Source organism: Pseudomonas sp. GL-R-19 (genome assembly GCF_019956375.1).
GTDB lineage: Bacteria > Pseudomonadota > Gammaproteobacteria > Pseudomonadales > Pseudomonadaceae > Aquipseudomonas.
This window is the reverse complement of record NZ_JAHBDJ010000001.1, coordinates 1-57671: the sequence shown is the minus strand read 5'-3', so window position 1 is coordinate 57671 and position 57671 is coordinate 1. Positions and strand designations below refer to the sequence as shown.

General features: G+C 55.2%; 44 protein-coding genes (1 of these 44 running past the window's edge). 24 read left to right on the top strand and 20 right to left on the bottom strand.

Going from position 1 to position 57671, the window contains the following annotated elements; genetic code table 11:
* Positions 1-391 carry the 3' end of a LysR family transcriptional regulator gene (locus KGA83_RS00220; protein ID WP_223527495.1) on the top strand. Its footprint begins 506 nt before the window's first position, so the window shows 391 of its 897 coding nt (coding positions 507-897); the start codon falls outside the window, past its left edge; its stop codon occupies positions 389-391.
* A gap of 37 nt (positions 392-428) precedes the next feature.
* On the opposite strand, the gene KGA83_RS00215 is transcribed toward KGA83_RS00220, so the two are convergent.
* Entirely contained in the window at positions 429-1622 is a 1194-nt protein-coding gene (locus KGA83_RS00215; RefSeq protein WP_223527494.1) for an MFS transporter, read from the bottom strand.
* A 254-nt stretch (positions 1623-1876) separates the two neighbouring features.
* Entirely contained in the window at positions 1877-2770 is an 894-nt protein-coding gene (locus tag KGA83_RS00210) for a LysR family transcriptional regulator (protein WP_223527492.1), read from the bottom strand.
* A 189-nt stretch (positions 2771-2959) separates the two neighbouring features.
* Between KGA83_RS00210 and KGA83_RS00205 the strand changes: the two genes are divergently transcribed.
* The 7 genes from KGA83_RS00205 to KGA83_RS00175 all read left to right on the top strand — a co-directional run bounded on the left by KGA83_RS00205 (position 2960) and on the right by KGA83_RS00175 (position 12468).
* Positions 2960-3634 carry an NADPH-dependent F420 reductase gene (locus KGA83_RS00205; protein WP_411741889.1) on the top strand — a complete coding sequence of 225 codons (675 nt, stop codon included), beginning with the start codon at positions 2960-2962 and terminating at the stop codon, positions 3632-3634.
* A 16-nt stretch (positions 3635-3650) separates the two neighbouring features.
* A complete protein-coding gene (locus KGA83_RS00200) occupies positions 3651-5291 on the top strand; it encodes a GMC family oxidoreductase (RefSeq protein WP_223527490.1) in 1641 nt (546 codons plus the stop codon).
* A gap of 72 nt (positions 5292-5363) precedes the next feature.
* Positions 5364-6815, top strand: coding sequence for an aldehyde dehydrogenase family protein (locus KGA83_RS00195; protein ID WP_223527488.1), 1452 nt, complete (start codon positions 5364-5366; stop codon positions 6813-6815).
* 274 nt (positions 6816-7089) lie between these two features.
* The gene (locus KGA83_RS00190) at positions 7090-7536 is read left to right on the top strand and encodes a (2Fe-2S)-binding protein (RefSeq protein ID WP_223527486.1); all 447 of its coding nucleotides are present in this window, start codon (positions 7090-7092) and stop codon (positions 7534-7536) included.
* Between the two features lie 129 nt (positions 7537-7665).
* Entirely contained in the window at positions 7666-9924 is a 2259-nt protein-coding gene (locus KGA83_RS00185; protein WP_223527654.1) for a xanthine dehydrogenase family protein molybdopterin-binding subunit, read from the top strand.
* A 13-nt stretch (positions 9925-9937) separates the two neighbouring features.
* Positions 9938-11278, top strand: a complete 1341-nt coding sequence (locus tag KGA83_RS00180) for a c-type cytochrome (protein WP_223527484.1) — start codon at positions 9938-9940, stop codon at positions 11276-11278.
* A 155-nt stretch (positions 11279-11433) separates the two neighbouring features.
* Positions 11434-12468, top strand: a complete 1035-nt coding sequence (locus KGA83_RS00175; protein ID WP_223527482.1) for a metallophosphoesterase — start codon at positions 11434-11436, stop codon at positions 12466-12468.
* Between the two features lie 97 nt (positions 12469-12565).
* Here KGA83_RS00175 and KGA83_RS00170 read toward each other — a convergent pair whose 3' ends face one another.
* From KGA83_RS00170 to KGA83_RS00115, 12 genes are all read right to left on the bottom strand, one after another.
* Positions 12566-13516 (bottom strand): aldo/keto reductase family oxidoreductase, encoded by a 951-nt coding sequence (locus tag KGA83_RS00170; protein WP_223527480.1) that lies wholly within the window; start codon positions 13514-13516, stop codon positions 12566-12568.
* Positions 13517-13594: 78 nt separating this feature from the next.
* Positions 13595-14338 carry an SDR family oxidoreductase gene (locus KGA83_RS00165; RefSeq protein WP_223527478.1) on the bottom strand — a complete coding sequence of 248 codons (744 nt, stop codon included), beginning with the start codon at positions 14336-14338 and terminating at the stop codon, positions 13595-13597.
* A gap of 84 nt (positions 14339-14422) precedes the next feature.
* Positions 14423-15007, bottom strand: coding sequence for a cyclophilin-like fold protein (locus tag KGA83_RS00160; RefSeq protein WP_223527476.1), 585 nt, complete (start codon positions 15005-15007; stop codon positions 14423-14425).
* A 256-nt stretch (positions 15008-15263) separates the two neighbouring features.
* The gene (locus KGA83_RS00155; protein WP_223527474.1) at positions 15264-16238 is read right to left on the bottom strand and encodes an alpha/beta hydrolase; all 975 of its coding nucleotides are present in this window, start codon (positions 16236-16238) and stop codon (positions 15264-15266) included.
* An 854-nt stretch (positions 16239-17092) separates the two neighbouring features.
* Positions 17093-18286 (bottom strand): arabinose transporter, encoded by a 1194-nt coding sequence (locus KGA83_RS00150; RefSeq protein ID WP_223527472.1) that lies wholly within the window; start codon positions 18284-18286, stop codon positions 17093-17095.
* Positions 18287-18552: 266 nt separating this feature from the next.
* The gene (locus tag KGA83_RS00145) at positions 18553-19278 is read right to left on the bottom strand and encodes an NADPH-dependent F420 reductase (RefSeq protein WP_223527470.1); all 726 of its coding nucleotides are present in this window, start codon (positions 19276-19278) and stop codon (positions 18553-18555) included.
* Positions 19279-19306: 28 nt separating this feature from the next.
* Entirely contained in the window at positions 19307-20650 is a 1344-nt protein-coding gene (locus KGA83_RS00140; RefSeq protein ID WP_223527468.1) for an NTP/NDP exchange transporter, read from the bottom strand.
* Complete coding sequence (locus KGA83_RS00135; protein ID WP_223527466.1) at positions 20647-21228, bottom strand: aldo/keto reductase; 582 nt, start codon at positions 21226-21228, stop codon at positions 20647-20649. The genes KGA83_RS00140 and KGA83_RS00135 overlap by 4 nt, the downstream gene beginning before the upstream one ends.
* 4 nt (positions 21229-21232) lie before the next feature.
* Positions 21233-22363: an MBL fold metallo-hydrolase gene (locus KGA83_RS00130; RefSeq protein WP_223527464.1), complete on the bottom strand. Its 1131-nt coding sequence runs from the start codon at positions 22361-22363 to the stop codon at positions 21233-21235.
* Between the two features lie 50 nt (positions 22364-22413).
* Positions 22414-23172, bottom strand: a complete 759-nt coding sequence (locus KGA83_RS00125) for an SDR family NAD(P)-dependent oxidoreductase (protein WP_223527463.1) — start codon at positions 23170-23172, stop codon at positions 22414-22416.
* A gap of 316 nt (positions 23173-23488) precedes the next feature.
* On the bottom strand, positions 23489-24628 hold the full coding sequence (locus KGA83_RS00120) for an MFS transporter (protein ID WP_411741891.1): 1140 nt from the start codon (positions 24626-24628) through the stop codon (positions 23489-23491).
* A 299-nt stretch (positions 24629-24927) separates the two neighbouring features.
* Entirely contained in the window at positions 24928-25251 is a 324-nt protein-coding gene (locus KGA83_RS00115) for a cyclophilin-like fold protein (RefSeq protein WP_223527457.1), read from the bottom strand.
* A gap of 684 nt (positions 25252-25935) precedes the next feature.
* On the opposite strand from KGA83_RS00115, the gene KGA83_RS30005 reads away from it, so the two are divergent.
* From KGA83_RS30005 to KGA83_RS00100, 3 genes are all read left to right on the top strand, one after another.
* Positions 25936-26037, top strand: a complete 102-nt coding sequence (locus KGA83_RS30005; RefSeq protein WP_411741890.1) for a Tn3 family transposase — start codon at positions 25936-25938, stop codon at positions 26035-26037.
* 403 nt (positions 26038-26440) lie between these two features.
* Positions 26441-27922: an aldehyde dehydrogenase gene (locus KGA83_RS00105; protein ID WP_223527455.1), complete on the top strand. Its 1482-nt coding sequence runs from the start codon at positions 26441-26443 to the stop codon at positions 27920-27922.
* 417 nt (positions 27923-28339) lie between these two features.
* Positions 28340-29677 (top strand): MFS transporter, encoded by a 1338-nt coding sequence (locus KGA83_RS00100; protein WP_223527453.1) that lies wholly within the window; start codon positions 28340-28342, stop codon positions 29675-29677.
* Positions 29678-30347: 670 nt separating this feature from the next.
* Here the strand turns inward: KGA83_RS00100 and KGA83_RS00095 are convergent.
* Complete coding sequence (locus tag KGA83_RS00095; protein ID WP_223527451.1) at positions 30348-31265, bottom strand: LysR family transcriptional regulator; 918 nt, start codon at positions 31263-31265, stop codon at positions 30348-30350.
* A 167-nt stretch (positions 31266-31432) separates the two neighbouring features.
* On the opposite strand from KGA83_RS00095, the gene KGA83_RS00090 reads away from it, so the two are divergent.
* The 4 genes from KGA83_RS00090 to KGA83_RS00075 all read left to right on the top strand — a co-directional run bounded on the left by KGA83_RS00090 (position 31433) and on the right by KGA83_RS00075 (position 35924).
* Positions 31433-32317 (top strand): SDR family NAD(P)-dependent oxidoreductase, encoded by an 885-nt coding sequence (locus tag KGA83_RS00090; protein WP_223527449.1) that lies wholly within the window; start codon positions 31433-31435, stop codon positions 32315-32317.
* 210 nt (positions 32318-32527) lie between these two features.
* A complete protein-coding gene (locus tag KGA83_RS00085) occupies positions 32528-32827 on the top strand; it encodes a YciI family protein (RefSeq protein WP_223527447.1) in 300 nt (99 codons plus the stop codon).
* A 264-nt stretch (positions 32828-33091) separates the two neighbouring features.
* Entirely contained in the window at positions 33092-34573 is a 1482-nt protein-coding gene (locus KGA83_RS00080) for an aldehyde dehydrogenase (RefSeq protein ID WP_223527445.1), read from the top strand.
* Between the two features lie 325 nt (positions 34574-34898).
* The gene (locus tag KGA83_RS00075; RefSeq protein WP_223527444.1) at positions 34899-35924 is read left to right on the top strand and encodes an SMP-30/gluconolactonase/LRE family protein; all 1026 of its coding nucleotides are present in this window, start codon (positions 34899-34901) and stop codon (positions 35922-35924) included.
* Between the two features lie 1148 nt (positions 35925-37072).
* On the opposite strand, the gene KGA83_RS00070 is transcribed toward KGA83_RS00075, so the two are convergent.
* The 3 genes from KGA83_RS00070 to KGA83_RS00060 form a co-directional block, all read right to left on the bottom strand.
* Positions 37073-38335 (bottom strand): OprD family porin, encoded by a 1263-nt coding sequence (locus KGA83_RS00070; RefSeq protein WP_223527442.1) that lies wholly within the window; start codon positions 38333-38335, stop codon positions 37073-37075.
* Between the two features lie 311 nt (positions 38336-38646).
* Positions 38647-39708 (bottom strand): tartrate dehydrogenase, encoded by a 1062-nt coding sequence (locus KGA83_RS00065; RefSeq protein ID WP_223527440.1) that lies wholly within the window; start codon positions 39706-39708, stop codon positions 38647-38649.
* A gap of 408 nt (positions 39709-40116) precedes the next feature.
* Complete coding sequence (locus tag KGA83_RS00060; RefSeq protein ID WP_223527439.1) at positions 40117-40764, bottom strand: alcohol dehydrogenase catalytic domain-containing protein; 648 nt, start codon at positions 40762-40764, stop codon at positions 40117-40119.
* 490 nt (positions 40765-41254) lie between these two features.
* Here KGA83_RS00060 and KGA83_RS00055 point away from each other — a divergent pair, with 490 nt between their 5' ends.
* From KGA83_RS00055 to KGA83_RS00040, 4 genes are all read left to right on the top strand, one after another.
* Entirely contained in the window at positions 41255-42094 is an 840-nt protein-coding gene (locus KGA83_RS00055; protein ID WP_223527437.1) for an IclR family transcriptional regulator, read from the top strand.
* A 560-nt stretch (positions 42095-42654) separates the two neighbouring features.
* Positions 42655-43443 (top strand): HpcH/HpaI aldolase family protein, encoded by a 789-nt coding sequence (locus tag KGA83_RS00050; RefSeq protein ID WP_223527436.1) that lies wholly within the window; start codon positions 42655-42657, stop codon positions 43441-43443.
* 115 nt (positions 43444-43558) lie between these two features.
* Entirely contained in the window at positions 43559-44536 is a 978-nt protein-coding gene (locus KGA83_RS00045) for a ketopantoate reductase family protein (RefSeq protein ID WP_223527435.1), read from the top strand.
* A 393-nt stretch (positions 44537-44929) separates the two neighbouring features.
* Entirely contained in the window at positions 44930-46333 is a 1404-nt protein-coding gene (locus KGA83_RS00040; protein WP_223527433.1) for an MFS transporter, read from the top strand.
* A gap of 457 nt (positions 46334-46790) precedes the next feature.
* On the opposite strand, the gene KGA83_RS00035 is transcribed toward KGA83_RS00040, so the two are convergent.
* Both KGA83_RS00035 and KGA83_RS00030 read right to left on the bottom strand, forming a co-directional pair.
* The gene (locus tag KGA83_RS00035) at positions 46791-48242 is read right to left on the bottom strand and encodes an NAD-dependent succinate-semialdehyde dehydrogenase (protein WP_317850578.1); all 1452 of its coding nucleotides are present in this window, start codon (positions 48240-48242) and stop codon (positions 46791-46793) included.
* 120 nt (positions 48243-48362) lie between these two features.
* Complete coding sequence (locus KGA83_RS00030) at positions 48363-49124, bottom strand: hypothetical protein (protein ID WP_223527432.1); 762 nt, start codon at positions 49122-49124, stop codon at positions 48363-48365.
* 485 nt (positions 49125-49609) lie between these two features.
* On the opposite strand from KGA83_RS00030, the gene KGA83_RS00025 reads away from it, so the two are divergent.
* From KGA83_RS00025 to KGA83_RS00005, 5 genes are all read left to right on the top strand, one after another.
* Positions 49610-50434 (top strand): SDR family NAD(P)-dependent oxidoreductase, encoded by an 825-nt coding sequence (locus tag KGA83_RS00025; protein WP_223527430.1) that lies wholly within the window; start codon positions 49610-49612, stop codon positions 50432-50434.
* A 36-nt stretch (positions 50435-50470) separates the two neighbouring features.
* Positions 50471-51916 carry an aldehyde dehydrogenase family protein gene (locus KGA83_RS00020; RefSeq protein WP_223527428.1) on the top strand — a complete coding sequence of 482 codons (1446 nt, stop codon included), beginning with the start codon at positions 50471-50473 and terminating at the stop codon, positions 51914-51916.
* A 445-nt stretch (positions 51917-52361) separates the two neighbouring features.
* Entirely contained in the window at positions 52362-52628 is a 267-nt protein-coding gene (locus KGA83_RS00015; RefSeq protein ID WP_223527426.1) for a DUF2790 domain-containing protein, read from the top strand.
* A gap of 387 nt (positions 52629-53015) precedes the next feature.
* A complete protein-coding gene (locus tag KGA83_RS00010; protein WP_223527425.1) occupies positions 53016-53933 on the top strand; it encodes a LysR family transcriptional regulator in 918 nt (305 codons plus the stop codon).
* A 347-nt stretch (positions 53934-54280) separates the two neighbouring features.
* Positions 54281-57244 (top strand): FAD-binding and (Fe-S)-binding domain-containing protein, encoded by a 2964-nt coding sequence (locus KGA83_RS00005; RefSeq protein ID WP_223527423.1) that lies wholly within the window; start codon positions 54281-54283, stop codon positions 57242-57244.
* The last annotated feature ends 427 nt before the right edge of the window (positions 57245-57671 follow it).

The following is a 57671-nucleotide window of genomic DNA, read 5'->3' as shown; positions in this document are numbered from 1 at the left end:
CAGCCGTCACCATCCGCTGTTCAGCTTAGGTTATGAGTTGCGCGACTTGTGCCAGTACCGGTGGGTGCTGCCGGCCACCGCCGTGCCGGCCCGGCGCTGGATAGACAATGCGTTTCAGTCCAGAGACCTGCCTTTGCCTCAAGTACAGATCGAAACGACTTCGATCTCCTTACTGCCACGCCTGATTGGTGAAACCAACCTGCTCAGCTTTCTGGCCCGGGAGACCCTCGAAGACGTAAAGGGCGTGACGCACCTTCGGGAGATCAAGCTCAAGGAAACGACAATGAAACGCACGATAGTCGTCTTCGTGCGCACCGGCGCCTATTTGTCGCCGGCAGCGCAAGTACTGCTGAATGTGCTTAAAGACGATGCACCGCTGTTATTGGGGTAGCGGATGCATAAGCATCCGCTAGGCTCGCAAAGGTCTATCAGACGGGTGTGGGCTGGGTAAGCCGCCCACCATTGCCAACGACCAGCGCTGCCAGGATGAGCAATGCGCTGCCGCCAATCAGCGGGGCTGTCACCGATACATGGTCCAGCAAGCTGCCACCGAAAGCGCCTCCGACCATGATCGCCATCTGGATAGCTGCAACCATTAGCCCACCGCCGGTTTCGGGCTCATCGCTAACCTCTTTGGCCAGCCAGGTCGACCAGCATACTGGGATGGCCGAGTACAACATCCCCCAGCCAAACATCATGATGGCTGCGGCTGCGAAAACGTGGCCCAGTTCGGCCAGAGCCACTGTCATGGCAGCCAACGCCACCGGAAGCCAGCGCAACAATTGGAAGAGGAATTGTTTTTCCAGCAGTCGGCTGACGATGTACGTACCACCGAAACCGGCTATGCCCAGGCTCAACAACAAAACCGACAATTGAGTGGAGTCGACGCCAGTAACCTGTTCGAGAAATGGCCGCAAATAAGTGAAAGCGGTGAACGTACCTCCAAATGTCAGCATGGCGGCCAGCAGACCGAACATGACGTTCCGACGTTTCAGCACCCCGAACAGCCTGGAAAGGGGAATGGTTTTTTCTGGCTGCATTGCGGGCAAGCTTTTGTATTGCCAGATCACGTTAATGATGACAATCGGTACAAGCGCCGCGAACACAAAGCGCCACCCCAGATGGCCTCCCACATAAGCCCCAATCGGCGCGGCAAACGCAGCGGCCACTGAGTGGCCCATATAGATCATGCCCAAGGCTTTGGGCACAGCCTCCTCCGGGACTATCCGAAGAACTGTGGCGGTGGACAATGCCCAGAAACCACCGATTGCGACGCCTAAAAAAGCTCGGGCAATCATTAACCAGGTAAATCCCGGAGCCAAAGCGATGACCACCAGCGAAATGAGCATCAGCAGGGTCATCGAGACCAGGACATGACGTCGATCGAAGCGTCCGGCGATAGAGGCAATGCAAAGGCTTGCCATCACCGCAAAGAAGCCGGAAATGGAAATGGCCTGGCCTGCCATGCCTTGTGAGGTGTGAAGGTCATTGGCGATGGGCGTCAGAAGGCTCACCGGCATGAATTCTGCGGCGATCAGCAGAGCGACGCAGAGTGTCAAAGACCCCACGGCGCTCCAGATCCGGCTGTCAATCCGGACTGAAGTGAGAGTTGAGGTAGTCATCGTTATTCCTATGAAATAGCCAACACACGACGCCCTCGACAACTAGGACATCGTGCGAATGGACGAATAATGAAAGGAAAAAAGAACCTGGGATCGACCCCAGGGGGCGATGGGACACTGCCTCATCGCGACTTGCTTGAGACGAAATGATAGGGGGCTAAGGATGATCTGTAATGATCTGAAATCCGAAAGCGCCTATGAATGATGGCGAATAATTCAGATGCGAAAAAAGAAGAGGCTCAGAGCGTCGGTGACTATCCGGGGTACCGTAATTCATCGATTAGAACCTGCATCGCCCGAGACTTCTCGCGCTCGCTGGAGTAGTAAAGGTGCAGCCCCGGAAATGTTCTCCACCAGGCTTCCATGACAGGAACCAGAGTGCCGTCAACCAGATGGGGGTGGGCGATGTCCTCGGGAACATAGGCCAGTCCGAAACCCGATACAGCGGCATCCAAAATCTGATTGATGCCGTTGAATACGAGTCTGCCTTTGACTCTCGTATTGATTTCCTGGCCGTCCTTTTCCAGCTCCCACGCGTACAGGCCGCCACGTGTTGGCAGGCGCATGTTTATACATTCATGTTCCATGAGGTCCTGAGGTCTGGTCGGCATGGCACGAGACTCCATGTAGGACGGAGCGCCCACCATTACAAAGCGCATGTCGGGAGCGATACGAACGGCTTCGGTCCCGTTTGCCAACCCGTCCCCGAGCCGGATGCCAAAGTCGAAATGGTCGGCCACAATGTCCGTCAAGCCATAGTCGATAACCACTTCTACACTGATTTGTGGGTATTTCGGCAGGGCTTGCGCCAATTTCGGCCAAAGCACCGTTTCGATGACATGGTCGGTTGCCGTGATACGAATGTTACCGGCGGGGGTGTCGCCAAGTTCAGCCACGGCGATCAGTTCGGTCTCGATTTCCCTCAACCGAGGTTCAACGGTATTGAGCAGACGTTCACCGGCCTCGGTGACGGATACGCTGCGGGTCGTTCGCGTGAGAAGACGTACGCCGACCCGAGCTTCCAATCTCTGGATGCTATGACTGAGCATCGATTGAGAGATTCCCAACTGGGAGGCCGCTCGCGTGAAACTTTGCTCTCGTGCAACTGCAATGAGCGCGAGCAGGTCGCTGTAGTGTTCCTTTGCCATTCATCATTCTCTGCGTGGGGGCGAATACTGTATCAGCTCAAGCGCCCGCTCCAAGGATCTATGTTCATGAGCCGGCCATGACAATCGTGGAGGGGATTAATCAATTTTGATCATACCTCTATTCGCCGTCGAGCCTTTCACCCGAACGCCATCCGTGTTTTTAATCGAAAAAATAACAAGAGGCCTTTCATGAAAATCGGAATTCTTGGCTCCGGCCGAATGGGCAGTCATCTGGGCACCATGTTCGCCCGGGTTGGCCATGAGGTCTCCTTCAGTTACTCGCGTAATCAGCAGAAACTTGCCGATCTGGCTGCGTCGGCAGGCAAGAATGCACAGGCCAGCACGCCTGCAGAGGCGGTATTCAACGCTGACTTGGTCCTCTTGGCCGTGCATTGGTTTCAAGTGCCTGACGTCCTCAGCCAGGTGGATGACTTGAGCGGCAAAATCGTCATGACCTGCTGCAATCCTTTAAACGCAGAGGACACCGAGCTTGTCATCGGCCACACGATTTCCGGAGCGGAAACGCTCGCACAAATGCTTCCTGGGGCGCATGTCGTTGCGGCCTTCCAGTCGACGCCCAGCGAGGTTCTGTTCGATGTATTCGCGGCCAGAGGCGAGGCGCTACGTCCCAGTTTGATCTTCTGTGGCGAGGACGGAGCCAGCAAAGCCACAGTTTCGGATCTTATCAGGCAGGTGGGGTTTGATCCGGTGGACGCTGGTGCTCTGAAGGTTGCCCGTTATATAGAGCCTTTCGCGATGCTCTCCGCAGTGTTGGCTTACGAAACGGACCAGGGGCCCGAATGGGCTTATCGCTTCGAGCGTTTTGACAGGTTGTTCAAAGGCACTTCCCGCGTCGGGAAATAGCGGGAGGAGCGGGTGCATGCAGATTTATGATTACATCGTTGTCGGTGCCGGTTCTTCGGGCTGTCCGGTTGCGCGCGGTTTGTCTGACGATCCCCGGAACAACGTCCTGCTCATCGAGGCGGGTCCGGCTTCAGATCGTTTCTGGGTCAACACGCCTGCGGGAATGGGTAAGCTCTATTTCAACAAATCACTGAACTGGAATTTCCGCACCTCGCCAATGGACAAGCTTCAAGGGCGTCAGATGTACTGGCCTAGGGGCAAATTGCTCGGTGGATCCAGCTCCATCAACGGCATGGTATTCATCCGCGGTCACCAAAAGGATTTTGACGGCTGGCGTGCCTTGGGCAACCCAGGCTGGGGGTATGAAGATGTCTTGCCGTATTTCAAAAAGATGGAGCACTTTGAGCGGGGCGGCGATGAATACCGCGGAGCGAATGGTCCGCTGTGGATCAGTGATCCGGTCGTCAAAGAAAAGAGTAGCTACGATTTTATAGAGGCCGCTAACCGTATCGGTATCCCCGTGACCGAGGACATGAACGGCGCCTTGCACGATGGCGTAGGTTTCATGCAGCACAACATCCAGGACGGGCAACGGATGTCGACTTACCGGGCATTTATTGAGCCGGTCATTGAACGGCCGAACCTGACGGTTCGAACCGGGTGCGAGCTGCAGCGCGTTTTATTCGAGGGGCGCACCGCTGTCGGTATAGAGGTTTTGAAGAGTGGCCGTTTGGAGCGTATCTATGCGGCGCGCGAAGTGATTCTGTCAGCAGGCTCGCTGAAGACCCCGCAGATGCTGATGCTGTCGGGCATCGGCCCAAGGGCTGAACTGGAAAAGCACGCAATTCCCGAAGTTCTGAATTCCCCGGGAGTAGGGCAAAACTTGCAGGATCATTTTTATATTCACACAGCGTTCCGTTGCACCCCAGACAGCTCGTACAACGCCAACCTCGTAGGCCTGCGCAAGTATTGGGAAGGCTTTCGTTACCTGATGACCCGCAAAGGTTATCTTGCCCTTGGCTCTTCCCAGGTCGCGGCGTTCGTTAAAAGTAGCCCGGACGAGGACTATGCTGATCTCCAAATCAGCTTTCGACCCATGACCTTTCAATATTTTCCCGACGGCACGGTTGACGTTGAAAAGCATCCTGGGCTCGGGGTGTCGGTCTATCAGTTGCGTCCCAGCACCACGGGAACAGTGACGCTGCGCTCGACCAACCCGTCGGACCCGGCCGATTACACACCAAATTTCCTGAGCAGCGATTACGACATCAATGCCGTGATCAGTGGTGTGCGCTGGATACGCAAAATCATGAACAGCGAGCCCATCAAGTCCCGCGTGGTTTCGGAACAATTGCCGGGTCCGCACATTCGTACCGATGAAGATATCTACAACTATCTGGTCGAAACCGGTAATTCGGCCCACCACCAGGGCGGCACCTGCAAGATGGGGGACGACGCCATGGCGGTGGTGGACGAACGACTGCGTGTCCGCGGTATCGAGCGACTGCGGGTGGTGGATGCTTCGATCATGCCATTCATCACGTCGGGCAACACCAATGCGCCGTCCATCATGATCGGTGTGAAAGCCGCCGACCTGATTCGTGAAGATGCAATGGCTCGCCGGGCAAGCAGTTCGCCGGTCGAAACTGTTGGTTGAATCGGCGGGTACCGTGTTGCCACCTGTCACGAAAATCCTCACCGAATAACAACAACTGGAGGCACCAGCAAGATGCACGATTACGCGAAGTTTTATATCGACGGTGAATGGGTAGAGTCCGCGACATCCCAGCGCCAGGAACTGATTAACCCAACTACTGAAGAAGCGTTTGCCACAGTCGCCATGGCGACCGTTGAAGAAGTGGACACTGCGGTGGCCGCAGCTCGGCGTGCATTCAAAAGCTATTCGCAGACTTCCCTCGATGAACGTTACGACCTGATCAACCGTATCATCGAAGCCTACGAACTGCGCGTCGATGATTTTGTACAGGCCATTGCGCAAGAGGTGGGTATTCCCTGCAGCGCCCGTGCTCAGGTCATGGGGCCAATCGAACATATGAAGGTCGCTCGCGACCTATTGAAGACGTACGAGTTCGAGGCTCGAATTGGCAATACGATCGTTCGCCGCGAACCCCTGGGTGTCTGCGCACTGATCTCGCCTTGGAACTGGCCGATCCAGACAACCGTCATCAAGCTGATCTATGCGCTGGCCGCCGGTTGTACAATCGTGTCCAAGTCCAGCATCAACTCGCCGGTCAGCGCTATTTTGCTGACAGAGGTGCTGGATGCCGCGGGCGTACCCAAAGGCGTTTTCAACATGCTCAACGGCTCGGGGCGAGTGATTGGCGAGGCGATGTCGAGGCATCCCGATGTCGACATGATTTCCTTCACGGGCTCGACCGGTGCCGGTGCGCAGGTAGGCGAGGCAGCGGCACGCACCATCAAGCGCGTGTGCCTGGAGTTGGGCGGGAAGTCGGCGAATATCGTGCTGCGAGACGCCGATCTGGAAAAGGCCGCGCGCTGGAATATTCAGCGCGGCTTCTTCAATACCGGACAATCCTGCCACGCGCCGAGTCGCATGCTGGTGCATGAAAGCCAAGTGGAGCAGATCATTCCGTTTCTGGTCGACGAAGCAAACCGATTCCGTCTTGGGGACCCGCGAGATCCTGCCACGACCATGGGCCCGATTGTCAGCCAAGCACAATTCAACAGCATCCAGCGTCACATACAGTCGGGCATCGATGAGGGTGCACGGCTGATTGTTGGCGGACTGGGGCGCCCCGAAGGCTTCGAGCGTGGCTTTTTCACCCGTCCGACCGTGTTCGTCGATGTGACGCCGGAGATGACCATTTTCCGCGAAGAGATTTTCGGGCCGGTCTTGGTGGTGGTGCCTTATTCCACCGAGGCGCAGGCATTGGAAATCGCCAACGACTCGCCTTATGGGTTGGGTGGCTATGTATTCGGTGGGGACCGGCGCAAAGCGTATGAGTTCGCCAGCGGCCTGCGTGCCGGGCGTGTTTGTTTTAACGGCGCGCCGACTAACTCCTTGACGCCTATGGGTGGCTACAAGGAATCCGGCATTGGCCGCTCGATGGGTGTTTTCGGATTGCAAGAGTATCTGGAAATCAAATCGGTCTATGGCTTTGACGAGGAAGCCGCAGCACTGCCGTCGTTGAAGGTCTGATACGACTCCATCCAAGACCAAACGCTGCCGCGCCGATGATTGGCGCGGCACGCCTGCTGTTTGAAGAGAATATTTATTCATCTGATTAATAGCACCTTGCGAGCTGACTCACGTGGTTCGCTTGCTGTACCACGGACGAGCCCAGTAGGGTAAGGCTCGTCTAAAAAGACGAAGTTGCAGTTGTTGTTAGTGCGAATGGTCAGTTGCCAGAGATTATCCGCAGGTCGTGCTCGGCCAGGTTTTTCACACTGTTTTCAATCGAGGCATTCTTACAATGGAACTCAACGTAAATGGCACTGTGTATGAGGTTGAGGTGGATGCGGATACACCGTTGTTATGGGTGATTCGCGACGATATCGGCCTGACCGGAACCAAGTACGGGTGCGGTTTGGCGCAATGCGGCGCCTGTTCGGTCATGGTGGACGGCGTGCTGGTTCGCTCATGCGTTACACCGGTTGAAGGTGTAAAGGGCAAACAGATCCGCACAATCGAAGCCATTGAAGGCGACGAGTTGGGCAAGCGCGTAGTGACGGCCTGGGTCAAGCATCAAGTCGCCCAGTGCGGCTATTGCCAGTCTGGCCAGGTCATGGCCGCCACTGCGCTGTTGCAGCGCATTCCTAAACCTTCCCAAGCCGATATTGCTGCCGCTATGACGAATCTCTGCCGTTGCGGCACTTATAACGCGATCAAGACTGCTGTCGATGAGCTTGCTGGTGCTTGAGCACGCGCAATCCGACTGAGCTGCGACGTGCCTGGTGACAATGCCGACGGCTAATCCTGACGACCTTTAATGGAGCAGGGATTGGTCTGCTGTCAGGCCGAGCATTGAATGCAAACAGAGGGGAACACTATGTCAAAACTGGATGATTCAATCGCCGAGCGCGGCGTACTCTCCGACGCGCAACCTGTGAACGTCTCTCGCCGCCGTTTTTTGCAGGCATCGGCTGGTGTCACGGCGGGGGCGCTTGTTATCAGTTTCGGAATTCCCCTTGGCCCGTTGCGTGCCGCCGAGCGTGCCCAAGCATTGCCGCCGGGCGCTCGTGTACCGGCTTTCCTGGAAATTCGCCCGGATAACACCGTTCGCCTGCAGAGCCCCTTTATTGAGGGCGGGCAGGGCATTTTTACGGGCATGGCACAGGTCGTGGGTGAGGAACTCGATGTAGATCCAGCCAGTTTTCTGGTGGAGAACGCACCGCCCGGGAATGACTTCAAAGTCATGGAAGGTGGCATGCGCTTCACGGGCGGTAGCCGGTCGATGCGCGCGAGCTACATGACCATGCGCCGACTGGGCGCATCGGCGCGCCTGATGCTATTGCAGGCCGCGTCATCCCACTGGAAGGTGCCTCTGGCGCAGTTGACTACTGAACCAGGGCGGGTCATTCATGCCGCTTCCAATCGATCAATCAGTTACGGTGAGCTCGCGCCGCTAACGCTCGATTTGCCCATTCCCGATCCGCAAACCGTTACTCTGCGCGACCCTGCCAAATTCCGCTGGATCGGTAAGCCGGTCCAGCGAATAGACGTCTACGACAAATCCACTGGCAAGGCGCAATACACCATCGATACTCGTGTCGAAGGCATGCTCCATGCTGCGGTACAGCATGCGCCACGCCTGGGTCTGCAAGTGGGCCTGGTGCGCAACGAGGATCAGATCAGAAACCTCAAGGGGGTGCATTCCGTGCACCGTCTTGAAGGGGCAGTGGCGGTGGTTGCGCAACGCTGGTGGGTGGCCAAGCGTGCCGTCGAGGCTCTGCAAGTGGAGTGGACGGAGCCGGGTGGTGATTCAACCGTGCGCTACATGCCGGCTAATTTCGACACCCAGGCCTATGTGGAGCAATTGAGTAAAACCACCGACGCTGGGGATGAGGCCGAACGTGAGGGCGACCTGCAGCAAGGGCTGGCCGGCGCCAAGAAAATCGTCAGTGCGACTTACCATACCCAATATCTCAACCACGCCCAGTTGGAGCCGCCCTCGGCCCTGGCGCGCTTCGACACTGAAGGCAATCTCGATCTGTGGCTGCCGAACCAGGCCCCAGATTTGTTTTTGGGCGACGTCGCCAAACGCACCGGCCTGGACCCTTCCAAAATCACTCTCCACTCACCGTTGCTGGGCGGTTTTTTCGGCCGGCATTTTTTATACCCGAATGCATCACCTTACCCTCAGGCCATCCAGCTGGCTCAATCCACAGGGCGACCGATCAAGGTGATCTGGAGTCGCGAGGAAGAGTTTTTGCGTGATGTGCTTCGTCCCTCAGCCGTGGTGCGCTTTCGCGCCGGCCTGGATGAACAGGGCATGCCGGTGGCCTTTGAAGCAATCAGTGCCACGGAAGGGCCAACCGAGGGTATCGCTAACAAACAAGGGGAAAAAATCGACCCAACCGCCGTCGAGGGCCTGGCCGGTAAAAAATATGCCATTGCCCATCGTCGGATCGCTCAATTGTACTCGAAGACCCCGGTGATGCTGGGCTACTGGCGTTCAGTCGGGAACTCCATCAACGACTTCATGTATGAAGCTTTCCTGGATGAAGTGGCAGATGCCGGGGGGCTGGACCCCTATGAGCTGCGGGCCAAGCTACTGCAGGGCAACGAGCGGCTAAGCAACTTGCTCAAAGCAGTGGCCGACCTGTCCGGGGGATGGAAACGAGGGCCGTTCACGGCGCAAGACGGCACCAAGCGAGCAAGAGGCGTTGCGATGGCATCGCCATTTGGTACCGAAACGGCTGTGATCGCAGAGGTTTCCATCAGCAACGGAGGCGTGAAAGTTCACGACATCTGGCAGGCCATTGATCCGGGTAGCATCGTCAATCCCGCCATCATCGAGGCTCAGGTCAACTCTGCCGTGGCCCTTGGCTTGTCTCAGACCCTGATCGAACAAGCCATCTACAAAGGTGGCTCGCCGGTGGCGCGCAATTACGACCTCTACCGCATCCTCACACCGGAAATGATGGCCAGGGTCCATGTCCGCGTGGTGGAAAGTGGTGCGCCAATGGGCGGAATCGGTGAACCACCTTTGCCTGCGGTGGCACCGGCGGTTGCCAACGCCGTCTCGCGACTGACCGGTCAACGAATTCGCAGCATGCCTCTATCGCAGTACCGCTTCGACACCTGATGAGGAATGGCTCGTGAATAAAACTATAAAGTATCTGCTGCCTGCAGGCATTGTCGTGGCGGCTGGCTTGGGCTGGTTCGTCAATCGCACGCCATCTTCGCCTTTTTCTGATGAGACAGCTGCACCATCGACAGATGCACAGCTTGTCCAGCGCGGTGAATATGTTGCCAGGCTGAGCGATTGCGTGGCCTGCCACAGCACGCCCAAAAGTGCGCCGTTTGCCGGCGGGTTGGAGATGGCGACCCCGATGGGGTCGATCTATGCCACCAACATTACCTCGGACAAACAAACCGGCATCGGCAACTACAGCCTGGCCGATTTTGATCGCGCAGTGCGCAGCGGAGTCGCGGCCGATGGTCACCGGCTATACCCCGCTATGCCATACCCATCATATGCCAAGCTCAGCGACGACGATGTGCGGGCTCTTTATGCGTTCTTCATGGCCGGCGTCAAGCCGGCGCAGCAGCAGAACAAGCAAAGCGACATCCCCTGGCCGCTCAACATGCGTTGGCCGTTGGCTTTATGGAATGCGACGTTTGCCGATGGTGGTGCCTATCAGGCCAAGTCGTCAGAGGATGCGCTGTGGAACCGCGGCGCGTACATCGTCCAAGGCGCGGGGCATTGTGGTAGTTGCCACACCCCACGCAGTTTGACGATGAACGAAAAATCGCTGGATGAAAGCAGTCCCACTTTCCTCAGCGGTTCGCTGCTGGACGGGTGGTACGCGCCGAGCCTGCGCCAGGATCCGAACACTGGGTTGGGTCGCTGGAGTGAGCAGGAGATCGTCGACTACCTGAAAACCGGACGTAACGCTCACAGCGTGGTCGTGGGCACCATGGCGGAAGTCTTCAACAACTCGACGCAATACATGTCCGACCCGGACCTGAAAGCCATCGCGCATTACCTGGTGTCGTTGCCGGGCGATCCAAAGCGTGACGGGCCGCCATGGAAGCCAGCGGCCAAACTGACGGCTGAACAACCTCCATTGTCGACACCTGGTGCAGCCAACTATATGGCCAAGTGCAGCAGTTGCCACGGCAGTGACGGCAGCGGGCAGGCGCCATGGATACCTCCTTTGGCAGGCGCATCTTCATCGATGGTGAAGGAAAGTGCTACTAGCATCAATGCCACCTTGAACGGTTCGGAACGTGTCGTTGCCAACGGCATTCCGGATTCGTATCGCATGCCTCCGTACCGCAACCAACTCTCTGATCAGGAAGTCGCCGACGTACTGACATTCGTCCGCACGTCTTGGGGTAATCAGGGAGGGGCAGTGAAGGCTGAAGAGGTGAAGGAACTGCGTGAGCGAACCAATCCGGCCAGCAGCAACCCGATCATTTTGCAGATGCGCTGAGAGAGTCGGGCGAGGGTCCCGCCAAGACCGTGGCTATAGAAACGGAGTGAGTCGTCTATGAGTTACGAGTTTGTGTTTGTTCGTTCGATTGTGTTGACGATCATCATAGGCTTGTTTCTCCTAGTCACTGGTCGCGCGCGCAGCGGGGTTGCATCTTGGCGTTCTGGGTGTTCGCTGCCGTGGTACACCTTATTTGGTGGTGTCTACCCGAACTCAAAGGCGGATGGAGCGAAGCCGGTCGCTGGCTGGTCAGTGCGTGGGTCGGTGCAGTGTTGACGGCATTGTTCCTGATTCTGCCCGTCGGGCTGTTTCTTGTTGCGCGTCGCCTGCTTGGACGACGCTCGACCACCGGCATACACGTGTCTCTGATTTTCGTCGCAACCTCAATGATCGTTGGGGTTGTTGTGAGCTTCGGCACTGTTGGGGGGCCAGTGGTTCGTGAAGAAGTGGTCCATGTGGATGGTCTGCCCGAAGGCTTGGACGGACTGCGAATTGCTAACATAGGTGATGTCCACATCGGACATTTCGTTGTGCCCGAGGACTTTGCCCAGGCGATCGACATCGTCAATATGCGTAAGGTCGACTTGCTAGCAATTACTGGCGATCTTATCGACGATCTCAGTCAGCTAGAGCCAACGCTGGACGCTCTGGAGAGAAGTAACGCACTGCCAGTGCTCTCCATCCTCGGCAATCATGACAAGTACCCCAACGAAGCCGCCGTAGTCGCCGGCTTGCGTGCGCGCAATCCTCGTATCCAGGTGCTTATCAACAACAGCGTTGTCGTGCACCCGCGCGGCGTACCGTTGCGCATCGTCGGCGTAGATTACCCGCTCGCCTCGGATGGACGCCACATGCTTCCACGGGGCGAGCAGGATGCTGCCATGCGCAGGTTCGCATACCTGACGTTCGCCGAGGCGTCGCCTGGCGATACGCTTATTGCACTGTCACACCATCCCGAGTTCTTCCCCATCGCTGCCTCGCGTGGTGCTGTATTGACCCTGTCCAGCCATACGCACGGTGGACAGGTACGATTCTTCGGGCGGCCAGTGATCGTCGCTTACGACTATATGCATGGAATCTATCGCGACGGGGTGGCGTCCCTCGACGTCACTTCCGGACTGGGCCACTGGCTACCCTTGCGTATCGGTGTGCCACGGGAAATTTCGATCATTACGCTTCGGCGTGCATGATCCAAGCAGAACTCGAGTGTTAGCGCAGCTGTGTGGCGAGCAAGGGAGTTTGCCAGCCTTCAGGGAGGTGGGCGCCACTTTCGACGCCCGGGCACGTTCAGGGAACGTTGTGACCAGCCGCTCGGATAAGCCCGTACCATTCGGGGCGGGAGAGCGGGATATTTGAGCCTGCGGCTGCCTCGACGAGGCGCTCGGGTCTCGTGGTACCCAGCACTACTTGGATGCCGGCGGGATGACGGGTGATCCAGGCTGTAGCGATCGTGGTCGGAGTGACGTCGTACTTCGCAGCGAGTCGTTTGAGTTCGGCATTAAGCTGCGGGTAGTCGGGAGAGTTGAAGAACACTCCATCCTGAAAGGCTTTCTGGAACGGAGACCACGCCTGCAGCGTGACCTTGTTAATCCGCGCGTAGTCGACGATGCCGCCACCGTCACGAGTGATTGAGTCGTCGAATCCGGTCATGTTCGACGACAGGCCCTGGGCGACGATCGTCGAATGCGTCACCGAAAGCTGGACCTGGTTGGCCAGGATCGGCTGGGTCACGGCGGTCTTGAGCAAATCGATCTGACGGGGAGTATGGTTGGAAACCCCGAACGCGCGAACCTTTCCGGTGGACTCCAGATGGTCGAAGGCGCGGGCGACTTCTTCCGGTTCCACGAGTGCGTCTGGCCGGTGCAGCAGTAGCACATCCAGATAGTCGGTACCCAGAGCTTTCAGCGACCTCTCGGCCGATTCCACGATGTGCTCGTAGGACTGATCGTAGTGCCACGGGTCGGACACAATACTGGTCTTGGACTGGAGGAAGATCTGATCGCGCTCGGCGCTGCTGAGTCGCAGCGCCTCGGCGAACCGGAGTTCACACAGATGCGGGCCACCGCCGGGATGGTTGAAACCGTAGAGGTCGGCGTGATCGAAAAAATTGATGCCCGATTCGCGCGCCGCGGTGTAGAGCGCGCGGACCTGGTCATCGGTGCTGCCGGCGATGCGCATCATGCCCGCGACGACGTTGGGAACCCGAGTGTCGGTTGATCCTAGTGGCACGGTCTTCATGAGAGCTCCTTATCAGGGCAGTGGTGGGCTGAATAGGCTCGGATTGGGTGTCGGATGCCTTATGTGACTGCAATGAACTCACCAAGGCTGGTTCGCTGGGCCAACGGTGAACTCGTTGATAGTCGTGTCATCGGGCTGGTCGATCGCGAAGGTGACGACGTTGGCAATCCGGTCTGGAGAAATGCCGTACTTGGCGTAGATGCCCTGCATCTGGTCAAGCGACTCCTTATCGCTGATCGTCGCCAGTAGTTCGGTGTTAACCGCGGCCGGGTAGATCGTCGCGGTGCGGATGTTGGTGCCCTCCATGGCGGACTCCATGCGCAGGACTTCCATGAAGTCGCGCACGAACCACTTCGTCCCGCCGTAGACAGCACCGCCCGGATAGGCCTTGAGCCCCGCCACCGACGAGGTGGTGATGACGTGCCCGGACTTCTGTGCCAGGAACTCGGGCAGCACGGCCGCTACGCCATTCAAAACGCCCTTCACGTTGACATCGATCATCTGGTGCCAGTCTTCGGTCTTCAGGGCGGACAGCGGCGAGTTCGGCATCAGCCCTGCATTCAGGAAAATGACGTCCACGCGACCGAATTTCTCTTTTGCCAGTTGGACGATGCAGTCGTTTTCCTCCTGCTTTGTCACGTCCAGCACCTGATAGACCACTTGGCCTCCGCTCAGGAGAATCTCCTCCGCGATTTGCTTGAGCTTGTCTTCGCGACGCGCGCCGAGCACGATTTTGGCGCCTTTGCTCGCGAGCAGCTTGGCGGTTGCCTCGCCGATTCCGGACGATGCGCCGGTGATGATGACTACTTTGTCTTTGATCATGATCTCTCTCTCTGGATTCGGGCTGCGAAGGAAGTGCAGCAGATGATGAGGCGGTATTTCAGGTCGGTGTTGAGCGCGTGGGAACTACTTTGTCAGCGCACGCTGCTCTTGGGAGAACACCACCCGAACATCGCCACGGCCGAGCGCTTGGGCCAGGCCAGTCAGATCGTCCACGCGGCCCAGACGGGTGTATGAGTAAGCTGAGTCGAAGGTCTTATAAAAGATGACCACGGTGCGCGATCCCCAAAGCATAAGGTCTCCGTTGCGGATTGTGCCGGGCCGGCTCTCACTGGTGGGCAGCGCGTCAGGCAGTTCTTTCTTCTTCTCGTTTCCGTGGAGGTCCTCCATGTCCAGTGTCAGCGGCAGCGTGGCGGCGAATGCGCGAGTGGCCTCGTTGTCGGCCAGGGTGATGGCGAAGCGACGTTCCCCGATGGTCATCCACAGGCGTGATTCATCCGATTTCTTGGGTGTTTGAGTGACATCCTGCTCAGCGGCCACGGGCAGCGCAGTGCTGGCGGCGTGGGCGGGATGGCCGCTGCACAGTGCAAGGAGAAGCAGCGGCATTCCAAGCTGTTGCATGGCCCGCCGGTGCCAGGAATGCCTGCGGCTTGCAGCGCCAAGAGAGGAGAGAGGACCGCCTGCACCGACGTCAACGTTTTCGCTCTTCATGTTGTTCTCCTAGCAATGCGGAAAATGGGCCAGACGCGTTGCCGCGCCTGCACGTGAATTCGGAGGTATCGAGCGCGGATTCGCACAACAATATGGCGAAGACGCTCCTCAGCGAGCGGTCTATTGCCAGTTCTGGTTGCGGTCTCCACTGGGAAGTCAGAAGTGTTGAGTGGCATGAATCCATACCGTAGGGCGCGCCATCCAGTTCAGCCGCATCCTGGCGTTTTGCTCGCCAGGATGCGGCCGCCTCAAGGCGTCAAGCGGCGCGTGCCGCCGTGGCCAGGTGCTGCGTGAAGAAGGTCGTCAGCTTGTCGAAAGGAATCACGTTAACGCGGTCGTACAGATCGGTGTGGCTGGCCTCTGGAATGATCATCAGCTCCTTCGGCTGCGCCGCGGCCGCGTAAGCGGTTTCGCTGAAGTAGCGCGAGTGGGCGTTTTCACCATGGATGAACAGGACCGGGCGTGGAGAAATTTCTGCAATATAGGTCAGGATCGGCATGTTCATGAACGACAGCGGTGTGGCGATCGTCCAGGAGTTGCCCGAGTTGACCGCGCGCGGATGGTATCCGCGGGACGTGCTGTAGTAATCGTGGTAATCGACCAGGAACTGCGCTTCACCACCCTTCAGTTCGTTGTAGGGCGGCTGGTAGGCAGGGGCATCATTTTTTGCGTCCAGCCAACGCTGTTCGCCCAGTTGCTCGAGCATTTGCGTGCGCTGCTCGAGGGTCACGCTGTCGTTGTAGCCCTTGGACATGACGCGGGTCATGTCGTACATGGTGCTGGCGACAACCGCCTTGACGCGCTTGTCCAAGGCCACGGCATTCAGCGCCATGCCGCCCCAACCGCAAATGCCAATGACGCCAATCCGTTCGCGATCAACGGAAGGTTGCAGACCAAGAGCATCAACTGCCGCACTTACGTCCTCGGTGTTGATGTCTGGCGAGGCGACATTGCGCGGCTCACCGCTGCTTTCCCCTGTGTAGGATGCATCGAAGGCCAGCGTGACAAAGCCGCGCTCGGCCATGGTTTGCGCATAGAGCCCGGAGGACTGCTCCTTCACCGCGCCGAACGGGCCACAGACGACAATAGCGGCCAGTTTTCCGCTGGCGTTCTTCGGTTGGTACAGGTCTCCCGCCAGGGTGATGCCATAGCGGTTCGTGAAGGTGATCTTCTTATGCTCCACCTTGTCGCTCTTGGCGAAGGTCTTGTCCCATTCCTGTGTCAGTTGCATGTGCTTGCCTTACATGTAGTTGAGATTGTTCCTGCCAGCCTGAATACCCGCCGAGCAGCACGGCTTGTCGTCGGCGTAGGCGTCATAGACTTTTACAACCATGGGAATATTCGTTTCGCAAATGGCGTCGCCCGTCGGGATTGGCTTTGCCAACTAATGTATGCCTGTCACTGCCCCAAAACATCCCATGAAATTGCAAGCATCTATGCACGCTATTGGATAATCACGCTCCCACGTCCCAGGCGGTTCGAAATGGAAACCTACCCCCGATGAGTTCATGCTTGTTCGAATGACATATCACCACGCTGCGATGACCATTGATCATCGAGTCCCGTACATGGAAGCATTCGGTCCGCCTGCATCAGCTCAGCCTCGCTATATGACCGGCGGCAAACCCGCCGCAGGCTGCGTTGGTCGCCGATTCGAGTGACTCGGTCTGGGACAGGCGATGGACGAGACCTTGTAGAGGACATCCGCCAAGTGCTTAACGGACGTGAAAGCTTGTTTGGTCAAGGCTTGTTGGGCTGCGTCGAAAGAGAGATCACAACCTCTGTTTCCGTTCCGGCGCTTCCTGCGGAAGCTGCTTCTAAACCCGTTCTTCAGGTCTGTAGGGGCAAGAGACCATTTGAAAAATTAGCCGCTGGTCGAAAAGCAATACTTCATCCAGGTTGCGGGCTGAAGTGTGGGCTGGTAGGTTTTTCCAAAAGAAAAAACGAAAAGCCCTGAATAATCAGAGCGTTGTCGTATAAAGATGGAGGAGGCGATATTGCGCAAATATGACCCATATCTGCGGGATCTTCTGCAACACTCTCGAGCCTAAACTCTGAACGCATCGCCAAGGTGATAATTGGGCGCTATGAAGTGACGGCAGAGCGCCTGACCAACTGTGCGCAAATCACAGCGGAACCTAACGCAAGCACTGCACTGATGAGGAACACCGACCCCAAACTATTCCAACTTGCAATCAACCCCAATACGGGAGTGGTTACTCCCAGTGCCAAATCGAGGAACGCGGTATAGGTACCCATGGCGAGGGCCCTGTTTTGCGCCGACACCCGTCGTACAGCCTCTACGCCCAGCCCTGGAAAGACTAGTGAATAACCAGCGCCAGTGAGCAGAGCTCCTGTAAGTGCGAGCTCTACCACCGGAGCCCACCAGATCAGTGCTAGTCCAGCAGACTCGATCAGTGCGAACACGAGTGCGACCTTGGCACCACCGAGCTTGTCTGGAAGATGGCCGAAAAAAATCCTTGCCAAGATGAATGCTGCTGCGAAAGCAGTGAAGGCTAGCCAAAGGGGCGTCCAGCCTTTCTCGGTGAACAGTAAGGCGATGAATGCTGTGATAGCACCGAAGCCAATACTGCTAAACGCTAAGCCCATACCGGGAATCCAGACTGCCCCGATGACCTGAGACACTCGTTGATGATTTTTAGGCTGAATGTTGACCGCACGTATGGGCACTATGACCAGTAGTGCAATTAACGGAGTTACCGTAGTGGCCACAGCAATGGATATGAAACCGAATCGGTCGAACAGAAGGGTGCCAGCTGGAGCGCCGAGGGCGAAGGCGGCGAACATAGCCATTCCAACCCACGCTATAACCTTTCCTGCGTGGCGGTGCTCCACAAGTGCCAGTCCCCAACCTAGGGCACCTGTAATAATGAAACTCTCAGCTGCTCCTAACAGAGCTCTCCCCATGATGAGCACCGAAACTGAAAACCTCGGGGAGTTGTATAAGTAAAGGGACAGGAGATAAAGCATTCCGGATGCGACTGCCGTAACCAAACCTATAGTAACTGCTCGCTTAGCGCCGTGAGCGTCTGCATAGCGTCCGGCCCATACACGAGATATGAGCGATGCCGCGAATTGGCTGCCCGTGACGATGCCTACAATAAACGTCCCCAAGCCTAGATCATGATGCACGTGCAGAGGCAGCACCGGTAACGCAAGACCTATGATTGAGAATGCGATGAGCACAACTGCCATGATGGGCAGCAGTGTTGCAACGACCCCATACGTGGTTTGAGTACTTGATTGAACGTTAGACATTACTAAAACCTTTTTGAGGCAACTGTCAGGGGGGAGAGTTGTTGGCCCTGCTCGAAGGGGCGATTCTTATTGACGGGCAAGTATCGTACTCAGCGGCCGTGCCAGTGATGTCGATTGAAGGCCGTTTTGGCGCACTTCTCGGCTATTGTTGTCACTGTCGTAACTCGCGCCGAATGTGAAGGACTCAGTCATCTATCGAGTTCACCCGGTTGGTTCTACCGCCGTCATCTGTCAGACAAAACGCCCCTGATGTCGGGTGCGGTACCTCAGCTTGCCGCTGGAAGACCGAGGCGACGCCGCATCTCTGGTGCCGTCAGGTGAGCACGCCACCCCGGGCCGCCAGGTTGGAACGCGACGGACGACGCCATGTTGCCGGTGATGATCGGGTCGCATCCCGCAGCGCGCACGAGCTCCGCTGCGGTTGCGACGGCTTGCGCATCATCGCTCGCGATCGGCATCCCGATCCTGCCACCGGCTCTTGTTCCCGAGGTCTCCACGACGGTGGCATCCACGCAGCTGAAGGCACGCACCAGCCGGGCATCCGGCAAGTACTTCGCCACCGTCTGCGTGACGCCATTTTCCCGGGCCTCGCGATACACGTCGCTTTCGCTCGCGCCCCAAGGATTGGTGGAGTCCAGTACGATCTTGCCCTGGTACGCGCGGTGCAGATCACGCCCGACCTGCGGTAGCGCCACGAAAGGCACCGCAAGCAGCAAGACGGCCCCGAACTCTGCAGCCTGCAACGGCAAGCCGGCGGTAGCGCGAGACCCCAATTCGCGAGCCATGGACTCAAGTTCTTCAGGATGACGCGACGAGAACATGACCTCATGGCCGGCTTTGACCCAGAGCTGGCCCACGGTCGCGCCTAACGAACCGGCGCCAATCACGCCAATGCGCATGGACGGTGCCGCGCGTGCAACGTGAGGAAATATCCAAGGCAGCGTAGCCGCAGCGCCGAGCGATTTCAGAATGGATCGACGAGAGAATGTCATTGAGGACTCCTTCTTCTCAGTAAAAGCATCATGTTCGGTCTGCTTGCAATGGTTGTGCAGTCACTACGGGCGGCACCTGCAGCGCTTGCTGCCGCTGATGCGAGCGCCCCAGCCAAACGCTCAACGCAAGCCAGATGACCGACAGGGGCACGGCGATCACGGCCATCTGCGTCAGCCCAAACCCCAGGCCCATGAGACCGGCGTAGCCCCAACTGGCGACTTGGTCACCACCGCGATAGATCACCGTGTCGATAAAGTTCTTCGCCTTGTAGCGATCCTCGCGAGCGATGGACGTGAACAGGATCTCCCGCACCGGCCTGGCCAGCGCGAAGTTTGCAGCCCTGCGCCAGACCTGAGCCATCACCAACACAGCCGTACTTGGGCTTGCTGCCAGGGCTGCAAAGCCAGTCACGCTGATAAAGGGCAGAATGCACAGCGTCATCACAATACCCAGAGAGCTGATCAGCCGACCGGTCACGAACAACTGCAGGACCAGGGTGATGGCGTTGACCAACAGATCAATATTGGCGAAAAACGCTGTTCTGGCTGCGCGCTCGGGGAAGTACTCCTGCGCGATGTTCGCTTGCTGGAAGTACAGAAACGTCGAGGTCAGCGAGTACAGCAGGATGAACAGTGCAAGGCCTGCCAGGTAAGGCGAGCGAATGGTGTGAACGAAGCCGGCAAAAACGCCCCCCCCCAGCGGCTTGCCAGGATCGCCGTCACCTGCCGGATGTTCGAACGACTTCGCCACAAACGACAGCCTGCGAGAGGCGAGCACAGCCGCCTCCAGCAGCACGATGGCGATGGCGACCAGCCAAGAACGACCAATGTTTTCGATGAGCAAGGAGGTGAGCGCCGAACCCAGGAGACCGCCTACCGTGGAACCAGCGGCCAGCAGGCCGAAGAGCCGTTTACCTTGTTCGCTGTCGAAGATATCAACGATGAACGACCAGAAGACAGAAACAACGAAGAGGTTGAAGACAGATACCCAGATGAAGAAGGCCCGCCCGACCCACACTTGCCATTCCGGCGACGCAAAGTGCAACAGGAGCGCGAACACGATCAGGTTTGCCGCGAAGAAGCGGTAGGACAAGGCAACGAACTGCTTGCGGGGCAGGTTGCGCACTGCCAGCGCGAAAAGTGGGCTGACCAGCAGCATCACAATCAACGTGCCAGTGAATAGCCAGGGCAGATTGGCGACACCGCTGGCGACACCCAACTCGTCCCGGATCGGGCGTAGCACGTAGTAGGCGAGGAAAAGCGCGATGACGTACAGTAGCGACCACATGACCGCAGGCGCTTCTTCCGGTCGCACCCCTGTCAGGCGTTGCAGTCGGATCGACAGTTGCTCGTTTCCTTTGGACTGCGTCATACGGGAAACGCCTTGTCCAGCAGCGCCAGGTCCTGCGCGTCCAGCGAGATCGACATGGCCCGCGCGTTCTCGCGGACATGGTCCATCTTGAGTGCCTCGAAGGTGCCTACGACTAGGCCCTGGTCTCTCACCTGACCGCGCCGGTGCAGCAGATACAGGTCCAGATAGTCGGTGCCTCGGTTTCGTAGGCTGCGCGCACGGGTCTCAACAACGCCCGCACATGTGGTGGCGTTGGAAGGCAGCACCTTGGAGACCAGGAACACGTCTGCGCGTCGACCCGCAATGACCCGACAGATCATCTGCTCCGACACGCCGTTTCCATACATCTTGGCGGTGTCGATCAGCGTCATGCCCGGCGAAAGCCCCAGCCTCATGGTTTCCTTTTCCTGCACGACAGGACGCCGACCCTGGGCGAGTCGCCACGACCCCATGCCCGATGCTGGAGCCGTGCTGCCGTCGGGTAGACGAACGACACGTCTCATCGGCAGAGGTTCATTGGCCCGTCCTGACTGGGCCATGACCATCGGATCTACCAGCAGTGCGGAGGCTCCCAGAAGCGAGAATTGTCGACGCGTCATCGAACTAGGGTTCATTGCCTGCAACCTTCTGTGATCTGTCTGAATGGACGGCTTTCCACCACGGGGTGAACGACTGTGCGCGACCATCCAGGTAGGCGAGCTCTCCGATTTCCGGTGTCCAGAGGCTGTAGCGCCGCCCTTGACTGGCCGCTGTGATGCGCTTGAAAGGGTCGTCCCAGTTGTGGGGTGCAATGGAAAACCGGCCGATATGACCAGGCATCAGCACGCGTGCGCGGAGATCCTCGGCCGCCTGGGCGGCCTGCTCGGGGTTCATGTGAACGTTCGCCCAGCGTGGGTCGTACTGGCCGGTATCGAGAGCCACCCAGTCGAACGGTCCATAGCGCGTGCCGATCTCGGCAAAGTGCGGCGCATAGCCAGAGTCGCCGCTGAAGAAGAGGCGGCGCTCAGGGGAACTCAGCGCGAATCCTACCCACAGTGACTGGTCGCGAGTGAACGTGCGGCCTGAAAAGTGGCGAGCTGGCGTGACATGGATCTGAAGGTCCGGTGCCTGGCCGATGGTCTCGTACCAGTCGGCCTCGTTCACGATGTCCGTGTCATAGCCCCAGGCTTCCAAATGCGCGCCAACACCCAGACCCACCACCACCCGCTTGACCTTGGGCTTGAGGGCGCGAATGCTCGGGTAGTCCAGATGATCGTAGTGGTCGTGGCTGATCAGCAGGAAGTCGATCGGCGGCATGTCGTCTGCCATATAGATACTGGTGCCATCGAACGCTGTGTTCGTCAGTGGTATCGGCGAGGCATTCGTACTGAAGACCGGGTCGATCAGTATTCGATGCCCGCCCAGTTGTACGAAGTAGGAGGAGTGGCCGAGCCACACGACCAGGTCCTGTGCCGGGTCGAGCGCCTTCAGGTCAGTCTTGATGGCGGGCACGGCGCCAGGCGGGCGGGGCTGACCCTTCTCGCCGAAGAGGGTCTCCATCCACATCGACCATTCGGACTGCTCCGTCGTGAGCATGGGCGTGTCGATCTGGTTGAGGAATGCGCCCTCGACATAGTTGGGTGAGCGCGCCATGTGCTCAAGCCGTTCGCTGCTGGGCAACGCGCCAAACAGCGGCTGCCGCAGATAGATGACGACGCTGAAAGCGCCCAGGAGAACGACACCGGTTAGGACCATGAGGAGGCGAGACCAGGTTCTTTTTATGCGGTACTTACCTGTCGATACCATCACGCCAGCACCGTTCCGGTGACGCGAGCGAGCTCGGCGAGCAACTGGTCTTGGAAGCGGGTGTCGTTGACGGCGGGATGCGGCTGTCGCCGGCGCTGGTGATGCCAGTAGCCGCCGCTGGTCAGTGCTTCGGGGGAGTCGCTGGTGACCAGCCACTCCTGGGTCAGATGCCCCAGACGCAGGTCGTCAGGCGCGTTCGCGCCGCCCATCTTCGTGGGCACCCAGCCTGGGTCGACGGCGTTGCTCAGCACGTCCGGCCACCGTCGTGCAACGGCTGCGGCCAGTGCGGTGACGAACAGCTTGCTGTCTGAGTAGCTAGCCGAGGAAGAGCGCCCGGACCAATCCATGCCAGCCAGGTCCGGGCTTCCACCTGCATGCATGCTGCTGCTCAGATAGATCAGGCGTTTGGGGCGCTCGATCAAGGTCGTGAGCAGGTAGGGTGCGACGACATTGACGACCAGCAGCTGCGCGCCGGAGAGGATGCCTGCGTTGTGGATGACGGCATCCATGTGGCCGATCGCGTTGACCTGGTTGGCAAGGTCACGGACTCGCGAGAGATCCGACAGGTCTCCCACCGTGGCAATGGCGCCCCGGTCCACAAGTTCGTTCACCGCAACCAGCCGGGCCTTGGAGCGGACATGCACGACGACGTCGTGGCCCTGGTCGAGCAATGTCTTGGCCACGGCATAACCCAGCCCATCAGCCGAGCCGGTGATGAACACGCGGGCTTTGTGGGCAGTGCCTGGTGAAATAGGCATGCTGGACTCCTTTCGAGGTTGTGTTGGTGTCTGTGCATGAACAGCCGTGGCGATGAGCGATCCGGCGATTAGGCCTGCACCCAGTTCGATTCCTGCAGTGATAAATCTGCGACGAAGCATGGACATCTCCTCGGACCTGGCGGCGCCAGTTACTTGTACTGAAGCGTCGCCGAATCGAACTCGGGCAGTTCGATGTTATGAATCCTTCCATCCATTGACGTGAGGGTGTGGATGATGACGTAGGGCTGCAAGGTAGGTACCTGCCTCGTTTGAATGTCTGGCTCTGGGAGAACGTGACGCGCTCCATTCGGTGGATTTAGGCCGCTTGCAGGTCGTGTCGGTGCGAGGCACGGGAGGTCAGGAGCGCCACGTAGGCGGACAGCAACAGCACAAGTGCGCTTGCCAAGAAGGTGGCCCGATAGCCTGTGGAGTCGAACAGCAGCCCACCAACGGTCGACCCCAAAGCGATGGACAGTTGGATCACTGCGACCATCAGACCACCGCCGGCCTCAGCGTTGTGAGGCATGGCCTGGGCGATCCAGCTCCACCAGCCGACTGGGGCCGCGGTCGCCAGCAAGCCCCACAGCCCCAAAAGCGCGATAACAGCGGCAAGCCAAGCGCCGAAGGGGATCAGCGCCAGGGCGATGCCCGCCATCAGAATGGGGATCACGACTAGCGTTCCGTACAAGCTGCGTTTGAGCACATCGCCGATCAACGTGGTGCCGACGAAGCCCGCTACGCCAATGACGAGTAGAACGAGCGACAACATTGATATGTCGACACGGGTTACCGCCTCGAGAAACGGGCGGACGTAGGTGAAAAGAACAAACTGCCCCATGAAGAAGGCACCACACGCGGCCATGCCCAAGGCAACAGAGCGGCTCTTGAGGACCCTGAAAACATTGCCTGAACCCTTCGGCCGCTCAACGGTCTTCATGGCCGGCAGGCTGATCCACTGCCAGATCAGTGCAATTGCCGCCACCGGCAGGAGAAACATAAAGGCGCCGCGCCAGCCAATGATCGAGCCCAGATAGCTGCCTAGGGGGGCCGCAATGACAGTGGCCAACGCATTGCCGCCGTTGAAGATGGCCAGGGCGCGGGGAACCTGCGCGAGCGGAACCAGCCGTATGGCGACGGCCGCCGCCATGGACCAGAAGCCGCCAATGACCACGCCGATGAGCGCACGTCCGATCATGTAGACCGGGTAGTTCGGCGCAAGCGCGACCACCGCGCCGGACAAGGCCATCAGCGCGGTCAAGCCCAACAGTAATGTCTTGCGGTTCATGTTGCCGGCCAGGGCCGAGATGGACAGGCTGGTTAGCACGGCAAAGACACCCGAGATTGCGATGCCTTGCCCAGCCATCCCCTCTGTGACGTGCAGATCGGCCGCAATCGGCGACAGCAGGCTGACGGGCAGGAATTCGGAGGCGATCAGCGCGAAGACGCACAGCGACATCGCAAAGACGCCACTCCAGTTCGCGGGACTACCTGCCAAATTGTCTTGGTTGCTTGTGTTGCCTCCAGAGGCATTGGTTGTACTGGGGGGCATGGGATTCTCTTTGGTTTCTGATGTTTTTAAGTTGTCGCTAGGCGGACCGTTGCTGGGCCAGTGACGGCAAGCCATGAGCGCCGAACGCGGCGAAGGCATCGTCAGTGACCGGAAGGCGCGTCCTGGCCGGAGCAGCACTAGCGCGAGAAACTGCTGTCGCAACGAGAGAACACCATCCACACCGGCCAAATCTCCTTCGGATGGCGTCAACCGAAGGGAGCTTTTGCAGTCGAAAGCTTGCGAGGGAAATAGGCAATCTTCTCGACGTTGTTGTAGTCGCTGAACTTCAATGTCAGCGGCAACATGGACGCCAACTTCCGGCTCGTAGGATGGTTGTAAAGCTCGGCAATGGCGTGGCCCGTGTCGACGGTTAGTTTAGACTTGGGTCGGCATGTCAATTTGTTTGACATGGCCGTAGCTCCGTTTTCTGGTGCGACGTGAAGGCGGTTTGCGTTCGCCATGCCACTCTTTTCTATTTCCGCCGCATGGCTGCCCAAGGGAATGGCGAATACAGCCAATGAGGCCAGCAAGTTTATTGCTCGATTGGTTCTGCATTTTGCCATACCAACCCCCAATTTGAGACAGCCGTCCCAACTGTGTTCGAAGGCATGGATGTGTTTGGTGATGTACTTAATACCGCGAAGGTCTGAACGATTAAACTGTAATAATCGCATACAGGTATGAACTGAATTGATGAATAGGTACACACTCGTACTGTTTCATTGTTTGGTGTCGGCTTTGCGCTGCTGTCAGGGGAGACAAGGCACAAGTTTCAGTCTCGATCTAGTGCGCGGGGATTCCGTTTACTTTTTTACAGGACTGATGCGACGTTCGGTCTCGTCGAAAAAGCGCTTCTCCAATCGGAACGCGCCCTTCAACACGGGCGTGGACAATGTCGCCGTGCGCAACTCCATCTACGTCCTCGACGTCTCTATCGCGAGTCCGATTTGTGGGCCGAGTACGGTACACCGACACAGCCAGCTCCAACGATCAACTCTAAGCCCTGATGCTTCTACTGGGCTTCTGCCGAGTCGCGCGTCTGCGACGTCGGCGAACCATATTGTCCGTGCCGCAGGTGTGCAGACCCACGCGAAAGGAAGCCCGCTGATCGGCGTTCCTTGAAAGTCAGGCGAATCCCCTCCCAATTAGATGACACCCTGCGTTTGGTTCGTTCGATCAATCAGGGCGCCGCATGAGAATGGGTTGACCGCGGCCTGTGCGAGATGGACCGAATCGAGCGCACGCTGTTCATCCTGGACTGGCTGCAAAGCGTCGAGCTACGCCGTAGTGTTCATGCTTACCTGAGGTCTCTCTGATGCTTAGGGGTTTCCCTCGCTGGTACGTTCGGGAAAAGCGAATCCAAGTCATTATTTGCGTTGTAATATCCCGCGATTTGGGATAAATTAAATTCAATAGGTTGTGAGTGTGGATATGGAGTCGCGTGAAAAAAACATTAACCACATGATTAACAACATTTTTATTTGTCTGTACGCATTGGGTAGATTGGTTTTTGTGCTTCCAGGATGCGTTTTTGTGAAAATGATGAAATCCCATACCTTCCGATGATGCTACGTCTATCGGTAGGTAGAAGAGGCTCTGTAGAGCACAGACGGCTGTTCCGGGGGTAGGCGACCTGTAGCCTGCCTTCTCCCGAACGATCCGGAAGGCCGAGACTGTGCAAAACCAACAAAAACTATGAGTCAGGATGGAGAGAACGATTTGAAAACTTATTCACATTGGATTGACGGCGCTTTTCAAGAGCCAGCAAGCGGCCAATGGATGCATACCATCGATCCTTACCAGGGTGAACCTTGGGCGAATATTCCTTGCGGCAATTCGGAAGACGCATCCATTGCAGTCGCGGCAGCCAAACGTGCAATGACTACAGGGCCATGGGCCGGTATGAGCGCAACCGAGCGTGGCAAGATCATGCGCCGCATTGGCGATATTACTCTCGAGAACTTAGATCGCCTTGCTGAGATCGAAGTTCGAGATAATGGGAAGCTCCTCGCCGAAATGAACGGCGTCATCAAAAATGTGGCAGAAATTTGGTACTACTACGCCGGGCTAGCCGACAAGATCGAAGGTTCGGTGATGCCAATGGAGAAAGCGGGGGTCGTGGGATTTACTACCCGAGAGCCCATTGGGGTAGTGCTCGCATTGACGGCCTGGAATGCACCGCTCAATTTCTTAGCACTCAAATGTGCGCCAGCCTTGGCTGCTGGATGCTCGGCAGTAGTCAAACCTTCCGAGTTTTCATCGGCTAGTTCGTTGGAGTTCGTTGCGCTTACTAAGCAGGCTGGATTACCTGATGGAGTTCTAAACGTAGTTACCGGGCTTGGAAAGGATATTGGCGCACCTTTGGTGGAGCATCGTGATGTCGCCATGATTACTTTTACAGGTTCCGACATAACCGGGGCCAAAGTATACGAGGCTGCCGCACGCCAGATGAAGCGTGTCGCGATGGAATTAGGTGGTAAATCGCCAAATATCGTGTTCGAAGATGCGGACCTGGAGCAAGCGGTTGCCGGGGCCATTTCAGGTATTTTCGGAGGCGGTGGGCAAATGTGTACTGCAGGTTCTCGTCTGTTAGTACAGAACTCTATCAAGGAGAAGTTTACTCAATTGGTCGTTGCCGCCGCCCACGCAGTAAAGGTGGGTAATCCGATGGAGGCTGCGACACAAATGGGACCAATGTCGACAGCGCCACAGTTTCAAAAAGTCATGGAGTATATTGATATCGCTAGTGCGGAAGGAGCGAAATGTATAGCAGGTGGAAAGCCCGCGGTCGGTCCCGGCATAAAGGGTGGCCAGTTCATCGAGCCGACGATTTTCACCGATGTGACTAATAATATGCGTATTGCGCAGGAAGAAGTTTTTGGACCAGTTTTGTGCATCATTGGTTTCGAAAATGAGGCAGAGGCAATCGAAATCGCCAATGATACATTGTACGGATTGGCTGCGGGTATCTGGACGAGCAATATTGGACGACTCTTCCGCATGTCAAAAGCGCTGCAAGTGGGCACTGTGTGGGGAAATACCTACCGTACTTACAGTTACTTGATGCCGTTCGGTGGTATGAAGCAGTCGGGGGTAGGGCGAGAGCTGGGAATTGAGGCAGTGAACGAATTTCTTGAAACTAAGAGCATTATGATTTCCATAGCCGATGCGCAGCCGCAAAACAACTTTGTGCCACGTTGAGGCGTGCTGTTGTTAGGCGTAAGCTTTTGTTTCTGTAGTACAAAGCTGTTCATGTCTTTCCGCTAGGCGGGTGCTAAGTGAGATGCTGTTTGATATGACGTGAGATTCGCAGCGCTTGCACCGAATTATAGGCATTAAATTGCAGTGCGACCGAGTTCTTTCTCCAGGAGTTGCAGAGCAATCTCTGGATATGACGCTTGGCTAATCATTATCAAGAGTTTCTTAAGAATGCTTCGGGAAACATCGCTTGTTGATAAGCGTATCGTCAATCAGACTGTAATCATCTCGTCACAGCACCGGAGCGTGTAATTTTATACGAAACAGGAAGAGGGTGAAGGCGGCGATGCAATTCAAGAAGAAGGTTGCTTTCCAATGATAATGCCTCCCTAAATGGGGGCCGATCGTCGGAAAGAGTCTATGCAGAATAAAAATAAGGTGCAGATTATGACAACAACGACTGACTACGAGACAATGATTGAGGTCAAACGGCAGCCCGATCAAGCGAAGCGCGCAACTATTGCCTCCTTTATTGGCACTGCACTTGAGTATTATGAACTTTACATTTACGCCACGGCGTCAGCGCTCGTGTTCAGCACCGTATTCTTTCCTGACAGCGGGGCTGCAGGGCTTCTCCTTGCACTGAGCACCTACGGTGTCGCCTATTTGGCCCGACCGCTAGGTGGCTTACTCGCCGGGCATTTCGGCGACCGACTGGGGCGTCGCAAGGTCCTGCTGGTGATATTGTTGGTTATGGGGGGCGCTACTTTCGCGATCGGGTGCCTCCCAAGCTATGCTCAGATAGGCGGATGGGCACCCGTTTTGCTGGTGTTGTTTCGCATCGCTCAGGGTTTGTCAGCCGGCGGTGAACTCGCTAGTTCCTGTTCACTTACCGCCGAGCACGCTCCGCGTGGTCGAAGAGGTCTATACACCTCCATTTCGGCTACGGGCGCCATATTTGGCTATCTTTTGGCCACGCTCTCGTTTATGTGGGTTGCCGCCCTTCCTAGGGAAGACATGCTTTCCTGGGGATGGCGTATCCCCTTTTTGTCTAGCCTGTTACTTGTTTTTGTCGGTATTTACGTTCGATGGTGGGTAAAGGAACCTGAAGTTTTTCTTAAGCAGGAAAAGCAGTCGACTATCGTCAGCATTCCACTTTTCAATGTGTTGCGCGAACAACCGGTCGATTTTTGCCGGGTTATCTTCAGCGCTCTTCAAATCGTTGTTAGTGTGATTGTTCCCGTGTATGGCTTAACATACGCAACTAAAGTCGTCGGCATCGCCTCGTCAACGATGCTCGAAGTGGTGGCACTTACCTATTTTGCTGCACTGGTGTTCCTTCCCTTAGGTGGGTTTCTAAGTGACAAGATTGGTCGTAAGCCTGTACTTATTCTAGGTAACATTATCGCTGCACTGTCGGTCTGGTTGTTTTTCTGGGCTGTTGCAACGGCGAATATGCCAATGGTCTATCTTGGGATGTTCCTGAGTTTCTCGGTCGGCTGGGGGCTAATAAATGGAGTGTATCCGATTTTCTATAGTGAGCTTTTCAGCACGCGCTTTCGCGTCACAGGTTTCGCAGTCGGCCTGCAGATTGGATTGATACTTACCGGCTTTTCACCTTTAATTGCCCAGATGTTGTCTACGGCTAACAATGATGCTTGGTGGCCGGTTGCGCTGGTGTCGTCTGTTTGTTCGGTCATCGCGGCCCTTACCATCGGAGTAACCCGCGAAACTTACAAGGCGCCTCTCAAGGATTAAGGCTGAGTTTTCGAGGGGCGGTAGGTGTTTATTTTCTCGGTTCCGAGTTTCCTCAGCTATCTCTTGACGAGCGCCCCCCCTGCTGAAAAGGCAGGGGAGGGCGCTCGTTAAGGTTCGGCGCTGCCGTTTATCGAAAAAAGCGGCGCTAGAATATGCAGTACAAAGTGTGTATCCGTCGCGAGTAAGCCCCTTGCATTTAATTAAAACAGCAACTCACGGCCCTAGTGATTATAAAAATTAGCTTCAGGTAGCTGGTTCATCGCCTCTCGTGCGCGCTGGATCTTACGCAAGATATCCTCGCCTTTTACGTTTCAAACGTATTGACTTGGCTGCGAATGCTGATTTCGTAATAGAGCTACTCAACCTTCCGGGCAGCCAGCCCGATTCCTGATCCGAATCTTCTAAGGCATTCTGGCCGCTCACACGGTGGGCTTTTTCGCATGCTCTTTTATGACCTCTTCCAAGTTGAATCAATCAGCTCTGATGCCCTCGATGGTCGAGCGCTGACTATAGCTCAGACCAGATGTTAATTTACGATAGATGTAAACGTCGCTAAGAAAATCCCGCGGACTTTTGGCGTCAGTTTGACTGCGTCGAACTTGTGCGTCTGCTAGGGGTGTGATTGAGTCTGTAACCATAATAAGTTACGATTCAAAGTTTAACAATTTGCTCACTGTCCTAGATTGTCTTTTCCTTGAAGCCAGCCGGTCAGATGCTTCCGAAAATCTTGTGCGGCCGGTGTCAGTGCGCGAGCGCAAGAGTGATAGAGACAAACTTTGCGCATCACGGCGGGTTGAACAATCGGTCGCGCGACCAAATTAAATCGGTGCCCGAGCAGGCCGACGTAAGCGGGAGCAATTAGTAACCCAAGTCCTTCCGCAGCCATACCAAAGGCTGTGCTGATGTTCTCGACGGTATGTACCGGTTTGATTTGATCGTCTTCGTTGTATTCGCTGTAAGTCAATGAAATCGTGCGCTCATAATCCCTACCCGCAACAACAAGAGGGTGATGCCTTAGCTCGGACCAGGAGATCTCTTTACGCTCGATGAAAGGGTGGTCGGATGCGAACCAGACAACCCATTGACTTTCGAAGAGATCAAAGCGTTCGACGTCGTCGCTCACAGGCCAATCAGGGCCAACAGCCAAGTCCACGGAGCCGCTGCGAACGCTCTCTACAAGGTCTGCTACAGACGCATCACGAATGCGAACGAGAACATCTGGTTTGTCCAACGTATAGGCTTTTACTGCTGCGGGCAAAACGGAACTTGCCAGTATGAGAGGCGCTGCAACGCGAACGATCCCGGCGGCACAATCGCGGACGTTATCTGCTACAGCCTGTGCTAGCTCCATGTGTGTTAACACGCTCTTCGCGGAGGCGTAAAACTCTCCGCCAGCGAGGGTTATCGACACGCTGCGGGTCGTTCGGTCGAATAGACGTAAACCTAATGAAGACTCCAAGTCGCTGACGAGTTGACTTACTGCGGATGACGACAGGTTCAATCGCTGCCCGGCCCGGGCAAAGCTTCCAACGTCTGCGACGGCAATGAAAGCGGACAACTGTCTTGTTGTAAATCGAGGTCGAGGCATAGTGAAATCAGACTTCTCATTGTCAAGCTTTTCTTAAGAATGCTTCAGAAACCATCGCTTGTCGATCGGTGTGTCCCCTATCAGACTTGTTTGTAGCTCGCTGCCGCACCGGAAGACAGCCAGCGATTGGACTCGGATCCGTCAGTAATGGGTTTGGAGAAAGTCGCTTGATTAACGCTCTGCTGCTGGAAGCCGCTTCATGGCGTGCACGGCCACAGCAAGGTTGTTTAAAAGAGGCTTTTGCGGCGGGCATTATTTTTATCTTCATTAAAATAAGGAACATAATCATGAGACGTTTTGAAGGGAAAGCCGTTCTGGTCACGGGCGCTGCGAGTGGTATTGGAGCAGCTTGCGTACGTCGTCTTTGGGAGGAGGGTGCATCGATCGCCCTGGCTGACCGTGATCAGGCCGGTATCGAGAAGCTGATTACGGAACTCAACGATGACACTCGTCTGTTCAGCTCGACTCTGGACGTTTCAGACGAGAAGCAGACAGAAGCATTTGTCGTCAAAGCCAAAAGCAAGTTTGGCAATCTGCATGGCCTAATCAACTGTGCCGGAATCAAAGGCGTAGGAAATGTCTTGGATTGCGACTCTGAAAACTGGAAGAACGTGATGTCCGTAAACTTGGACGGCACGTTCCTTATGTGTCAGGCATTTGCACGAGCAGTACAGCACGACAACACATCGCGCGCCATCGTAAATATCTCCTCCGGCGCGGGCGTCATGGGTGTTCCAAACCGTCTCCCGTATGTAGCTTCGAAGTTTGCTGTGTCGGGGATCACTCGCACTATGGGCGCGGAGCTCGGCCCTTATGGCATCCGGGTGAACGCCATCGCTCCTGGGATGATTCGGACGCCCTTCACCGCGTATATGCTCGACGATCCTGAAAAAGCTAAACGCATCCGCGCAGCTCATGCAGTCGGCCGAGAAGGCCAGCCCGAGGAAGTCGCAGCTGTGGCAGCGTTTCTGCTGACTGAGGACGCAAGTTTTATGACGGGCGCGGTCGTAGCGGTGGATGGTGGCCAGACGGCATGTCTGCCATCCGTTTGATTTCTTGACGACAGTCTGAAGTTTGAGCGCGGCTTTTCTGGGTTGTCACCGCGCCATCCATCCATCGATCATGGCGATCCTATTCGCACAGTGCGATTTTGCTGTTCATCGACGATGTCGCGGGACCCCAGGGAATATTAACCATCATGAATGGTCGAAGAGAGTACTCCTTCGACGATTATTTTCAGCTGTACGACTTAAGAGGCGAACATGCCCTACGTTATTAAGTTTCACGATGACCCAGATGTCACCGAAAGAAAAAAAGATCTGCGTGCTGTTCACCTTGAGTACGTGAACAAGAATGCGCCTCGTATAATCGCAAGTGGGGGGCTCTTCCCCGATGACGATGACTTTCCTGTAGGTGGACTGATTATCCTCGACACCGAGGAGCGACAGGAGGCGGTCGACTATATCGAAAACGATCCATTTTACCTAAATGGAATTTTTACGAACTACACGATCGATAAGTGGCGAAAATTTATTTTCGACCATCGTCGTGTCAATCCCTGAAGTCCTCATAACTTCGAATGCTGTAAATAAGCTGGCACAGGGCTGGTGGTGGCGGAGTGCAGCAACTAACCCTGTAATACCGAGCTAACTATGAACGATCAAGCGCAGCTTTCTGAGGCTACCCTGGTATGACGAGTTGTGTCGGCAGGCAGTATCGGAGTCGTGCTACGCAGTTGGGATACACCTGCGAAGATCAACAAGGTAATGCAGTCGCGCGATTGGACCATAACCTACAACAAAAATTAGGCAGGAAGGAGAGACGTTTTGAAAACTTATTCACATTGGATTGCCGGGCAGTTTCAAGAGCCAGCAAGCGGTGAGTGGCTGGACACCGTCGATCCGTACCAGGGAGAGCCTTGGGCGAAAATTCCTAAGGGCAATGCCATTGATGCCTCTGCTGCGGTATCAGCAGCCAAAACAGCCATGACCAACGGCCCTTGGGCAACGATGAGTGCAACGGCGCGCGGAAAAATCTTGCGCCGCATTGGTGATATTACGCTCGGAAATATCGACCAGCTTGCTCAAATGGAAGTGAGAGACAATGGCAAGCTGCTGGCTGAGATGAGTGGTGCCATCAAGAATGTCGCTGAGATCTGGTACTACTACGCGGGGCTCGCCGACAAGATCGAAGGCTCGGTCATGCCAATGGAAAAAGCCGGTATTGTCGGACTGACCTCTCGGGAGCCAATAGGCGTAGTGCTGGCACTGACCGCCTGGAATGCGCCACTGAATTTTCTGGCACTAAAATGTGCGCCTGCCTTGGCAGCGGGATGCTCAGTAGTGATCAAGCCTTCCGAATTTTCCTCTGTTAGCTCACTGGAGTTCGCGGCGCTCACGAAGATGGCCGGTTTGCCCGATGGTGTGCTCAACGTCGTCACAGGTCTGGGGCAGGATATCGGTGCTCCATTGGTGGAGCATCCTGACGTTTCTATGGTCACGTTCACCGGTTCTGACGCTACCGGAGCAAAAGTGTACGAGGCTGCCGCGCGGCACATGAAGCGCGTGACAATGGAACTGGGTGGAAAGTCCCCCAACATAATTTTCGAGGACGCTGATCTTGAGCTGGCGGTAGCTGGGGCTATTTCCGGTATTTTTGGCGGCGGAGGACAAATGTGTACTGCTGGCTCTCGTTTGCTGGTGCAGAACTCCATCAAAGATGAGTTTACGGATCTATTGTTAACCGCAGCACGCTCGGTAAAAGTCGGAAATCCGATGGATGCATCAACACAGATGGGCCCGATGTCAACGGCGCCCCAGTATCAAAAGGTGATTAATTATATCGACATCGCTCGTGCAGAAGGCGCCAAGTGCCTACTGGGCGGTAAGCCTGCAACAGGACCCGGAATCAAAGGTGGTCAGTTCATTGAGCCCACGATTTTCACGAATGTTTCAAACAGTATGCGCATTGCTCAGGAAGAAGTGTTCGGACCCGTACTGTCTGTCATAGGTTTCGAAGATGAAGCAGAAGCTATCGAAATCGCGAATAATACGCTTTATGGACTCGCTGCCGGTGTCTGGACAGGAAACATTGGCAGGCTTTTCAGGGTCTCAAAAGCACTGGAGGTAGGGACGGTATGGGGAAATACTTACCGTACTTATAGTTACATGATGCCTTTTGGTGGCATGAAGCAATCAGGTATAGGCCGGGAAAGCGGCATCGAGGCCGTGAACGAATACCTTGAAACAAAAAGCCTTATGATATCGATTGCCGAGACACGGCCAGAAAACAATTTTGTACCCCGCTGAGAGTTAGGAGTTGCTGATTGGCGCGCAAGGTCGGTACTCATTACCCTTTCAGTGAGGGTATTGGTGTAATTCGTTTGTAGCGCCTATACAGCTCTAACGAGATCAGCTGGTCACATCTTAAATTAAGAATAAGGGAGCACTGAGCGAATTGCCCGTCGATCAATGGCGCAGGCAAACCTAAGTCAATTTGATTGGCTGTAATATTGTTTCGCGTAGCTGTGACAACTTTTTGGGTATTACACAGTAATGACGGCTGTGCCGTCCTTGGGCTCCCTGTTGACTTCTTGATCTATCCAGCACAATAACAATTCCAAGGGTAACTGCCATGAGATTGAACCGTCGTGCCATTCTGGCTGCATTGTCCAACATCTTGCTCGTCGTACATGTTCAGGCTGCTGACCAGATCCCTTCGCTTAGCTATCAACGCGGTGGTCAGCAACTGAACGAGATACCCGTTGCGGAACTACATCTGCCCACAGTAACCGCGCAACGCTGGCTCAAAGTTTCAGATACCGAAATGCAAGCCGAATCGCCGGCTTTTGACCGTGAGGGAAACCTGCTGTTCGTGGAAGTCTTTGGAGGGCAGGTGTTGAAGGTCGACAAGCAGAAGCGCTTGAGCGTTTTAGTTCAGAAAAATGCGCTGGGCTCGGCGGGGTTGGCGATCCACAAAGATGGTCGGCTGTATGTCGCTGGGCTTGGAGATATTCGCGCGCCGGGTAATGTGACGATATACCAGCCGGATGGATCGGGTGCTCAAACCCTGATCGGCGTCGACAAGAATTTCGTGGTCGATGACCTGGTATTCGACAAAGCAGGGGGATTCTATTTCACCGACTTCAAAGGCACCTCGACTCAGCCAACCGGAGGTGTCTATTACGTAACGCCGGATGGCCAGTCTACCGTCCCAATCCTGCCCAAGTTGGCAATTCCCAACGGCATAGCATTGTCCCCTGATGGGAAGACACTCTGGGTAACCGAATTCGCCACCGGTCTGCTTCACCGAATCGAACTAAAGGATGCCCAGACTATTGCGCCCTTTGGCGAGGGCATAGTTTACAGGTTCAACGGCCCATCCCCAGACTCGATGCGCGTGGACGCGGACGGCAATCTCTACGTGGCAATGTACAGCCAGGGACGAGTGCTAGTGCTGAATCCCAATGGGCATCCTATTGGCCAAATCCTGATTCCAGGGCGAGAGAAGGGTCATTACCTGCGTTCAACGAGCCTCGCCATCAAGCCGGGTACAAATGAGCTCTATCTCGTCGCAAATGATGGTGATTTGGGAGGAGGGGCAGTGATCTTTCGCGCCAAAGGATTTGCTAGGTCACTGAGCCTCTACTCGCACCAATGACGCGGGCTCGAACTGGACTTTCCGGTTTCATTCCTGTTGGGAATGGTGAAAATAATCAGCGTCGCTCGGTGATCAAAGGGGGGTTGTCCAGATGATCGGCCTCACGGTTGTCACCGTTACGCGCAGGTACAAGCGTTTTCAAGAGTGGAGCCTTCAAGGCTAGGTGAATTTACCTGGCCAAGGCCACAAGACGACCTTGCCGAGCGGGGTGTTGAAGTGAGTCTCGGCGAGGTTCTCTCAGACGCCGTCTTTCTTGAGCGACCTAGGCATGACCTGAGCTGCCGGTATTCATTGGTCAGCGTTCATTGATCTGCCGACGAATAAATCCGCACATGACACTCGCCTTCTGGCTATTCAATGCCCCGAACATCGATGAGAAGTTCTGGGGCGTCATCGGGCTGTTTCTGGCGCCGCTTTAAAAGGCGCTGTTGCTCCGTTACGACAATAACAGCCAAGTTCAAGCCTTCCAGCCCGTGCAACCCAGTTTACCGTTGGGTATCGGACATATTCGCCAGCAGATCCATGATTATCCGTGTCACGGTACGCTGACTCTCATTGGAACGATGGAATATCTGCATGCCTGCTAATCAGTAACTTTGAGGCTGAGCACCGGCATCAGTAGTGATTCGGCTTTTTCAAAAGACACGCCGGGCAGCGCCCAAATTCCTTTAACTGCACCTGATCGTGGAGCAATCATACGCAGGTCAAGGAATGGCTCTCTTGGCATTCCCGATAAATCATATGGTTACGTAGGACTGTAAATGTAAGGTGGATGGCTGCGGGGAATAGCGAGCTCTACTTTAAAATCAAAGGTGCAATTCGCGAAAAACCGACATGACTCCTCAAACTTTGAGGCTTGGCGCGCATGCCAACCCGCGTCGTACAAGTAGTCTCGGAAGAGTGTGTAACCCCTCGAGAAATTTATTCTGCCTTGTTACGAGCAGATCGTACGGCGACGGCGTCGCTGGCTGCTCAGCCCCTAAAGTCAAAGGCTACCAGTGTGTCGACAAAAACAAGCGCATTGATGCTTTGAGGTTTTAGGATTTACATCAATAAATTATTTGATGCAGTTCCGATGGCGGAGGTCAACAAGTCGTAGCGGCCAATCCTTGACCACTACGTTGGAAGTGAGCAGGTAAAGATAATAACTACCAAAGTGTTAGGCTGTAGCTAACGATCAAGCGATTCTCGTCAATATCGCTTACATAGTTGCTTCGCGCAGTGGCATTGCGCAGTGCTAGACCAACATTTTTTAATGGACCGCTTTGAATAACATATGAAAGAACCGTGTTCCTCTCCCAGGTCTTGCCCTCGCTTTGGCCAGGCCCTCGATCGACATTATCTCCTGAAACATACCGGTTCATCAGACTCAATCCGGGAAAACCCAGTGCGGCAAAATCATAGTCATGGCGTAACTGCCAAGAGTGTTCATTTTGGTCGCCAAAGTCGTTTATCTGAATCGAATTGACTAACGTAGTGTCCGAGCCATTAACAAACGCAAAGCCGGTGTTACCGCTTAAATGTTGGTATCCGGCACTAAAGCTGTTGCCTTGGATCATATAAGTGAATAAAGCCCCGAACTCATTGTTATCTACATTGCTACCACCATCTCCCATGGAGTGGGCGAACCTCAAGTCCGACTTGAAACGTTGGCCTTCACTTAATGGTATGTTGTGAGTAAGATTTACCAGGTGTTGCCGGTAGATTCCGTCCAATTCCCCATAATAGTAGCTTGCCGCCAAATCCTGGTTGATTTGATATCGGGCTCCACCCAGCAGAAATTCTGAACTCGTTTTCTTTTCCCCCAGAACAATGTTCCGCTTGCTCGAATTGTTTACTGTCATCTCTTCATTATCGGACGAGTCACGATAGTTGACCCTGTCCATGCGGGCGACATCAAGGGTTAGATTTTCGATTTCTTTACTGTTCAACCATACCCCCCGGAATGTTTGAGGCAGCAATCGAGTATCATTACGTAATAGTGGGGGAAGGAGGGGCTCTTGGGTTCCGACCTTAAGCACAGTTTTAGACCATTTGGCTTTTGCTGTCAGACCCAGCTCGCCATATTCATCTTGTGCACGCTTAGACTCGCGGTCGACTTTTAATATGCCGGTGCCAGATCGGTCAGGACTGGAATCCAGCTTAACGCCCAATAGACCCACTGCGTCCAGGCCCAAACCAATAGGGCCTTCCGTATAGCCAGACTCCTCGCGAAAAATAAAACCTTGCGCCCATTCCTCAGCTTTGTTCTGTGCTGCGTTGTGTTGTCGGAAGTCACGATTCATATAAAAATTGCGGAGATCTACGCTGGCTTTGCTGTCATCCACAAAGCCGGCACTTGCTGAGTCTGCAATTGCTATTGTGTAGACGGTGCCTAGCAACTGAACGACCACTTTGGAATCAAATCGCATAGCGACGTACCTATTCTTGTTATTGTTTAGAGGGTTTCCAAAATGTCCTGTGCATCTTGGAGTTACTGATTAAGCGCATTTTTTTAGATATTCGAAATATTCTTTCTGAGCAGTAGGTGTCAGTGAATTATTTTATTGCGAATAAGCCACGGCTAGCCTCAATCTAATCGATTCATATGTAAGTAGATGACTGGTCTTAATTTCTCCTCTCGTAGTGCTTCTGATGGCTATAAGGCGTGAAGATCCTAAGTTACATGGGCACTGTTGTATAAAATCAGTCGCGCCCGTCATGGGTATAACTCTAAAGGTTGCTAAACGATTTTTTGTCGTATTGCTTCACCGAGTTCGCGTGTGTTCGCATTCCCGCCCATATCTCGCGTTAGCCATTCACCATCTCGCAGCACCGACTCCATTGCATTCAGTAAACAGTCATGTATGTCCTCATATCCCAAATGCTGCATCATCATCGCGCCGGCCCAAATGGTCCCTAGTGGGTTCGCTATGCCTTGTCCCGCAATATCTGGAGCGGAGCCATGTACTGGCTCAAACATGGAAGGATATTTTTTCTCAGGGTTTATGTTTGCGGACGGCGCAATGGCAATAGTGCCTGTGCACCCTGGACCCAAGTCAGAAAGAATGTCGCCAAACAAGTTAGAGCCGACCACTACGTCAAAATGCTCAGGCATACGGACAAAATTTGCCGTCAAGATATCGATATGGTATTGGTCGACGTTTATGTCTGGGTAGTTTTTAGCTATTTCCGCGACTCGACTGTCCCAATACGGCATGGAATGGTAAATGCCGTTAGACTTGGTGGCCGATGTAAGATGCTTCTTCGGACGCCGTTGGGCTAGGTCAAATGCGTATCGTAGAATGCGATCGGTCCCGCGGCGGGTGAATATGCTTTGCTGAAATACGACCTCATGCTCAGTGCCCTCATACTGGATACCTCCAATAGAGGAATACTCACCCTCAACGTTCTCGCGAACTACATAGAAATCAATATCACCAGGTTTTTTTCCAGCCAGAGGGCATGGAACACCTTCAAATAGCCGAACAGGTCGCAAGTTTACGTATTGATCAAACTCGCGGCGGATAGGTAAAAGCAGTCCCCAGAGAGAAATGTGATCAGGTACTCCGGGAAACCCAACAGCACCGAGATAGATTGCGTCAAATTCCTTGAGTCGCTCCAGACCATCGCTAGGCATCATTCGGCCAGTTTTGTGATAGGTTTCACAAGACCAATCAAACTCGGTCCAGTCAAATTCAACCCCAAATTTACGACCAGCGGCTTCAAGCGCTAAAATCCCTTCGGGAATTACCTCTTTCCCAATGCCATCGCCAGGTATAACTGCGATTTTTACCTTTGCCATTTTAATTCTCTCTATGCGTCATTAATATATTGAGTGTTTATGCCATCCTGGCGTTAGAGCTTATGGTAATTGTATACTTTTGTTTTTGCTCGACGTGCCATAGAAATAGAGAACCTAGACCCGGAATTATTTCAGCCTCTTAAAAAATATTTCGTGTCGCTCAAACTTGCGCGAAAGCTTTACAGGTTATGTATGCGTGCGCGGAAAAAATAATCACTTTGCCAGTTGCAGATAAAACATCCGTGTGGATCGAGACCTCTGATTGTCACTGGTAGTGCCTGAAGTTCTGAAAGTAAACGATGGTTTTCGTTTAAATCCAAACATTTTCATTAGTACTTTATAGTTCGATATAAATGTTCTTGGTGTAAAACTCAGTATAAAGGTGAGGTGCACTGCCTTTTAGCACCATCATCGCTCGTTTTGGTACCTGCACTCGATGGACTTATCCGCGCCTTCAAAGTTGCGGGTCAAGGCTCGAACGGCCGAAAAGGGTTCTTTTTCAGGAGAGCTTATGATGTGACCCGCGCCGAATTTTCTGGTCATTTCCAGGCGGGACGGCTCCAGGTCAATTCCTCGTGCACCGAAGGCTTTGGCCGCCATGGTGAAACTAAAGCCGACCGGCCTTTGTTCGTAGATTGCCGCGATATTGTCGATGCAAAGCCCGATATCTTTGATTGCGTCGAGCGCTTTGCCACTGCCGCAGAAAATAGTTGTGCCGGCCTCGAAAGTTAATTGGTTGGAGAGCTTGATCAAGGTGTGGGTGGAAACCTTCATGTACTCGGCATGCTCGCTGTCAGAATCCGGGCCGCCGAATACGGTTCGGTCAGGGGGGTAAAATGGCGTCCAGCCCGAGTCCAAATATTGGTAGGTGCGGCAACGGTCATAATGGTCCACGATGAACCGGTCGCCGATCTTTACTTCTATAGGAGAGGCGGCGCTGCCAATCATTTCCACCACATCACAGGGTTCGTGGCCTTCAACTAAAGTTTGCGACTTGCTGTGCTTGGGGTCATGGAGGAGGTGCAGGTCGCTGCGGCAAATGCCCGAGGCTTTCATACGGGCACCCTCTGACCAGGCCCTCGCGCTGGGTGTTCAGAGATATCCGGCTTACCCTCACCCAGAAACACAAATGCTTTCATCGCGTTTTCCTTCAGGCAGAATCATTTTTATTGCAGCCTCTGCTACGGGAGCAGGGGGTGCATGTGCCTATCCAGTGTTTTTTGATAATACCCACCATTTGGGATTTATCAAATGTTTTTTTGATGTGATTTCTCCGAAGCGCTCTCGCAGTTACAGCGAGATCGTGGGATTGATTCTTGCCCCGTGAAGCCAAATTTGTGCGATCCAATCGACAAAGGCAGGTGTAGACGCTTCGAGACGCACGCGTTGACACCTTTTGAGCTGAATCCTATATTGCAACATTATCAGCAAAAATACGGCCAATAGGCTGGCCAATCGGCCAGTGGCTGAAACAACTTGGCGGCTACCATTCGGTACGAGTTTGATTGCTCGGCCCGCTTGAGTCCCGACCAGTGGGTGGGTGGCAATGGAGATAGTAGAGTTGCAAATAGAAAAAACAGAGGCGGACGTGGAGGCGGGCGAGCACGGTCGCGACGGTGGCAGTAGTCTGACCAAGATGTTGAGCATCCTTGACCTGTTCACAGAGCGGAAACCCATCTGGTCAATGGTCGACATTATTGAAGCGCTTGAGTCTTCTCGCTCCACCAGCTACCGCTACATCAAGGCATTGCACTCCGCCGGGCTGCTTGGCGCGGTGGGCAACGGTTGCTACGTTCTAGGGCCGCGGATCATTGAGTTGGACCTGCAAATTCGCAACACCGACCCTATGCTCCAGGCCAGCAAAGGTGTCTTGGAGGAGCTGGTTGATACTATTGGCCATTCTTCGTTGCTCTGTACGGTGTTTCGTGACTCAGTGCTCTGCATCCGTGAGTACCGGGCGCCGCTAAGCCCCGAGAACCGCTTCTGCCGTGGTCAGAGCCGACCGCTGTTCAAGGGAGCGGTATCCAAGGTCATTCTGGCGCACTTTCCCCATCACCGTTTGAAAAGCATCTTCAGCCGTAGTCAGCCGGAAATCTTGGCGGCAGGACTTGGGGGTAGCTGGGACGAGTTTCGCAGTGGGTTGAGCAAAATCAAAAAAGATGGCCACCTGATTACTAAAGGTGAGTTCAATCCAGGGGTCTATGGCGTTGCAGCACCCATCTTCAACGACAATAACGTCGTACTGGGGAGCGTGGGCGTTGCCTGGGATGAGCAAGAGCGCCGGGATGTGGATTTCAAGCGGGCCGTGTTGTCAGTCAAGCGCGCCGCTCGCGAAATTTCCAATCGTCTGGCCCAGGCGAATCCACAGATGGCTTCTGCGCTTTAAGGTCATTGCTTACCAGTTGGTCCGCCCAGTTCGGCAAAAATTTGAATCGCCCCCCCCTTGCCAATGGTGAGGCGGGCTTCTTTGTTTGACCATCCCTCCAGCGCCCGCCTGAGCCAACTTCATCCTGCTATCTCGGCGGCGATGGGTCGTTGATCCCGCCTGCCGGGTTCCCTCCGCCTCGAAACCCGGATTGCCTTGCAGGTAGGGTCGCTGGCACTCCTTTTGATTGAGCTAATTCCACAATGAGAGACAATTTTGGAATTAATACAATCATTCTTTCTGGCTCGATCCTCGGAAAAATAGGCGCGGTATAAGCCGTATATGCTTGGTTTTTCTTCATTTCGCACGACGGAAGGCTAATTTAACTGGCTCCGTAAAATTGACTAAGTCCCACAATGCGAGATAATATCGATTCGTGGTGGGTCTCTTGTGCATGCAGCCTCACTGCCTTGAATGCTCAGGCTGAGAAGTGCCGCGCTATCAATGCCCTGCCACCGGCGGCGGGAAATCCGCCTCCGGCGTTCGAGGTTCTTACCTTCGTTGCTGACGGGAACAAAATAATGAATTCAACACACAACCGCCTTCGCAACCCACTCAAAGAAAAACTGGCCAGGGGCGAGCCAGTGTATTCAATGACTGTTCGTCTGGTGCGAACGGTGGATATTGCCAGCATTGCTTACACCGCTGGCTTCGACTCGATCTATATCGATATGGAACACAGCAGCTTTCCACTTGATGCTGCCGGGCACATTTGTATGGCTTGCATTGGTTTGGGTGTGACGCCGTTTGTTCGAGTGCCGAGTCTTGACGCGCATTTCATTGCCCGCGTTCTTGATGCGGGCGCCTTGGGCATCGTGGCTCCCAGCGTGCAATCCGCTGCGGATGCGCGGGCTGTCGTTCGCGCGGCGAAACATCCGCCACTGGGTATGCGATCGGTGGCTGGTGCCGCTCCTCAGATGAATTATCGACCATTACCCTCCGAGGAAACTACCCGCCAACTCGACGATGCCACCATGATCATTGCAATGATCGAATCCCCAGAAGGACTTGCTGCAGTCGACGAGATTGCAGCAGTCGAGGGTGTCGACATTTTGCTGGTCGGGGCCAGCGACCTGAGTACCTCGCTGGGTTTTCCAGGCCAGGTTGATCACCCCTTGGTGCTAGACGCCTACCTGCGCACTCTCGAGGCGTGCCGGGCGCACAACAAGGTGCTCGGAGTCGGTGGGCTTGGTGGAAAACCAGAGTTCATGAAAAAGCTTCTGTCCCTTGGAGCTCAGTACGTATCGACAGGGAATGACGTTTCCTTCCTTGTTGCCGCAGCGACACAGAAACGTATGCAGTTTGAGTGACGCGATGCTGCCTGGTGAGTCACTGATCGCCGCTCGACCTCGGCAATTCGACTCCCTGGATTTCGGTATGACTTTTGAGCCCAAGGTAAACAACGTTCTTTAGGAGGCGATAAGTATGAAAGTTTGTATCTATGGAGCAGGAGCTGTTGGTGGCCACCTCGCGGCCAGATTGGCCAAGGGCGGCGCACAGGTTTCCGTGGTCGCCCGTGGTGAGCATTTGAGTGCCATTCGCGGCGACGGGTTGCGGGTGGAAACGCCGGAAGGCTTGCTTCACATTCATCCGGTGGCCACCGAGTCGCCTGCCGAACTCGGCCAGCAGGATATCGTGATCGTGGCAGTAAAAGCGCCTGCGCTTGGGCAGATTGTTAAGGGTATCGGCCCCTTGCTTGGTGATCACACTCTGGTGCTATTCGCCATGAATGGCATTCCCTGGTGGTATTTCCACGGCAGCGGCGGGCCGTTGGACGGAACTCAGTTGCCACGGATCGATCCAGGCGCCGCGCTGTGGAGTTCGGTTGGGCCTGATCGGGCTGTGGGCGCGGTAGCCTACACCGCTTGTACGGTCACGGCCCCGGGGGTGATTAAGGTGGAAAACCCGCGCAACCGGCTGATCCTGGGGCGCCCGGATGGCGAAGCAGACGAACGGCTAGATGCATTGGCCGCCATGCTGCGCGACGGTGGCCTGGAAGTTGAAGTAACGGCAAAGATTCGCGATGCCGTCTGGGCCAAGCTGCTGATGAACCTCATCGGTGGCTCTTTGGGTATTCTGACTGGCTCGGCGATGAAAGATGCGCTGTGCAATGAGGCGGTGGCCGAGTTCGCCCATGGCATGGCAACCGAAGGCGCGGCCATTGCCAAGGGGCTAGGGTGTGATCCGGGTGATCCATACATTGGGCTGCCAAAGCTTGCGGTGTCCAAGCATAAACAGAGCATCCTGCAGGACTTGGAACTTGGCCGCTCCATGGAAGTGGACGCAATGCTGCAAATGCCTTTGGAACTCGCCCGCTTGGCGGGCGTAGCAACTCCGAAGTTGAACTTTGTATTAGGCCTGGCTGTACAGAGGGCAAGGGCGGCAGGGTTATATTCGGACTAAGGCATTAGACTTTCCGGGCCTGAGGGCCCGGTTTAGAAGTTCCAACTGTGTCCATCCAGCTTCGGCCGGGTAAACAGTAAAAGTACAAACCCTATCAACAGAGGTTGCAAGTGATCTAACGCTCAGTGTGTTGGCGGTCGACGCTGCACCTGTAAAAACGCAGTACGGACTCGAACAACAATTACAAAAAAACTTGGAGAGGCCCATGGCAAGATATTGTCAGTTACATCTACCAGCTACACGGGAACGCTTGCGCTGCATGTCCGCTGCCCCGAAGTGCAACCAGATGTTGGACGTTTTTTCGGTTGACTTGGGTCATGCCCGCTCTAGGCATGTTTGTTGCGATCAGTACATTGAGTACAGCGCAATCGTAAACTCAGGAGGCCACCTATCATGACCACCTCTGTCAATGCTGGAGCGCGACTGGATAACCTTCCAATTGGCCGCTTCCATCTCCGCGTCATCTGGCTGGTTGGTCTTGGCATGTTTTTCGACGCTTTCGACAACTCGCTGGCCGGCTCAGTCCTGGCTTCGTTACTTCACAGTGGTTACTCGACCCTTGAGCTCAATTCGATGTTTCTCTCGGCAACCTTCATCGGGCTCGCCACCGGTGCCGCGCTGGCCGGCTGGATGAGTGACCGGTTTGGGCGCGGGTTTGCCTTCCAATTCAACCTGGCACTGTTCGGCATCTTGGCGCTGTGCTGCTCCCTTGCGCCTTCCATGCACTGGTTGATCGGCATACGTGGTCTGCAGGGCGTAGGTATGGGGGCCGAGTATGTCATATGCTACGGGTTCATCACCGAGTTCATGCCGCCGGCCAAGCGCGGTCGTTACCTGGGTATACTGGGTATCTTCGCAGGGGCCGGGGTATCTATAACCTCGCTTGTCAGCATGTGGATAATCCCGGCCTTCAGCTGGCGCGCAATGTTCATCATCGCTGGGGTGGGCGCACTGATCGTCTGGTGGCTGCGCCGCACGCTTCCTGAGTCACCGCGGTGGCTGGAAGCGCGGGGCCGCTACGCAGAAGCCGAGGCGGTGATGCAGCGCATTGAAAAAGAAGCGGGAGGAACCGCCCAGACCTCCGTATCGCTGCAGTCTTCGCCCAGCTCCACTTCAGCTCATGGGGCGCCTCCGAAATGGGTGCCGATCACTGTGCTGTTCACGCGCCCCGTAATTCCGCGCACTCTGCTGGCGATCATCCTGGCGATAACGTGCATGTTCGGCTCGTACAGTGTCACTGGCTGGATGCCGACCTTCTTCGTCAGTCAGGGCATGACCATTTCCAAGTCCCTAGGCTTCAACGCGGCGATGATGGCCGGCTATGTGGCAGGACCGCTGCTGTGTATGTTCATCGGCAACCGGATTGAGCGGCGCTGGGGCATCGTAATGTTCGGGACGCTCTGCGCCATTATCGCAGGCATTTACCCCTTCATTACCACGCCTGCCTTCATCCTTATTTGCGGCTTCCTTTTAGTGGCAATGGTTGCGTCCTTCCTGGTGCTTAGCCTTGGCACTACGCCGGAGTTTTTCCCTACCGAGTACCGCTTCCGTGGCGGTGGTGTGGCGCAAACCTGCGGGCGCCTGGCGCTAATCGTCTCGCCCTTTGTGGTGTTGGCGTTGTTCAACCGGTTCGGCATTGCTGGCGTCATCGGTGCTATCTCGGGCATGTATATCATGGTGACGCTGTTAATGGCGCTGGCAGGTGGGCTGACTCGGCCAGTGCCAATTGCCAACCCAAGGGTCGACATTGCTGAGCCGCAAGGCAGCGTAAAGCGACATCCACAACCGCAGTCATGATTAGCGATTGCAACTAAGGTGGTCGGCATCGGCGGCGCTAGGATGCGTCCGATGCCGGACAGACATAAATCACCCAACAGGCCTCCGGGCCTGTAGTCGTTTTTGTGAGGAAAGGATTGCAGGATCCTGAGTTGGTTATGCGCTCATCAAGCCTCTGCTACGCATCCGTGCATGTTGTGCCTGCGCCAAAAACCAGCGCAGCTGATGAAGGATTGCAAGGAAGAGAGGGCAATGGATTGCCAGGGTAGATGCAGTGGTCGAGGGGTGACTAGTTGTGGCCTATTACCGCAAGGTTCGCCTAACTGGCCTTTGCTACCCCCGGTCTTCATCGGGGTACTATCTTCGATTGCCGTCAACGACAAGGCTCAGGGACTTACAAATGGATTCCACATTCGTAACGCCCTGAGCCGTGTTTGTTGCGTTAGTGCTATCGGTCCGTTAGCTGGCAGGATTAACCCTAGATGCCGCCAATCGCCATGTACTTCATCTCGAGATACTCATCGATGCCATGCCGACTGCCTTCTCGCCCAAGCCCGCTTTCTTTCACACCTCCAAAGGGCACTTCGGGCGTAGAAATCAAACCTTCGTTGATGCCGATAATGCCGTACTCCAGTGCTTCGGAGACACGGAAGATACGACCTACATCGCGTGTGTAGAAGTAGCTTGCGAGGCCAAAGGGGGTGTCATTGGCCAACCGTATCGCTTCCTCTTCCGTGGAAAAGCGGAACAGCGGCGCGACAGGGCCGAAGGTTTCCTCTTGGAATATCAGTGCGTTCATCGGCACATCGGCCAGTACCGTTGGTTGGAAGAAATTGCCGCCCAAGCTATGGCGTGAACCACCGATGACAACGAATGCGCCCTTACCCAGAGCATCGCTGATGTGCTCCTCGACCTTGATCACAGCATCTTCGTTGATCAGTGGGCCTTGGGTTGCCCCCGGCTCCATTCCGTCAGCCACTTTAAGTGCAGCGACAGCGACTTTGAGCTTTTCCATGAAAGTGTCATACACCCCCTGCTGCACTAGGATTCGGTTGGCGCATACGCATGTTTGCCCGGTATTGCGGAACTTCGAAGCCAGTACACCTTTAATTGCCGAATCCAGGTCGGCATCATCAAACACAATGAAGGGAGCATTGCCGCCCAATTCCATCGATGTTTTCTTGATGGTCTTGGCGCATTGAGCCAGCAGGGTGCGGCCCACCTCCGTTGAGCCGGTGAACGAAAGCTTACGTACTACCGGGTTGTCCGTAAGCTCCTTACCCGTTGCGCTTGAGGGGCCGGTGATAACGTTGCAAACGCCCTTGGGCATACCGGCGCGCTCAGCCAGCACGGCAATTGCCAGAGCGGAAAGCGGGGTCTGGCTTGCTGGACGAATCACCCCGGTGCAACCTGCCGCCCAGCCAGGGCCAGCTTTGCGGGTAATCATCGCCGAAGGGAAGTTCCACGGGGTGATGGCGGCAAATACCCCGATCGGCTCTTTGGTCACCAATATACGGCGCCCTGGGGTATGGGGAGGCATTGTTTCGCCGTACACCCGGCGGCCCTCTTCGGCAAACCATTCCAGAAAGCCTGCAGCGTAGTCGATCTCGCCCTTTGCTTCGGCCAGGGGCTTGCCTTGTTCAGCCGTCATGATCGCGGCCAGGTCGTCTCTGTTTTCCAGCATCAATTGGCCAATCCGGCGAATGATTGCGCCACGCTCCTTGGCCACCATTGACCGCCACTGAGGCAACGCCGCTTCGGCGGCTTCGATGGCGCGACGGGTCTCTACGGTGCCCATGGCGGGAACTGTAGCAACCAAAGCACCATTCGCAGGGTTGCGTACCTGGATAACGGCACCGTCATCGGCGTCAACCCATTCGCCGTTGATGTAGTTGCGGTTGCGTAGAAGGGAGGGGTCTTTCAGTGTGATTATTTTTGTCATTTCAGGCATTGGAATGATCCTTCGGGAATAGATGCTGCGAGAGGTTCAAGCGGAGGAGGAAGTCGCGGGGGAGGGGGGAGCGGCAATTGGCCGCACCACCGCTCGACCTCAAAACTTTGGCAGAACCATGCAAAAAAACTCGGTCGGCTCCACGGCGCGCATGGCAACTGGGCCCTCGTTCGCGAGGAATTCAAAGGCTGTTTCCGGACCGTATTCCTGATCGCCCACAGCAACGCGACCCTTGGCCAGAAACAGGATTTCGATGGAGGGATGCTCGCCACCGCCGTAGACCGCGTTCGCATCTAGGCGAATGAAGCCGATGCGGGCATTGCGCTCAGTGAAGGCTCCAATCCATTTCACATAGACACCCTCCGAGTCTTGGGCAATCCAGTCATAGGCAGCGGGGTTCATGGCCACTACGTCTTCATAGCGCGGGGTGGCAAACTCCAGCTTGCGGCCAGTGGCATGCTCAAAGCAGGCATCAGAACCATCCATGCTTTGCTGTTTTCCGTTCTCGTCGGTGTAGGTGTAAAGGCCTTTGTGGAACTGCCCTCTCTCATTGAGGATTGCATTGGTTGCTTCGCGCTGAGCGACGCTCAGGTAACCGAAGCCGCTAGCTCCACCGAACTGCAACACCAGCGTTTCAAGCCCTTCTACCCGATCCTGCGGGCCATAGTGGACGCTTTCTGGGAAGTACCCCACCCAACCTTCCTGCAGTACTTTGTTTTCGCCGTAGGGCAGGGAGCCTTTGATGATGTAGCGAATCTGGTCGAAGTTGTGGCGATGCCGCGGGGTTCGCCAGCCACCTTCACCGGCGCGGCCCATGTTCAGGTCGTAATTGTTTGGCGAGCCATCCTGGCCGAACAGCAAGTGCCTCTGGGCCAGAACCCCTTCACGCATAGTGCCTACCAACTCGCTGTCGGTCTCTGAAGCTTTGCATACCCGCATTTTTACTTCCTCTTAGGTGTGATCGCAGTGGGGTCCGCTATGCAATGTTTGGCTGCGGCCTGTCGGCTGCCCACCCAGCTCGACAGAGGGACAGAAGGCGCCCTAATGCCGTATTCATTAAAAATATCCCGTAATGTGGGAATGTGTCAACATATCAGTAATCCACTTTCAGGCTGGTTTTGAGCGTCCAAAGGTTCAAGTGGTGGCAGCCATACTGCGTTTATATGGAGCGTTTATTGCTTATGGGGGGCGGGGTCAGTAGTCGGCGGGCAGCGGTAAGGTGAAAGGTAAATATTAATTAAATCCTACCAGTTGACATTAGATGTTGTGGTGGCTAATAATTTTCACAAGGGCCATCGCTGGCCAAGCGATTTGAGATCCTCCAATAACAAAACCCAGGAACCAAAATGACTGAACAATCCGTAACCCATGCTCCGATGGATTCGGGCGTACCGCTCTCCGCTCGTGATTTCAGTGTTGACGGGCAGGTTGTACTCATTACCGGAGCAGCCCAGGGCATTGGCCGTGAGTTGGCTCGGCAGTTCGCTGCGGCTGGTGCTATTGCCGTGGTTGCAGACCTGAATATCGACAAGGCCGAATCCGTCGTCGGTGAAATCGAGGCAGCGGGAGGTACAGGATTGGCAGTGCGGGTGGACGTTGGCGACAAAGCCTCCGTCGATGCGATGGTAGCCACGGTGGTCGAGAGCTATGGCCATGTAGATGTGTTGATCAACAACGCTTCGATCTTTGCGACCATCGATAAGCGCCCTTTTGACCAGATTCCCCTGACGCAATGGGAGGCGGTCTTGCGAGTTAACGTGACTGGCACCTACCTTTGTGTATGTGCTGTGGCCCAGGCGATGCGAGATGCGAACTTCGGTCGCATTATCAATATTTCTTCAGACACTGTGCCCCGCGGCACGGTCAATTACCTGCACTATGTAACCTCCAAGTCAGCCGTCATCGGCATGACCAACTCTCTGGCGCGGGAGCTTGGGCCGCATGGCATCACCGTCAACTGCATTCGCCCGGGAATGGTAGCCACCGAGGTCGAGCGAACGGTCAACCCGACAGTCGAACTGCGTGAGCGCGCCGCCAGCCTGCAGTGTATCCCCCGCGGCATGATGCCCACGGACCTGGTGGGTATCCTGATGTTCCTGGCAACCCCAGCCGCAGCCTTCATCACCGGCCAGACTATCGCCTGCGATGGCGGCTACACCCACAGCAGTTGATGCCAGTGCCGTACCAACCAGTCCGAGGGTAGACGAATGCAGCGTTACGAAAAATTTTACATAGACGGTGAGTGGGTGGAACCGCTGACACCTAGTTACAGCGAGCTTATTAATCCGACCACCGAGGCGGTGTTCGCCAGCGTGGCGATGGGTGGGGTGGAGGACGTCAATAGGGCAGTTGCCGCAGCCCGCAGGGCGTTTGAAACCTACTCCAACACAACGCTCGACGAACGCATTGCGCTTATCGACCGCATCATCGGCGCTTATGAAGAGCGCCTCGAAGATTTCGCCGTTGCGATTGCGCAAGAGGTAGGTATTCCCGTCAGTGCACGGGCTCAAGTCATGGGCCCGATCAGCCATATGAAAGTGGCTCGTGATCTTCTCAAGACTTACCCGTTCGAATCGCGCATTGGCGACACTATTGTTCGCCGTGAACCGATCGGTGTGTGTGCATTGATTTCACCTTGGAACTGGCCAATCCAGACCAAAGTGATCAAAGTGATCTATGCCTTAGCTGCTGGCTGTACGGTGGTTTCCAAGCCCAGCGTCAATTCGCCGATCAGTGCGATTTTGCTCGCTGAAGTGTTACACAAGGCCGGCGTACCCAAGGGAGTGTTCAACCTGGTCAACGGTTCGGGGCGGGTGATTGGCGAGGCCATGTCCAGCCATCCGGATGTGGACATGGTGTCATTCACCGGCTCCACCGGGGCAGGTAGCCAGGTGGGCCAGGCGGCGGCGCGGACCATCAAGCGCGTGTGCCTTGAGCTGGGCGGCAAATCCGCCAACCTCGTGTTGCGTGATGCCGACCTGGAGAAGGCAGCTCGCTGGAATATCCAACGTTGCTTCTTCAATGCTGGCCAGTCTTGCCATGCACCAAGCAGGATGCTGGTGCATGAGTCCCAGATCGAACAGGTCATTCCCTATTTGATTGATGAAGTGAGCAAGTATCGACTCGGTGACCCTCATGACCCGCAAACCACCATGGGACCGATCGTCAGCAAAGCACAATTCGACAGCATCCAGCGCCATATCCAGTCCGGCATCGATGAAGGCGCACGTCTTATTGCCGGCGGTTTAGGCAGGCCGAAAGGTATCCAGCGTGGGTTTTTCACCCAGCCCAGTGTCTTTGTGGGCGTGACGCCTGAGATGACCATTGGCCGAGAGGAGATTTTCGGACCAGTGTTAGCTGTGTTGCCCTATACCTGCGAAGAGCAGGCCCTGGAAATCGCCAATGATTCGCCCTATGGACTGGGCGGTTATGTGTTCAGTGGTGATCCTGAGCGCGGCTACAAGTTCGCCAGCGGTTTGCGCGCCGGGCGTATAAGTTTCAATGGCGCTGAAACCAATTCTCTGACACCGATGGGTGGCTACAAGCAATCGGGTATCGGTCGATCCATGGGTGTGTTTGGATTGGAGGAGTATCTGGAAATCAAATCCGTATATGGGTTTGCCGAAAGAGAACGCCAGATTGCTGGGCAGTAAGGACTTGTGTGGGCGGTTGCCGGCAGAATGAAGCCCTTCAGTAAATATGCTTACTGCACTCATGCTGCTATCGCATTGCGGAGGTTGTGACCAGGCCTTGGTCTGCGAGTCACGACCTTTCGATCTGGCTGTATGCAGAAGAGCGCGGCTGCAAAGTAGTTGCAGCTCTTCAAATCCTCGCCGGCGAGATTCAAGAAAGCCAGGAGGCTCTCTGATGGGGGCTAATGTCATTGAGCGCCTGGCTTGCGATTTCAAAGGATTACCCGTTGCGCAGAATGAAAAATAATTGGGGACCGCCGACAAGTAGCATCTAGTCGGGTTAACCATCTCTTAATCCAGCGGTCCGAAACTTCACTGGACCGCACACCCTCAGGTTTTGCTGATGTCTGGTGCGGCAGGTTCGACAATAGGTCGAACTGACTTTCGCCTGCACCGGAGATCCATCATGAACAATCGCGCAGTGTTTGTGACAACCGCTCTCGCCACTGTGGTATATGCGGGTCTTACCCAAGCAAATGACACGACATCATCCAACGCAGTGACTTACGACTACGGAGTGCCGCTGCACGTGGCCAAGGTTGTTTCGCTGAGCGAGCCCATGACCCTCACCTGCAAAGTCATTACTTCTGAAATGAAGTACATCGATACCTCAGGCAATCCTGCAGCCATGACGTATCGGAAACTGTCCGAAGCTTGCAATATGCAAGGCTGAGCGGCATTGCTGAACTTAGGCCAATGCTTCAAATACGATGCCATAGAGGAACCTCATCGGTGGTGGTAGAGCGGCCACCGGGCCCGGTTTTTATCCAGGCACGTTGCGTCTCGGTAATTTCCGAAGCTTGGGGGCACAAGCCTTTTGTTTCTGCGGAGAAGGAGTTTTCCAATCTCGGCAACATTGATGAAATCCACGGGATTGCCAGCTCGTGCCTTCCGTTTTGGTGTAATGCATAAAACCAGATTGGGGGGAAGCAGGAGGTTTCGTTATCAGTGCTCGCACTGCGGCTGAAGCTCACGATCTCTGCTGCAGTGCTTGCCTGAAGGTTGCGCTAGAGTATTCACTCGCTAGAAATGCACAATTCGACGAAGAGAAAACCGATACTTGAATCTGAGTAAAGAGTCTGTCACCACCACGGATGACCTTAGTTTCTTTAATCGCGTCGCCACCCATGGAAGTTTGACCGCTGTCGCGCGCGAATTGGGACTGTCATTGCCCGCTGTGAGCAAGAGGTTGAAATTGCTTGAACAGCGCCTCGGTGTGCATTTGATACGGCGGACGACGCGCAGATTGGATCTGACGCCTGAAGGGTTGCTTTATCTAGAAGGTGCTCGGCCAATCCTGCGCCAATTGGAAGAGCTGGAGAGTGCGCTGGGTAACCGACAACCGATGCTGCGGGGGAAATTGAATATCAATGCGTCGTTTGGTTTTGGTCGCCGTCATGTTGCACCGCTACTTTCGGTTTTCGCCGCCGGACATCCCGATTTAGAATTGTCATTGCAGCTGTCCAGTCAGCCGGTAAATTTGCAGGACGCTGATATCGATATAGACATCCGTATTGGCGAGCCGCCGGACTCACGTCTGATTGCCCATCGCCTAGTAAATAACCCGCGAATTCTTTGTGCGTCACCGTCTTACCTGGAGCGTTCGGGGATACCGCACTCGGTAGCCGATCTCGCGCAACACAATTGCATTGTACTCAAGCAATACGAGAGCGATTACGCGATCTGGCGATTCTCGCGTGCCGGGCGTGAATACAGCCAGAAGGTACATGGCACCCTTTCGAGCAATGACGGTGAGGTGGCTATGCGACTAGCACTGGACGGGCATGGACTGATCCTGCGTTCGCGCTGGGATGCCCTGGAGCATCTAGCCAGTGGCGAGTTGGTTGCATTGTTGCCCGAGTACCACGCACCCCATGCGGACATTTATGCCGTATACCAGCAGCGTCGACACGTGCCCCAGCGTATCTCGGAATTTACCCGTTTCCTCGCCCAAGCGCTAACCGAGCGCCTCTCCTGATTCGATCCGTGGGTGTTGAACAAGTTGATAATTCAGGAGGTGCAATTGCCGCCCCTTGGCAACGCTGAGCTTTTGGGGTTTGCCCAGAGTTGCGGACTTGAATCAGTCGAATGTTGAGCCTTTAGCTTGGATAAGTTGGTTGCTCTTCACCGCACAATACAGACAGAGCATCTGCACCACAGTCGTGAAGCTGCCCCGGCTCGCAACCCGAGTAAAGGTATTGAGATCGTCAATTCGGGCGGACACTATTTACTTAGATTCAAGAATGGATTTCTTTTTAGGCTAATTACGAAATTTAATCCATTGAATAAACTGAGGAAACTTTAACGCAACCGCTAGGTGCATCAATGAATACTACGACCCGCCAAATTGCAGTAAGCCTTGACGACGTAACTGGGGCTCAAGCTAGGCCAGAGGTCGGGCGTACCTTTGATCTCAACAGACTTCTGGCGTTTCGCGAGAAGCTTTCCTCGCTGACCACCGCCGAGATCCACTTCGATGCTGCAACTCGTGCAGTATACGCTTCTGAAGCCTCGAACTATCGTCAGCTACCCATCGGCGTAGTGATTCCTCGGACAATCGATGACCTAGTCAAGACTGTAGCTCTATGTGAAGACGCTGACCTTCCGATTTTGCCGCGGGGAGCTGGCACGTCCATGTGCGGGCAAGCTGTCAATGCCGCAGTAATCATCGATGCTTCGAAGTATTTAACAAGCATCCATGAAATCGATGAAGTGCGCAGAACTGCCCTTGTAGAGCCGGGTGTGATTTGCGACCAACTCAAGACAGCAGCTTCTGCTTTCGGTCTGACCTTTGGACCCGATCCAGCTACCCACAGCCGTTGCACGCTGGGGGGAATGATCGGCAACAATTCTTGTGGTGCACACTCGGTCATGGCAGGAAAGACCGTGGAAAATGTCGAGAGGTTGGAGATTCTGACTTACGACGGTGAACGATTTTGGGTGGGCCCCACCGATGAGACGGCTTATGAGGAGCATCTGAATGCTGGAGGTCGGCGAGCAGAAATCGTGCGAGCACTAAAGAATCTGGTCGACGAAAATGCCGAGGCAATTCGATCTGGTTTTCCGACATTGAAGCGTCGAGTCTCAGGCTACAACCTGGATCAACTGCTTCCAGAAAACGGTTTCAATATCGCACGTGCCCTGGTGGGTGTGGAAGGTACCTGTGTCACTGTCCTTCGGGCAGAAACGACTTTAGTGAAGAATCCCGCCAAGCGGATTCTTGTGGTGTTCGGATTCACAGATATTGTTCTCGCAGCTGACTCTGTGCCTCAGTTGTTGCCTCTCACACCTATTGCGATGGAAGGGCTCGACGAGGGGATTATCGGCGGACTTCGTCAGCGGGGTATGAAACTGGATGACATCGCCGAGCTACCTGAGGGCAAGGCATGGCTCATGGTCGAGTTCGGAGCTGATTCCTATGAGGATGCGGTACGTGCAGGACAGAAGGCCGTTGATATATCCCCAGCTTTGCCTGGAGCACCCAGTGTTCTTCTGATTACCGACAGCACACTGATGAGCCGCATATGGACTATCCGCGAAACCGGTGCTTCGGCCACATCGCTTGGGCTTGATCCCAATGAACCGGATCCTGTAGTGGGCTGGGAAGATGCCGCAGTCGAACCTGAGCAATTGGGGGCCTACCTGCGCGAGTTTTCAGCGCTGGTCGAACGCTATGGCTACAAGACCAATCTTTATGGCCATTTCGGTGACGGATGCGTACATTCCAGGATCACCTTCGACCTCAAATCCCAGCGAGGTCTGGATAATTGGCGCGCCTTCCTAGATGAGGCTGCACACCTGGTAGTCAAATACGGTGGTTCTCTCTCTGGAGAGCACGGCGACGGCCAAGCCAAGGGTGAATATCTGCACATCATGTATTCGCCGGATGTGATGAAAGCCTTTGGCCAATTCAAGCGAATTTGGGATCCGCGCAACCGGATGAACCCAGGCAAGTTAATTGACGCCATGCCGGTTGATGCCAACTTACGCTTAGGGAAAGACTACGTTCGACGCGAAGTGGCAAGTCCCTTCACCTATCACAAGGGCTTGGGTGACAAAGGATTCGCCAGGGAAACTGAGCGCTGCATTGGTATGGGCAAGTGCCGCTCCCTTGAGGGGGGGACTATGTGCCCAAGCTTCCGAGCAACGCGTGATGAGCGTTACTCCACTCGAGGGCGGGCACGCTTGTTTTTCGAGATGTTGAAAGGTGAGGTAATACAGGACGACTGGGACAATACCGAGATAAAGGACTCCCTGGATCTGTGTTTAGGCTGCAAGGGTTGTAAAACGGACTGCCCTACCAACGTTGATATCGCGCGGTATAAGGCTGAATTCTTATACCGACATTATGCTAATCGCCGACGTCCTTTGATGGATGCCATGATTGGCCGGATCGGTGAGTGGTTGCCGCTGGCTACACGAGTGGCTCCCCTGATAAATCTAGCCATGCAAGCTCGCCCGGTTCGGGCCTTAGGTGGCCTCATGGGGCTGGCGCCGGATGTGCGCTTTCCTACTGTGGCTTCGCGTAGTTTCCGGGCAGACGACACCGCCCGACGGTTGCTGCGCAGTGAAGAAGTACCGGCTGGTCGCGAAGTGCTGCTTTGGGTGGATAGTTTTAACAATGGCTTCACACCCAGGGTTCTGGAGGCTGGTGTAGACGTCCTGGAAAAGCTAGGCTTCACCGTCAGGTTGCTTAAGCGCCATATCTGTTGCGGACGTCCCTACTATGACGTTGGACTGGTGGATCAAGCCAAAGCCAATCTTGAAGCGATCCTCGACCAACTAGAACCGGCTTTGGCTGAAAGCATGCCCATAGTAGTTCTAGAGCCCAGTTGCCTCTCGGTTTTCCGAGACGAGATGCCGGGTCTATTTCCCGATGACCCCAGAGCCGCAAAGCTGAAAGTACTTATTCAGACCCTTAGTGAGTTTATTAAGAACCAAGACATCACATTGCCTTCGTCTGCCCAAGACGTACGCATCCACGGCCACTGTCATCAGAAATCATGTGGAGGAATGGGGGCGGAGCAGACTCTGCTTCAACAATTGGGTGGCACCGGGCAGGTAATTCAAGCCGGTTGCTGTGGGGTAGCAGGGGCGTATGGTTACCACAGCAAGAGTGCCCCAGTAGCAAAAACTATCGGTATTCAGGAGTTCAAGCCTCATCTGGACGCCGTTCCAACTGATGCACAGGTAGTGGCAGATGGATTTAGCTGCCGTGGGCAGATTCGAAACGTCAGCGAGCATGAACCACTGCATCTCGCAGAGTTTCTGGCCAAGATCATAAATTGACAGGTGCCGTTTATCAAAAAATGGCGCGTAAAGGCCGATCTACTGACTGGAAACCCTAATTGTCTCATTCACGGTTGGCCATGTATGCAGTGGAGCGCTTGCTCAAGGGGCATGAAGGGGGGGGCGCGTTAAATCCTGGAAAGCGCAGCGATCTCGTTGCAAGCGATGGAGGTTTGCAGAGGTCAATCACGACCGCAACCGGGGCCCCTGGCTTGTGGGCTATGTAATGGTCGCGCAGGTTATTGCTATCTCGCGCCACAAGCGGCGCCCTTGACGAAATGCCATCAATGCTTCCATGGCTGCGGATTCCACACGCACTTGGACACCCATTCCACGAACACTTGGACAGCGATTCCACGCTGACTTGGACACTCATTCCACGGCCACTTGGACACTGATTCCACGAGCACTTGGACAGTGATTTTCC

Bases quoted from the DNA above. Each gene is read 5' to 3' on its own strand.
- KGA83_RS00210 (WP_223527492.1), bottom strand. From the start codon at position 2,770: ATGGCAAAGGAACACTACAGCGACCTGCTCGCGCTCATTGCAGTTGCA.
- KGA83_RS00165 (WP_223527478.1), bottom strand. From the start codon at position 14,338: ATGATCAAAGACAAAGTAGTCATCATCACCGGCGCATCGTCCGGAATC.
- KGA83_RS00015 (WP_223527426.1), top strand. From the start codon at position 52,362: ATGAACAATCGCGCAGTGTTTGTGACAACCGCTCTCGCCACTGTGGTA.
- KGA83_RS00155 (WP_223527474.1), bottom strand. From the start codon at position 16,238: ATGCAACTGACACAGGAATGGGACAAGACCTTCGCCAAGAGCGACAAG.
- KGA83_RS00200 (WP_223527490.1), top strand. From the start codon at position 3,651: ATGCAGATTTATGATTACATCGTTGTCGGTGCCGGTTCTTCGGGCTGT.
- KGA83_RS00140 (WP_223527468.1), bottom strand. From the start codon at position 20,650: ATGACGCAGTCCAAAGGAAACGAGCAACTGTCGATCCGACTGCAACGC.
- KGA83_RS00145 (WP_223527470.1), bottom strand. From the start codon at position 19,278: ATGACATTCTCTCGTCGATCCATTCTGAAATCGCTCGGCGCTGCGGCT.
- KGA83_RS00135 (WP_223527466.1), bottom strand. From the start codon at position 21,228: ATGACGCGTCGACAATTCTCGCTTCTGGGAGCCTCCGCACTGCTGGTA.
- KGA83_RS00095 (WP_223527451.1), bottom strand. From the start codon at position 31,265: ATGCCTCGACCTCGATTTACAACAAGACAGTTGTCCGCTTTCATTGCC.
- KGA83_RS00045 (WP_223527435.1), top strand. From the start codon at position 43,559: ATGAAAGTTTGTATCTATGGAGCAGGAGCTGTTGGTGGCCACCTCGCG.
- KGA83_RS00020 (WP_223527428.1), top strand. From the start codon at position 50,471: ATGCAGCGTTACGAAAAATTTTACATAGACGGTGAGTGGGTGGAACCG.
- KGA83_RS00170 (WP_223527480.1), bottom strand. From the start codon at position 13,516: ATGAAGACCGTGCCACTAGGATCAACCGACACTCGGGTTCCCAACGTC.
- KGA83_RS00120 (WP_411741891.1), bottom strand. From the start codon at position 24,628: ATGTCGCTGTGCGTCTTCGCGCTGATCGCCTCCGAATTCCTGCCCGTC.
- KGA83_RS00025 (WP_223527430.1), top strand. From the start codon at position 49,610: ATGACTGAACAATCCGTAACCCATGCTCCGATGGATTCGGGCGTACCG.
- KGA83_RS00150 (WP_223527472.1), bottom strand. From the start codon at position 18,286: ATGTCTAACGTTCAATCAAGTACTCAAACCACGTATGGGGTCGTTGCA.
- KGA83_RS00055 (WP_223527437.1), top strand. From the start codon at position 41,255: ATGGAGATAGTAGAGTTGCAAATAGAAAAAACAGAGGCGGACGTGGAG.
- KGA83_RS00125 (WP_223527463.1), bottom strand. From the start codon at position 23,172: ATGCCTATTTCACCAGGCACTGCCCACAAAGCCCGCGTGTTCATCACC.
- KGA83_RS00070 (WP_223527442.1), bottom strand. From the start codon at position 38,335: ATGCGATTTGATTCCAAAGTGGTCGTTCAGTTGCTAGGCACCGTCTAC.
- KGA83_RS00100 (WP_223527453.1), top strand. From the start codon at position 28,340: ATGCAGAATAAAAATAAGGTGCAGATTATGACAACAACGACTGACTAC.
- KGA83_RS00190 (WP_223527486.1), top strand. From the start codon at position 7,090: ATGGAACTCAACGTAAATGGCACTGTGTATGAGGTTGAGGTGGATGCG.
- KGA83_RS00085 (WP_223527447.1), top strand. From the start codon at position 32,528: ATGCCCTACGTTATTAAGTTTCACGATGACCCAGATGTCACCGAAAGA.
- KGA83_RS00060 (WP_223527439.1), bottom strand. From the start codon at position 40,764: ATGAAAGCCTCGGGCATTTGCCGCAGCGACCTGCACCTCCTCCATGAC.
- KGA83_RS00130 (WP_223527464.1), bottom strand. From the start codon at position 22,363: ATGGTCCTAACCGGTGTCGTTCTCCTGGGCGCTTTCAGCGTCGTCATC.
- KGA83_RS00185 (WP_223527654.1), top strand. From the start codon at position 7,666: ATGTCAAAACTGGATGATTCAATCGCCGAGCGCGGCGTACTCTCCGAC.
- KGA83_RS00205 (WP_411741889.1), top strand. From the start codon at position 2,960: ATGAAAATCGGAATTCTTGGCTCCGGCCGAATGGGCAGTCATCTGGGC.
- KGA83_RS00160 (WP_223527476.1), bottom strand. From the start codon at position 15,007: ATGAAGAGCGAAAACGTTGACGTCGGTGCAGGCGGTCCTCTCTCCTCT.
- KGA83_RS00065 (WP_223527440.1), bottom strand. From the start codon at position 39,708: ATGGCAAAGGTAAAAATCGCAGTTATACCTGGCGATGGCATTGGGAAA.
- KGA83_RS00195 (WP_223527488.1), top strand. From the start codon at position 5,364: ATGCACGATTACGCGAAGTTTTATATCGACGGTGAATGGGTAGAGTCC.
- KGA83_RS00005 (WP_223527423.1), top strand. From the start codon at position 54,281: ATGAATACTACGACCCGCCAAATTGCAGTAAGCCTTGACGACGTAACT.
- KGA83_RS00215 (WP_223527494.1), bottom strand. From the start codon at position 1,622: ATGACTACCTCAACTCTCACTTCAGTCCGGATTGACAGCCGGATCTGG.
- KGA83_RS00040 (WP_223527433.1), top strand. From the start codon at position 44,930: ATGACCACCTCTGTCAATGCTGGAGCGCGACTGGATAACCTTCCAATT.
- KGA83_RS00050 (WP_223527436.1), top strand. From the start codon at position 42,655: ATGAATTCAACACACAACCGCCTTCGCAACCCACTCAAAGAAAAACTG.
- KGA83_RS00075 (WP_223527444.1), top strand. From the start codon at position 34,899: ATGAGATTGAACCGTCGTGCCATTCTGGCTGCATTGTCCAACATCTTG.